This is a genomic window from Pseudomonas sp. HMSC076A11, assembly GCF_001810205.1.
In the GTDB taxonomy this organism is placed as follows: domain Bacteria; phylum Pseudomonadota; class Gammaproteobacteria; order Pseudomonadales; family Pseudomonadaceae; genus Pseudomonas; species Pseudomonas aeruginosa.
The window spans coordinates 1-49,646 of sequence record NZ_KV800271.1; the positions used below are offsets into that span (position 1 = coordinate 1).

At 66.8% G+C, this 49,646-nt stretch carries 50 protein-coding genes; 28 read left to right on the forward strand and 22 right to left on the reverse strand.

What is annotated here, in order from left to right:
* Positions 1 to 365 precede the first annotated feature (365 nt).
* The 7 genes from pstS (at position 366) to HMPREF2716_RS03990 (ending at position 9,198) form a co-directional block, all read left to right on the forward strand.
* Positions 366 to 1,337 (forward strand): phosphate ABC transporter substrate-binding protein PstS, encoded by a 972-nt coding sequence (gene pstS / locus HMPREF2716_RS03960; RefSeq protein WP_003096673.1) that lies wholly within the window; start codon positions 366 to 368, stop codon positions 1,335 to 1,337.
* Between the two features lie 422 nt (positions 1,338 to 1,759).
* Entirely contained in the window at positions 1,760 to 3,793 is a 2,034-nt protein-coding gene (locus HMPREF2716_RS03965) for an ABC transporter permease subunit (RefSeq protein WP_083318185.1), read from the forward strand.
* Between the two features lie 19 nt (positions 3,794 to 3,812).
* Positions 3,813 to 5,489 carry a phosphate ABC transporter permease PstA gene (pstA, locus tag HMPREF2716_RS03970; protein ID WP_003096667.1) on the forward strand — a complete coding sequence of 559 codons (1,677 nt, stop codon included), beginning with the start codon at positions 3,813 to 3,815 and terminating at the stop codon, positions 5,487 to 5,489.
* A gap of 15 nt (positions 5,490 to 5,504) precedes the next feature.
* Entirely contained in the window at positions 5,505 to 6,338 is an 834-nt protein-coding gene (gene pstB, locus HMPREF2716_RS03975) for a phosphate ABC transporter ATP-binding protein PstB (protein ID WP_003096663.1), read from the forward strand.
* A 95-nt stretch (positions 6,339 to 6,433) separates the two neighbouring features.
* Positions 6,434 to 7,162, forward strand: coding sequence for a phosphate signaling complex protein PhoU (gene phoU / locus HMPREF2716_RS03980; RefSeq protein ID WP_003096661.1), 729 nt, complete (start codon positions 6,434 to 6,436; stop codon positions 7,160 to 7,162).
* Positions 7,163 to 7,280: 118 nt separating this feature from the next.
* A complete protein-coding gene (locus HMPREF2716_RS03985; RefSeq protein WP_003096657.1) occupies positions 7,281 to 8,183 on the forward strand; it encodes a response regulator in 903 nt (300 codons plus the stop codon).
* Positions 8,184 to 8,298: 115 nt separating this feature from the next.
* A complete protein-coding gene (locus HMPREF2716_RS03990) occupies positions 8,299 to 9,198 on the forward strand; it encodes a peptidoglycan DD-metalloendopeptidase family protein (protein ID WP_003096656.1) in 900 nt (299 codons plus the stop codon).
* Positions 9,199 to 9,232: 34 nt separating this feature from the next.
* On the opposite strand, the gene HMPREF2716_RS03995 is transcribed toward HMPREF2716_RS03990, so the two are convergent.
* The 3 genes from HMPREF2716_RS03995 to phoB form a co-directional block, all read right to left on the reverse strand.
* On the reverse strand, positions 9,233 to 10,573 hold the full coding sequence (locus HMPREF2716_RS03995; protein ID WP_003096655.1) for a hemolysin family protein: 1,341 nt from the start codon (positions 10,571 to 10,573) through the stop codon (positions 9,233 to 9,235).
* A 102-nt stretch (positions 10,574 to 10,675) separates the two neighbouring features.
* The gene (gene phoR / locus HMPREF2716_RS04000; RefSeq protein WP_003121316.1) at positions 10,676 to 12,007 is read right to left on the reverse strand and encodes a phosphate regulon sensor histidine kinase PhoR; all 1,332 of its coding nucleotides are present in this window, start codon (positions 12,005 to 12,007) and stop codon (positions 10,676 to 10,678) included.
* A gap of 73 nt (positions 12,008 to 12,080) precedes the next feature.
* Positions 12,081 to 12,770, reverse strand: a complete 690-nt coding sequence (phoB, locus tag HMPREF2716_RS04005; protein WP_003096653.1) for a phosphate regulon transcriptional regulator PhoB — start codon at positions 12,768 to 12,770, stop codon at positions 12,081 to 12,083.
* Positions 12,771 to 12,946: 176 nt separating this feature from the next.
* On the opposite strand from phoB, the gene HMPREF2716_RS04010 reads away from it, so the two are divergent.
* On the forward strand, positions 12,947 to 13,330 hold the full coding sequence (locus HMPREF2716_RS04010; protein WP_003096652.1) for a COG4315 family predicted lipoprotein: 384 nt from the start codon (positions 12,947 to 12,949) through the stop codon (positions 13,328 to 13,330).
* A gap of 23 nt (positions 13,331 to 13,353) precedes the next feature.
* Here the strand turns inward: HMPREF2716_RS04010 and ubiA are convergent, their stop codons facing one another.
* From ubiA to glcC, 3 genes are all read right to left on the reverse strand, one after another.
* Positions 13,354 to 14,244: a 4-hydroxybenzoate octaprenyltransferase gene (gene ubiA / locus HMPREF2716_RS04015; protein ID WP_003104612.1), complete on the reverse strand. Its 891-nt coding sequence runs from the start codon at positions 14,242 to 14,244 to the stop codon at positions 13,354 to 13,356.
* Between the two features lie 26 nt (positions 14,245 to 14,270).
* Positions 14,271 to 14,807, reverse strand: a complete 537-nt coding sequence (locus tag HMPREF2716_RS04020; RefSeq protein ID WP_003123730.1) for a chorismate lyase — start codon at positions 14,805 to 14,807, stop codon at positions 14,271 to 14,273.
* 79 nt (positions 14,808 to 14,886) lie between these two features.
* The gene (glcC, locus tag HMPREF2716_RS04025; RefSeq protein ID WP_003115387.1) at positions 14,887 to 15,642 is read right to left on the reverse strand and encodes a transcriptional regulator GlcC; all 756 of its coding nucleotides are present in this window, start codon (positions 15,640 to 15,642) and stop codon (positions 14,887 to 14,889) included.
* A gap of 204 nt (positions 15,643 to 15,846) precedes the next feature.
* Here glcC and glcD point away from each other — a divergent pair, with 204 nt between their 5' ends.
* The 9 genes from glcD to HMPREF2716_RS04070 all read left to right on the forward strand — a co-directional run bounded on the left by glcD (position 15,847) and on the right by HMPREF2716_RS04070 (position 22,927).
* Complete coding sequence (gene glcD, locus HMPREF2716_RS04030; protein WP_003104603.1) at positions 15,847 to 17,346, forward strand: glycolate oxidase subunit GlcD; 1,500 nt, start codon at positions 15,847 to 15,849, stop codon at positions 17,344 to 17,346.
* Complete coding sequence (glcE, locus tag HMPREF2716_RS04035) at positions 17,346 to 18,425, forward strand: glycolate oxidase subunit GlcE (RefSeq protein WP_003136272.1); 1,080 nt, start codon at positions 17,346 to 17,348, stop codon at positions 18,423 to 18,425. The genes glcD and glcE overlap by 1 nt, the downstream gene beginning before the upstream one ends.
* A gap of 9 nt (positions 18,426 to 18,434) precedes the next feature.
* Positions 18,435 to 19,661, forward strand: a complete 1,227-nt coding sequence (glcF, locus tag HMPREF2716_RS04040) for a glycolate oxidase subunit GlcF (RefSeq protein ID WP_003136271.1) — start codon at positions 18,435 to 18,437, stop codon at positions 19,659 to 19,661.
* A 4-nt stretch (positions 19,662 to 19,665) separates the two neighbouring features.
* Positions 19,666 to 20,067 carry a heme-binding protein gene (locus HMPREF2716_RS04045; RefSeq protein ID WP_003098332.1) on the forward strand — a complete coding sequence of 134 codons (402 nt, stop codon included), beginning with the start codon at positions 19,666 to 19,668 and terminating at the stop codon, positions 20,065 to 20,067.
* A gap of 133 nt (positions 20,068 to 20,200) precedes the next feature.
* Entirely contained in the window at positions 20,201 to 20,368 is a 168-nt protein-coding gene (locus tag HMPREF2716_RS04050) for a rubredoxin (protein WP_003098330.1), read from the forward strand.
* Between the two features lie 183 nt (positions 20,369 to 20,551).
* Positions 20,552 to 20,719: a rubredoxin gene (locus HMPREF2716_RS04055; RefSeq protein WP_003098329.1), complete on the forward strand. Its 168-nt coding sequence runs from the start codon at positions 20,552 to 20,554 to the stop codon at positions 20,717 to 20,719.
* Positions 20,720 to 20,770: 51 nt separating this feature from the next.
* On the forward strand, positions 20,771 to 21,925 hold the full coding sequence (alkT, locus tag HMPREF2716_RS04060) for a rubredoxin-NAD(+) reductase AlkT (protein ID WP_003114369.1): 1,155 nt from the start codon (positions 20,771 to 20,773) through the stop codon (positions 21,923 to 21,925).
* A gap of 201 nt (positions 21,926 to 22,126) precedes the next feature.
* The gene (locus tag HMPREF2716_RS04065; protein ID WP_003096630.1) at positions 22,127 to 22,399 is read left to right on the forward strand and encodes an HU family DNA-binding protein; all 273 of its coding nucleotides are present in this window, start codon (positions 22,127 to 22,129) and stop codon (positions 22,397 to 22,399) included.
* Between the two features lie 135 nt (positions 22,400 to 22,534).
* Positions 22,535 to 22,927: a hypothetical protein gene (locus tag HMPREF2716_RS04070; RefSeq protein ID WP_003096629.1), complete on the forward strand. Its 393-nt coding sequence runs from the start codon at positions 22,535 to 22,537 to the stop codon at positions 22,925 to 22,927.
* Between the two features lie 71 nt (positions 22,928 to 22,998).
* Here the strand turns inward: HMPREF2716_RS04070 and HMPREF2716_RS04075 are convergent, their stop codons facing one another.
* The 3 genes from HMPREF2716_RS04075 to oxyR all read right to left on the reverse strand — a co-directional run bounded on the left by HMPREF2716_RS04075 (position 22,999) and on the right by oxyR (position 27,502).
* Positions 22,999 to 24,408, reverse strand: coding sequence for an HDOD domain-containing protein (locus tag HMPREF2716_RS04075; RefSeq protein ID WP_023518204.1), 1,410 nt, complete (start codon positions 24,406 to 24,408; stop codon positions 22,999 to 23,001).
* An 89-nt stretch (positions 24,409 to 24,497) separates the two neighbouring features.
* Positions 24,498 to 26,573 (reverse strand): ATP-dependent DNA helicase RecG, encoded by a 2,076-nt coding sequence (recG, locus tag HMPREF2716_RS04080; RefSeq protein WP_003096624.1) that lies wholly within the window; start codon positions 26,571 to 26,573, stop codon positions 24,498 to 24,500.
* Positions 26,570 to 27,502, reverse strand: a complete 933-nt coding sequence (gene oxyR, locus HMPREF2716_RS04085) for an oxidative stress transcriptional regulator OxyR (RefSeq protein ID WP_003096622.1) — start codon at positions 27,500 to 27,502, stop codon at positions 26,570 to 26,572. The genes recG and oxyR overlap by 4 nt, the downstream gene beginning before the upstream one ends.
* A 137-nt stretch (positions 27,503 to 27,639) precedes the next feature.
* Here oxyR and HMPREF2716_RS04090 point away from each other — a divergent pair, with 137 nt between their 5' ends.
* From HMPREF2716_RS04090 to HMPREF2716_RS04100, 3 genes are all read left to right on the forward strand, one after another.
* A complete protein-coding gene (locus HMPREF2716_RS04090) occupies positions 27,640 to 28,491 on the forward strand; it encodes an SDR family oxidoreductase (RefSeq protein ID WP_023518203.1) in 852 nt (283 codons plus the stop codon).
* Positions 28,491 to 29,291, forward strand: coding sequence for an AraC family transcriptional regulator (locus HMPREF2716_RS04095; protein ID WP_003114367.1), 801 nt, complete (start codon positions 28,491 to 28,493; stop codon positions 29,289 to 29,291). Before HMPREF2716_RS04090 ends, HMPREF2716_RS04095 begins: the two co-directional genes overlap by 1 nt.
* Positions 29,292 to 29,357: 66 nt before the next feature.
* Complete coding sequence (locus tag HMPREF2716_RS04100; RefSeq protein WP_003096613.1) at positions 29,358 to 29,978, forward strand: LysE family translocator; 621 nt, start codon at positions 29,358 to 29,360, stop codon at positions 29,976 to 29,978.
* A gap of 6 nt (positions 29,979 to 29,984) precedes the next feature.
* On the opposite strand, the gene HMPREF2716_RS04105 is transcribed toward HMPREF2716_RS04100, so the two are convergent.
* The 6 genes from HMPREF2716_RS04105 to HMPREF2716_RS04130 all read right to left on the reverse strand — a co-directional run bounded on the left by HMPREF2716_RS04105 (position 29,985) and on the right by HMPREF2716_RS04130 (position 35,272).
* Positions 29,985 to 30,716 carry a hypothetical protein gene (locus HMPREF2716_RS04105; RefSeq protein WP_003096611.1) on the reverse strand — a complete coding sequence of 244 codons (732 nt, stop codon included), beginning with the start codon at positions 30,714 to 30,716 and terminating at the stop codon, positions 29,985 to 29,987.
* Between the two features lie 54 nt (positions 30,717 to 30,770).
* Positions 30,771 to 31,151 (reverse strand): RidA family protein, encoded by a 381-nt coding sequence (locus tag HMPREF2716_RS04110; protein ID WP_003096609.1) that lies wholly within the window; start codon positions 31,149 to 31,151, stop codon positions 30,771 to 30,773.
* A gap of 61 nt (positions 31,152 to 31,212) precedes the next feature.
* Positions 31,213 to 33,318, reverse strand: a complete 2,106-nt coding sequence (gene spoT / locus HMPREF2716_RS04115) for a bifunctional GTP diphosphokinase/guanosine-3',5'-bis pyrophosphate 3'-pyrophosphohydrolase (RefSeq protein WP_003096603.1) — start codon at positions 33,316 to 33,318, stop codon at positions 31,213 to 31,215.
* A 65-nt stretch (positions 33,319 to 33,383) separates the two neighbouring features.
* Entirely contained in the window at positions 33,384 to 33,650 is a 267-nt protein-coding gene (gene rpoZ / locus HMPREF2716_RS04120; RefSeq protein WP_003096602.1) for a DNA-directed RNA polymerase subunit omega, read from the reverse strand.
* An 88-nt stretch (positions 33,651 to 33,738) separates the two neighbouring features.
* Positions 33,739 to 34,350: a guanylate kinase gene (gmk, locus tag HMPREF2716_RS04125; protein WP_003098317.1), complete on the reverse strand. Its 612-nt coding sequence runs from the start codon at positions 34,348 to 34,350 to the stop codon at positions 33,739 to 33,741.
* A 58-nt stretch (positions 34,351 to 34,408) separates the two neighbouring features.
* Positions 34,409 to 35,272: a YicC/YloC family endoribonuclease gene (locus tag HMPREF2716_RS04130; protein ID WP_003096599.1), complete on the reverse strand. Its 864-nt coding sequence runs from the start codon at positions 35,270 to 35,272 to the stop codon at positions 34,409 to 34,411.
* 180 nt (positions 35,273 to 35,452) lie between these two features.
* On the opposite strand from HMPREF2716_RS04130, the gene rph reads away from it, so the two are divergent.
* Both rph and HMPREF2716_RS04140 read left to right on the forward strand, forming a co-directional pair.
* Positions 35,453 to 36,172 carry a ribonuclease PH gene (gene rph, locus HMPREF2716_RS04135; protein WP_003096595.1) on the forward strand — a complete coding sequence of 240 codons (720 nt, stop codon included), beginning with the start codon at positions 35,453 to 35,455 and terminating at the stop codon, positions 36,170 to 36,172.
* A gap of 46 nt (positions 36,173 to 36,218) precedes the next feature.
* Complete coding sequence (locus HMPREF2716_RS04140) at positions 36,219 to 36,590, forward strand: DUF4870 domain-containing protein (protein WP_003096590.1); 372 nt, start codon at positions 36,219 to 36,221, stop codon at positions 36,588 to 36,590.
* Between the two features lie 58 nt (positions 36,591 to 36,648).
* Here HMPREF2716_RS04140 and HMPREF2716_RS04145 read toward each other — a convergent pair whose 3' ends face one another.
* Complete coding sequence (locus HMPREF2716_RS04145) at positions 36,649 to 37,428, reverse strand: exodeoxyribonuclease III (protein ID WP_003098313.1); 780 nt, start codon at positions 37,426 to 37,428, stop codon at positions 36,649 to 36,651.
* An 80-nt stretch (positions 37,429 to 37,508) separates the two neighbouring features.
* Here HMPREF2716_RS04145 and pyrE point away from each other — a divergent pair, with 80 nt between their 5' ends.
* Together pyrE and HMPREF2716_RS04155 are read left to right on the forward strand one after the other, a co-directional pair.
* On the forward strand, positions 37,509 to 38,150 hold the full coding sequence (gene pyrE / locus HMPREF2716_RS04150) for an orotate phosphoribosyltransferase (protein ID WP_003096586.1): 642 nt from the start codon (positions 37,509 to 37,511) through the stop codon (positions 38,148 to 38,150).
* 20 nt (positions 38,151 to 38,170) lie between these two features.
* Positions 38,171 to 38,788 (forward strand): hypothetical protein, encoded by a 618-nt coding sequence (locus tag HMPREF2716_RS04155; protein ID WP_003161150.1) that lies wholly within the window; start codon positions 38,171 to 38,173, stop codon positions 38,786 to 38,788.
* Here HMPREF2716_RS04155 and HMPREF2716_RS04160 read toward each other — a convergent pair.
* Positions 38,768 to 39,232, reverse strand: a complete 465-nt coding sequence (locus tag HMPREF2716_RS04160; protein WP_016254048.1) for an acyl-CoA thioesterase — start codon at positions 39,230 to 39,232, stop codon at positions 38,768 to 38,770. The two genes, HMPREF2716_RS04155 and HMPREF2716_RS04160, sit on opposite strands and share 21 nt — an antisense overlap.
* 173 nt (positions 39,233 to 39,405) lie before the next feature.
* Between HMPREF2716_RS04160 and HMPREF2716_RS04165 the strand changes: the two genes are divergently transcribed.
* From HMPREF2716_RS04165 to HMPREF2716_RS04175, 3 genes are all read left to right on the forward strand, one after another.
* A complete protein-coding gene (locus HMPREF2716_RS04165; protein ID WP_003098306.1) occupies positions 39,406 to 39,795 on the forward strand; it encodes a c-type cytochrome in 390 nt (129 codons plus the stop codon).
* A 77-nt stretch (positions 39,796 to 39,872) separates the two neighbouring features.
* On the forward strand, positions 39,873 to 41,201 hold the full coding sequence (locus tag HMPREF2716_RS04170) for a D-arabinono-1,4-lactone oxidase (RefSeq protein WP_073650762.1): 1,329 nt from the start codon (positions 39,873 to 39,875) through the stop codon (positions 41,199 to 41,201).
* 82 nt (positions 41,202 to 41,283) lie between these two features.
* Entirely contained in the window at positions 41,284 to 42,492 is a 1,209-nt protein-coding gene (locus tag HMPREF2716_RS04175; RefSeq protein ID WP_083318186.1) for a DSD1 family PLP-dependent enzyme, read from the forward strand.
* Positions 42,493 to 42,561: 69 nt separating this feature from the next.
* On the opposite strand, the gene HMPREF2716_RS04180 is transcribed toward HMPREF2716_RS04175, so the two are convergent.
* The gene (locus HMPREF2716_RS04180; RefSeq protein WP_023518202.1) at positions 42,562 to 43,512 is read right to left on the reverse strand and encodes a SphA family protein; all 951 of its coding nucleotides are present in this window, start codon (positions 43,510 to 43,512) and stop codon (positions 42,562 to 42,564) included.
* 224 nt (positions 43,513 to 43,736) lie between these two features.
* Here HMPREF2716_RS04180 and sphR point away from each other — a divergent pair, with 224 nt between their 5' ends.
* Positions 43,737 to 44,807, forward strand: coding sequence for an AraC family transcriptional regulator SphR (gene sphR / locus HMPREF2716_RS04185; RefSeq protein WP_003114360.1), 1,071 nt, complete (start codon positions 43,737 to 43,739; stop codon positions 44,805 to 44,807).
* Positions 44,808 to 44,852: 45 nt separating this feature from the next.
* On the opposite strand, the gene argB is transcribed toward sphR, so the two are convergent.
* The 4 genes from argB to coaBC all read right to left on the reverse strand — a co-directional run.
* Positions 44,853 to 45,758 carry an acetylglutamate kinase gene (gene argB / locus HMPREF2716_RS04190; RefSeq protein WP_003096572.1) on the reverse strand — a complete coding sequence of 302 codons (906 nt, stop codon included), beginning with the start codon at positions 45,756 to 45,758 and terminating at the stop codon, positions 44,853 to 44,855.
* A gap of 16 nt (positions 45,759 to 45,774) precedes the next feature.
* On the reverse strand, positions 45,775 to 48,381 hold the full coding sequence (locus tag HMPREF2716_RS04195; RefSeq protein ID WP_023518201.1) for a phosphomannomutase/phosphoglucomutase: 2,607 nt from the start codon (positions 48,379 to 48,381) through the stop codon (positions 45,775 to 45,777).
* A gap of 36 nt (positions 48,382 to 48,417) precedes the next feature.
* Complete coding sequence (dut, locus tag HMPREF2716_RS04200) at positions 48,418 to 48,873, reverse strand: dUTP diphosphatase (protein WP_003098293.1); 456 nt, start codon at positions 48,871 to 48,873, stop codon at positions 48,418 to 48,420.
* A gap of 7 nt (positions 48,874 to 48,880) precedes the next feature.
* A partial coding sequence (gene coaBC / locus HMPREF2716_RS04205; RefSeq protein ID WP_141762303.1) for a bifunctional phosphopantothenoylcysteine decarboxylase/phosphopantothenate--cysteine ligase CoaBC occupies positions 48,881 to 49,646 on the reverse strand: 766 nt, incomplete at its 5' end.

A 49,646-nucleotide genomic window follows, 5' to 3' on the forward strand; every position in this document is an offset into this window, starting at 1 on the left:
TTTGCTTTTGCGCGCGGAAAAAGGCGTGCTTCCTCGCTTCTTTTCTCGACTGCGAATGCCGGCGGCAACTGTCACAATTGCCCTGGAAACTACCCATCCTGCATGAAACGGATGGACGGCTACCTCCCCCAGGCGGATCGAAAACGCGCTCCAGAGGGCCTCCCGGGCCCCTCCGTGAAAGGCTGGAGCCCTTGTGTTTCCAGGCTTTCAGGGGTGTGGCAGGGCTTCTCCCAAGGCTTGCGGAAAAATGTCGGAAGGCTGATGGCATTTCATCCAACTGTCACATTCCTTTCATAGAGTCTTCATGCGGCCTGACGATACTGGCCCCCGTTCCATCCAACCCCATCCTGTCCAAGGAGCAAGGCATGAAACTCAAGCGTTTGATGGCGGCCCTGACGTTCGTCGCCGCAGGCGTAGGCGCCGCTTCCGCGGTAGCCGCGATCGACCCGGCGCTGCCGGAATATCAGAAAGCCAGCGGTGTGTCGGGCAACCTGTCGAGCGTCGGCTCCGACACTCTGGCCAACCTGATGACCATGTGGGCCGAGGAGTACAAGCGCCTCTATCCGAACGTGAACATCCAGATCCAGGCTGCCGGTTCTTCCACCGCGCCGCCGGCCCTGACCGAAGGCACCGCCAACCTGGGCCCGATGAGCCGCAAGATGAAGGACGTCGAGCTGCAGGCTTTCGAGCAGAAGTACGGCTATAAGCCGACCGCCGTCCCGGTCGCTGTCGACGCCCTGGCGATCTTCGTGCACAAGGACAACCCGATCAAAGGCCTGACCATGCAGCAGGTCGATGCGATCTTCTCCGCTACCCGCCTGTGCGGCAGCAAGCAGGACGTGAAGACCTGGGGCGACCTGGGCCTGACCGGTGACTGGGCGAAGAAGCCGGTGCAACTGTTCGGCCGCAACTCGGTTTCCGGCACCTACGGCTACTTCAAGGAAGAAGCCCTGTGCAAAGGCGACTTCCGTCCGAACGTCAACGAGCAGCCGGGTTCGGCTTCCGTGGTGCAGTCGGTCAGCCAGTCGCTGAACGGCATCGGCTACTCCGGTATCGGCTACAAGACCGCCAGCGTGAAGACCGTGGCCCTGGCCAAGAAGGAAGGCGCTGCCTTCGTCGAGGACAACGAGCAGAACGCCCTGAACGGCACCTACCCGCTGTCGCGCTTCCTCTACGTCTACGTGAACAAGGCGCCGAACAAGCCGCTGGATCCGCTGGAGGCTCAGTTCCTCAAGCTGGTTCTGTCCAAGACCGGCCAGCAGGTCGTGGTCAAGGACGGCTACATCCCGCTGCCGGCCAAGGTGGCCGAGAAGGCGATCAAGGAACTGGGCCTGTAATCCAGTGACTTGAGCGGATGGCCCAGCGATGGGCCGTCCAGGCATGAAGGCTCTGCCGGCGGGCGCTAGGACCCGCCGGCCTTTCCCGCCAGCGAGGCTCTGCTGGCGGGCTTTGTTGCGTCATGTTGCTGTCATCTGTCTGTCATACAGAGCCTTTAGGGTGTCACCCCATGAACGACATGGCCAACTCCCCGATGAACTCCTCCCTTGCTCCCGAGCGGATTGACTTCAATACGCCAGCCCTGCAACGCAAGCGCCGCATCCGTGCCCTCAAGGACCGCCTGACCCGCTGGTACGTGCTGGTCGGCGGCCTGGCCGTGCTGGCGGCGATCACCCTGATCTTCTTCTACCTGGCCTACGTCGTGCTCCCGCTGTTCCGCGGCGCCGACCTGGAGACCCGCGAAGCGCTGACTCCGGCCTGGATGCAGCAGGCGCAGGTGCCCCTGCTGCTCAGCATCGAGGAGCAGAACCAGGTGGCCATGCGCGTCGGCGGCCAGGGCGAGATCCTCTTCTTCAACGCCAAGACCGGCGTCGAACTGAAGCGTGTCGCTCTGCCGCTTCCGGCGGGCAGCGAGATCCGCTCGATCGCCCAGGACCAGCCGGGCAGCCCGACGGTCGCCCTGGGCCTGTCCAACGGACAGGTGCTGGTGTTCCAGCACACCTACAAGGTCACCTACCCGGACAACAAGAAGACCATCACCCCGGAGATCGCCTTCCCCTACGGCGAGACCCCGATCGGTCTCGATCCGCAGGGCCGCCCGCTGGAGCATGTGAGCATCAATGCCGGCGACGACAGCCTGCTGCTGGCTGGCTCCGTCGACAAGCAACTGCTGCTGTTGAGCATGACTCGCGAAGAGAACATGCTGACCGGCGAAAGCACGCTGGACGAGGAGCGCATCGAACTCCCGCAGATCGCCGAACCGGTGAAAGCCATCTACCTCGACCCGCGCAAGCAGTGGCTGTACGTGATCAACGGACGTGCCACCGCCGATGTGTTCGACCTGCACAGCCGCCAGTTGAACGGTCGCTACAAGCTGCTGGAAGACCCCAACGCCGAGGTCACCGCGAGCACCCAGCTGCTGGGCGGCATCTCGTTGCTGGTGGGCGATTCCAAGGGTGGCATCGCCCAGTGGTTCATGGCTCGCGATACCGACGGCGAACCGCGCCTGTCGCACGTTCGCGACTTCAACCTGGATGGCGCGCCGATCAGCGCCATCGCTCCGGAACAACGGCGCAAGGGCTTCATCGCCCTGGACGAGAAGGGCAACCTCGGCGTCTTCCACAGCACGGCGCACCGTCCCCTGCTGGTCCAGCCGGTCGCCGACTCTTCCGGGGTCATCACCCTGTCGCCGCGGGCCAACCGACTGCTGCTGGAGCAGGGTGGCAAGATCCACCGCTTCGCCCTGAGCAACCCGCACCCGGAAATCTCCTGGAGCGCGCTCTGGGGCAAGGTCTGGTACGAGAGCTACGACAAGCCGGCCTACGTCTGGCAGTCCACCGCCGCGACCACCGACTTCGAACCGAAGCTGAGCCTCTCGCCGCTGACCTTCGGCACGCTCAAGGCCGCCTTCTACGCGATGATCCTGGCAGCTCCGCTGGCCATCGCGGCCGCCGTCTACACCGCCTATTTCATGGCTCCGGCGATGCGCCGCAAGGTCAAGCCGGTGATCGAGCTGATGGAGGCGCTGCCGACGGTGATCCTCGGCTTCTTCGCCGGCCTGTTCCTGGCGCCCTACGTCGAAGGCCACCTGCCAGGGGTGTTCAGCCTGCTGTTGCTGACGCCGCTGGGCATCCTTCTCGCCGGCCTGCTCTGGAGCCGCCTGCCCGAGCGTATCCGCCTGAGCCTGCCGGCCGGCTGGGAAGCCGCGCTGCTGATCCCGGTGGTGCTCGCCGTCGGCGCCTTCGCCCTGTGGCTGAGCCCGCACCTGGAGACCACCTTCTTCGGCGGCGACATGCGCCTCTGGTTGAGCCACGACCTGGGCATCACCTACGACCAGCGCAATGCCCTGATCGTCGGGCTGGCAATGGGCTTCGCGGTGATCCCGAATATCTTCTCGATCGCCGAAGACGCCATCTTCAGCGTGCCGCGCAGCCTTACCTACGGCTCCCTGGCCCTGGGCGCCACGCCCTGGCAGACGCTGACCCGCGTGGTGATCCTGACCGCCAGCCCAGGCATCTTCTCGGCGCTGATGATCGGCATGGGCCGCGCCGTCGGCGAGACCATGATCGTGCTGATGGCGACCGGCAATACCCCGGTGATGGAACTGAACATCTTCGAAGGCATGCGCACCCTGGCAGCCAACGTTGCGGTGGAGATGCCCGAGTCGGAGGTCGGCGGCAGCCACTACCGCGTGCTGTTCCTCTCGGCGCTGGTACTGCTGACGTTCACCTTCGTGATGAACACCCTGGCAGAGCTGATCCGTCAGCGTCTGCGCAAGAAATACGCGTCGTTGTAAGCGGCGGAGGTATAGCTCTGTGAAACAGAAACAGGAAACCGTCAAAGCCTGGTTCGGCAGCGGCTCGCCCTGGGTGTGGATGAACGCCGGCGCGGTGTCGATCGCGGTGATCATGACCATCGGCCTGCTGGCGGTGATCGCGGTACGCGGCCTCGGCCACTTCTGGCCGGCGAACGTCATCGAGGCGACTTACCAGATCCCTGGCGAAGCCGCCAAGACCGTGATCGGCGAGGTGGTCCAGGCCGAGGAAGTGCCGCGCGCGCGCCTGCGCAGCGCCGGCATGCCGGTCCCGGAGGCCGGCCCCGAATTCATGACCCGCGAGCTGCTCAAGCTGGGCAACCGCGAGCTTTACGGCAGCGATTTCTCCTGGGTCGTCGGCGAGTGGCTGCAGGACATCAAGCGTCCCGAAGCGCTGATGGTTCTCGAACGCCGCGAGTGGGGCAACTTCTACGGCTACCTGCTGAGCGTCAAGGAGAACGGCCAGGTGGTCGCCGAAGGCGACGCCGCGGTAGGCGAACTGCAGAAGCGCATGCAGCGGGTGGATGACCTCTACGCCAAGCTCTACAAGCTGGAGAAGGGCGACATCGGCGGGATCAACCACGGTCTCGAGCGCCTGCGCCTGAAAGAGCGCAAGTTGCAGTTGGACGGCAAGCTGGACGCCGCCGCCCAGGCCGACCTGGCCGCCGAGCGCAGCGAGTTGCAGGCGCGCTACAAGGTCCTGGAAGAGCAGCTCAACGGCCTGCACCAGGAGTTCAACCGCGACAGCGTGGTAATGCGCGACGCCAGCGGCCGCGAGAGCGAAATCACCCTTGGCAAGCTGGTGCATGCCTACCAGCCCAACGCCATGGGCCTGGGCACCAAGATGACGGTGTACTTCAAGAAGCTCTGGGAGTTCCTCAGCGACGATCCGCGCGAGGCCAATACCGAGGGCGGTATCTTCCCGGCGATCTTCGGCACCGTGATGATGACCCTGGTGATGGCGCTGATCGTCACCCCGTTCGGCGTGATCGCTGCGGTCTACCTGCGCGAGTACGCCAAGCAGGGGCCGCTGACCCGGGTGATCCGCATCGCCGTGAACAACCTCGCCGGCGTACCGGCGATCGTCTACGGCGTGTTCGGCCTGGGCTTCTTCGTCTACGTGCTGGGCGGTTCCATCGACCGGCTGTTCTTCCCCGAGGCCCTGCCGGCGCCGACCTTCGGTACCCCCGGACTGTTCTGGGCCTCGCTGACCCTGGCGATCCTCGCCGTGCCGGTGGTGATCGTCGCCACCGAGGAAGGCCTGGCGCGGATTCCGCGCGCGGTCCGCGAAGGCTCCCTGGCGCTCGGCGCGACCAAGGCGGAAACGCTGTGGAAGATCGTCCTGCCGATGGCCAGCCCGGCGATGATGACCGGCCTGATCCTCGCCGTGGCCCGTGCCGCCGGCGAAGTGGCGCCGCTGATGCTGGTCGGCGTGGTGAAACTGGCACCGTCGCTGCCGGTCGACGGTAACTATCCGTACGTGCATCTCGACCAGAAGATCATGCACCTCGGTTTCCATATCTACGACGTCGGTTTCCAGAGCCCCAACGTCGAGGCCGCACGGCCGCTGGTATACGCTACGGCGTTGCTGCTGGTCGTGGTGATCGCCCTGCTGAACTTCTCCGCCATCGCGATCCGCAATCGCCTGCGCGAGAAGTACAAGGCCCTGGAAAACTGATTGAGGGAGCTTCCCATGCAAAACGAGACCGCCAGCCACGGCATCAACTTCGATGCGCTCGGCCGCGACCGCCAGAGCCTCGACCTGGCTTCCGAAAGTGTCGAACTGGAAGTGCCCGGGCTGAACCTGTTCTACGGCGCCAAGCAGGCCCTTTTCGACGTCCGGATGAACATTCCGAAGCAGCGCGTGACCGCCTTCATCGGCCCGTCCGGCTGCGGCAAGTCGACCCTGCTGCGCTGCTTCAACCGGATGAACGACCTGGTGGATGGCTGCCGCGTCGAAGGCGAGATTCGCCTCGATGGCCACAACATCTTCGCCAAGGGCGTCGACGTCGCCGAGCTGCGCCGTCGCGTCGGCATGGTGTTCCAGAAGCCCAACCCGTTCCCCAAGAGCATCTACGAGAACGTGGTCTACGGCCTGCGTATCCAGGGCATCAACAAGAAGCGCGTACTTGACGAGGCCGTCGAGTGGGCGCTGAAGGGGGCTGCGCTGTGGGAGGAGGTGAAGGATCGCCTGCACGAGTCCGCCCTCGGCCTGTCCGGCGGCCAGCAGCAGCGCCTGGTGATCGCCCGGACCATCGCGGTGGAACCGGAAGTGCTGCTGCTCGACGAGCCGTGCTCGGCGCTGGACCCGATCTCCACGCTGAAGATCGAAGAGCTGATCTACGAGTTGAAGTCGAAGTTCACCATCGTCATCGTTACCCACAACATGCAGCAGGCCGCGCGGGTTTCCGACTATACGGCGTTCATGTACATGGGCAAGCTGATCGAGTTCGGCGACACCGATACGCTGTTCACCAACCCGGCGAAGAAGCAGACCGAAGACTACATCACCGGCCGCTACGGCTAGCGGCGCGTCCGGAGGCGCGGCGATACCGCTGCCTCCGGCGCTCTCCGTAGCTCGTTGATGTCACCGGTCGCAGCGGCTCCAGAAGGATTCCCCACATGATCAACAAAGACAGTCTCACCCATCACATCTCCCAGCAGTTCAACGCCGAGCTGGAGGATGTGCGCAGCCACCTCCTGGCCATGGGCGGGCTGGTGGAAAAGCAGGTCAACGACGCGGTCAACGCGCTGATCGACGCCGACTCCGGCCTCGCCCAGCAGGTCCGCGAGATCGACGACCAGATCAACCAGATGGAGCGCAACATCGACGAGGAGTGCGTGCGTATCCTCGCCCGGCGTCAGCCGGCGGCCTCCGACCTGCGCCTGATCATCAGCATCTCGAAGTCGGTGATCGACCTCGAGCGGATCGGCGACGAGGCCTCCAAGGTCGCCCGCCGCGCCATCCAGCTGTGCGAGGAAGGCGAGTCGCCGCGCGGCTACGTCGAGGTTCGGCACATCGGCAGCCAGGTACAGAAGATGGTGCAGGAGGCACTGGACGCCTTCGCCCGCTTCGATGCCGACCTGGCGCTGTCCGTGGCGCAGTACGACAAGACCGTCGATCGCGAGTACAAGACCGCCCTGCGCGAGCTGGTCACTTACATGATGGAAGACCCGCGGGCGATATCCCGCGTGCTCAACATCATCTGGGCCCTGCGCTCGCTGGAGCGCATCGGCGACCATGCGCGCAACATCGCCGAGCTGGTGATCTACCTGGTTCGCGGCACCGACGTTCGCCACATCGGCCTGACCCGCATGAAGGAAGAGGTCGAGAACAACCGCGGCGAGTGATCTTCCGCAGGCAAGGCTCCCTTGACCTGGAGCCTTGTTTCTTCGCGCGACTGCAGCAAGGCTTGGCATCCTGCCAGCAGGGGAGGCTATCCTAGGCGGACCTGTCCAGGAGAAGTCGATGAGCAAAGTCAGCGCGCTAGTGGTGGATGACGCCCCCTTCATCCGAGATCTGATGAAGAAAGGGTTGCGCGACAACTTCCCCGGCCTTCATATCGAGGAGGCCGTGAACGGCCGCAAGGCCCAGCAACTGCTTAGTCGGCAGAACGTCGACCTGATCCTCTGCGATTGGGAGATGCCGGAGATGTCCGGCCTCGAACTGCTGACCTGGTGCCGTGCCCAGGAAAACCTCAAGACTACCCCGTTCATCATGGTCACCAGTCGCGGCGACAAGGAGAACGTGGTCCAGGCGATCCAGGCCGGGGTGTCGGACTACATCGGCAAGCCATTCTCCAATGACCAACTGGTGGCCAAGATCAAGAAGGCCCTGAGCCGCAGCGGCAAGCTGGAAGCCCTGGCGGCCCACGCGCCGCGCCGGGAGATCGCCAGCGGCATGGCCAACGATTCGCTGGCCGCCCTGACCGGTGGTCGCGCCGAGGTGATCAAGCCTGCCGCCAGTCCGGCAAAACCGGCCCCCGCGCCGAAGCCGGCTTCGGCTCCCCAGGCCAGCGCGCGTCCCGCCGGCAGCGGCAACCCGCTGGGGCAGGCGCAATTGCGCCTGCCGCAGAGCAGCATGCCCTGCGTGATCAAGGCGGTCAGTCTGAAGGAAGCGCAACTGGTGGTGAAGCGCGCCGACCCGTTGCCGCAGGTGCTGGAAAGCGCGGTGCTGGACCTCGAGGAAAACAGCGACGTGGCGCGCCTGAACGGCTACCTGCACGCCATCGCCGCGCTGGAGCCGAAGCCGGATAGCGATTGGCTGCTGTTGACCCTGCGTTTCGTCGACCGCGACCCGCAGAAGCTCGACTACCTGTCGCGCCTGATCGCCCGCGGAAGTACCCAGAAGCACTACGTTCCCGGCGCCTGAGCGGTTTTTTCCCGACGATCCGTTCACAGCCCGCTCGCTGTCGTCTCGCCCTGGCAATAAAGCGCTGCTAGTCTTGCCGATTCGGGATAACCAGAACGACACGATCCGTGCAGTCATGCTAGGGCGCCTTCTCCTTCTCTGTGGCCTGTTCGCCGCGGCAGCTCCGGCTGCGGCCCTGACCATCTACAAGTACACCGACGCCAATGGCGTGGTGACCTACTCCGACCGCGCCGTGGCCGGGGCGCAGGTGTTCGTCTTCCGCGACCGGATGGTCGAGCACCTGGAACGGGAAGTGAAGCTGGAGACGAAGAAGCACGCGGGTGGCGAGACCCTGCAGGTGCGCAACGACCTCTACGCGCCGGTCGAGGTCGAGTTGCGGATCCGCAACCCGCGCAATGCCGTTGGGGTGCCCGACGGGCCGATTCGCTGGGTGGTCCCGGCGCGCAGCCAGGTGCGCCTGGCGACCCTGGCGCCGCGCAAGGCCGGCAAGCCGATGAGCTACACCCCGAAGCTGCGTTACGCGCTCGGCGACCCGCGCCAGCAGCCGCTGCTCTATCGCTATCCGCTGCCCTGGCGCGGCGGGCCGTTCCGCCTGTCCCAGGGCGCCAATGGCAAGTACAGCCACTTCACCCCCAAGGGCCGCTACGCGATGGACATCGCCATGCCCGAGGGCACGCCGATCATCGCTGCCCGCGGCGGCACCGTGGTGAAGATCGAGAACAACCAGAGCGGGCGCGGCAACAATCCCTCGGGCAACTTCGTCCGCATCCTGCACGACGACGGCACCATGGGCGTCTACCTGCACCTGATGCGCCATTCGGTACTGGTCGCCGAGGGCCAGCGGGTCCAGGTCGGCACGCCGCTGGCGCGCTCCGGCAACACCGGCAACAGCAGCGGGCCGCACCTGCACTTCGTGATCCAGCGCAACGTCGGCCTGGCGCTGGAGTCGATTCCCTACGACTTCGCCCAGCCGGTCGACAGCCTGCCGAACTTCGCCATCGTCCGCGAGCCTTGAAAAGTCGCCGGCGCCGTGGCGGCGCCGGCTCGTCTCAGTCGAGCTTGACCACCTTGGCCAGGACGATCTTCGGACCGCGCATCTTCTTCACGATGATCCGCAGGCCCTCGGTGTCGAGGACTTCCTCTTCCTCCGGCACCCGCTTCAGGGTGTCGTAGACCAGCCCGGCGAGAGTGTCCGCCTCGACATGATCGAGGTCGATGCCGAGCAGGCGCTCGAGCTTGAACAGCGGTGTGTCGCCGCGCACCAGCAGCTTGCCCGGCTGGTAGGCGAGGATGCCGCGCTCGGTCTTGCGGTGTTCGTCCTGGATGTCGCCGACCAGCACTTCCAGCACGTCCTCCATGGTCAGGAAGCCGACCACCTTGTGATCGGCCTCTTCCACCACGGCGAAGTGCGCGCCGCCCTTGCGGAACTGCTCCAGCAGGCGCGACAGCGGGGTGTGCTTGGTGACGATCTCCAGCGGGCGCACCAGTTCGTCGAGGTCGAAGGTCTCCGGCAGGCTGTCCAGGGCGGACAGCGCCAGCAGCAGGTCCTTGATGTGCAGCAGGCCGATGAACTCGCCCTTGTGGCTGTCCCAGACCGGGTAGCGGCTGTACTTATGGCGGCGGATCACCGCGAGGATGTCCGCCAGCGGCGCGTCGTGCTCGAGGTAGACCAGGTCTTCGCGGGAGTTGGCCCAGTCGACCACCTCCAGTTCGCCCAGCTCCACCGCCGAGGCCAGCACGCGCATGCCCTGGTCGCTGGGGTCCTGGGCGCGGCTGGAGTGGAGGATCAGCTTCAGTTCGTCGCGGCTGTAGTGATGCTCGTGGTGCGGGCCGGGCTCGCCCTGGCCGGCGATCTTGAGGATGGCGTTGGCGCTGGCGTTGAGCAGCCAGATCGCCGGGTACATCAGCCAGTAGAAGAGGTACAGCGGCACCGCCGTCCACAGCGACAGCAGTTCCGGCTTGCGGATCGCCCAGGACTTGGGCGCCAGCTCGCCGACCACGATGTGCAGGTAGGAAATGATGAAGAACGCGGTGAAGAAGGAGATACCGCGGATCAGTTCGTCGGAATGCACGCCGATCATCGCCAGCAGCGGTTCCAGGAGTTCGGCGAAGGCCGGCTCGCCGACCCAGCCCAGGCCCAGGGAGGCCAGGGTTATGCCCAGCTGGCAGGCGGACAGGTAGGCGTCCAGCTGGTTGTGAACCTTGCGCAGGATGGCGCCGCGCCAGCCGTGCTGCTTGGCGATGGTTTCCACGCGGGTGGCGCGGAGCTTGACCATGGCGAACTCGGCGGCGACGAAGAAGCCATTGAGCAGGACGAGGAAAAGCGCGAAGAGGATCAGGCCGGCATCGGCGAAATAGGTGGCGATGCTGGTACTAGGAGAAGGGTCCATGGGGGTGTGCGGTAGCCAAAAGGCCCTTAAGAATGAGGGGCTGTGTCGTCGCTTGCAAGCCTTGGCCGTGCCGACGCCGGCGGCGCGGCACCGCGACGAGGCTCACTTCGGCGCCTTGCGCTCGGCCTCGGCGACCTGCGCCGGGGCGAAATGGCAGGTGAAGGTGCTGCCCTTGCCGGGCACGCTGCTGATTTCCAGGCGCGCGCGGTGGCGGATCAGCACGTGCTTGACGATGGCCAGGCCGAGGCCGGTGCCGCCGGTGTTGGAGGCGCGGCTGGAGTCCACCCGGTAGAAGCGCTCGGTCAGGCGCGGCAGGTGCTTGGGATCGACGCCGATACCGGTGTCCTGCACCGACAGGTGCGCGCCCTGTTCGTCGGCCCACCAGCGGATGCGGATCTCGCCTTCGTCGGGGGTGTACTTCACCGCGTTGAATACCAGGTTGGAGAAGGCGCTGCGCAGTTCCGCCTCGCTGCCCTTGAGCTGCACAGCGGGTGCGGCGTCCAGGCTGATGCGGTGGTTGCGCCCGGCGGACAGGGCCTGGGCGTCGTTACGGATGCTGGCGAGGAGAGCGTCCACCGCCACCGGCTTGTTGTCGCCGGGGTAGTCGGTGGCCTCCAGCTTGGCCAGCAGGAGCAGGTCGTTGAGCAGGTTCTGCATGCGTCCGGCCTGCTGCTGCATCTGCTGCAGGGCGCGCAGCCAGCGCGGGTTCACATCCTCGACGTTGTCGAGGAGGGTCTCCAGGTAGCCGGCGATCACCGTCAGCGGCGTACGCAGCTCGTGGGAGACGTTGGCCACGAAGTCCTTGCGCATCTGCTCCAGCTGGTGGACGCGGGTGACGTCGCGGACCAGCATCAGGTGCTCGCGGTTGCCGTAGAGGGTGATGTGGAATTGCAGGCGCAGGCGCTCGTTGATCGGCGAGGGGATTTCCAGCGGCTCCCGGTAATCCTCCTGGTCGAAGTATTCCTTGAAGCGCGGATGGCGGATCAGGTTGCTCACCGGCTGGCCACCGTCCTGCGGGGTCTTCAGGCCGAGCAGGTTTTCCGCGGCGAGGTTCCACCATTCCAGGTTGCCGTCGCTGTCGAGCATGATCACCGCGTCACGCAGGGCCGCGGTGGACTCCTGGATCCGGTCGATCACCGCCTGCAGGCGGCCACGGGCGCGCTGGTTGCGGCGTTGCAGGTGGTAGATATTGTCGAAGACTTCGCCCCAGAGGCCGTAGCTGTCCGGCGGTGGCTCGTCTGGCTGGTGGTTGCGCAGCCACTGGTGCAGGCGCAGTAGCTGCCAGAGGGTCCAGCCGAGGTAGAGAGCCAGGCCGAGGGCCAGGGCCCAGCCGTAATGGCCGCTGACCACGCCGAGCACGAGGCTGGCGGCCAGCACGAGAAGCAGGTGGCGGATCAGCGCTCCACGCCAGTCTTGGTTCACGACGGATTGCATCCTGTCCAGTGGCGGTCCGTCACGGGACCGTCCAGGGGAAACGACTCCGGCCGCTGGGCGGCCGGGAGCGGGGTCAGCTCTTGGTGGAGAAACGATAGCCGGTCCCGCGGACAGTCTGAACCAGATTTTCGTAGACCTCGCCGAGCGCCTTGCGCAGGCGGCGGATATGCACGTCGACGGTGCGCTCCTCGACATAGACGTTGCCGCCCCAGACCTGGTCCAGCAGTTGGCCGCGGGTATAGGCGCGTTCCTGGTGAGTCATGAAGAACTGCAGCAGGCGGTACTCGGTGGGGCCCATCTCGGCCGGCTTGCCGTCGATGGTCACGCGGTGGCTGATCGGGTCCAGCAGCAGGCCGCCGACCTCGATCGGCGCCTCGCTGTCGCCAGGCCCGGTGCGGCGCAGCACGGCCTTCAGGCGGGCGACCAGCTCGCGGGGCGAGAACGGCTTGGTGATGTAGTCGTCGGCGCCGACCTCCAGGCCCTGGATCTTGTTGTCCTCCTCGCCCTTGGCGGTGAGCATGATGATCGGGATGTCGACGGTCAGTTCGTCACGCTTCAGGCGTCGCGCCAGTTCGATGCCGGAAGTGCCGGGGAGCATCCAGTCGAGCAGGATCAGGTCCGGCTTGCGGTCGACGATCACCGCGTGCGCCTGCTGGGTATTTTCCGCCTCCAGGCACTCGTAGCCGGCCATCTCCAGGGCCACGGCGATCATCTCGCGAATCGGTGCTTCGTCATCAACGATGAGGATTGTCTTGCCAACCATGGTCTTGCCTCGGGTCGATCTGTCTTGCGCCGCATTAGATAACGAAATTGTGTCAGGTATGTGACACAACGGCGTAGTTTCCGCCGACTGCCCGCGGCGGGGCTATGCTCAACAGGTTCCGGTGCCGTCCCTGCGGGCGGCGAACGCTCCACCTGAAGACACAGGAGAGAGACGCGATGAACAGAATCCACCTGGCGCTGGGTCTGGCGCTGGCCCTGCCGGCGTTCGCCGCGCTGGCCCAGGAAACGGTGGCGCCGGCCACCGAAAAGGACGGCGTGCTGGTCGATGGCAAGGGCATGACGCTCTATACCTACGACAAGGACAGCGAAGGGCAATCCGCCTGTTCCGGGCAGTGCGCGAAGAACTGGCCGCCGCTGGCCGCGGCCCAGGGAGCGCAGGCCAGCGGCGACTGGAGCCTGGTCGCTCGCGAGGACGGCACCCAGCAGTGGGCCTACTACGGCAAGCCCCTTTATACCTTCATCCAGGACAAGAAGCCTGGCGACAAGAACGGTGACGGCAAGATGGGCGCCTGGCACGTCGCCCAGCCGGACATGGACTAGACGGCCGCCGGCCTGCGCGCCGCTCAACGCAGCGCGTAGTCGGCGACCGTGCCGAGGAAGATCGCCAGGCCAGCCCAGTGGTTGTGCAGGAAGGCGCGGAAGCAGGCCTGCGGGTCGCGGTCGCGGGTCGACCAGGCTTCCCAGACGAAGCAGGCCGCCGCCACCGCCAGGCCGAGGTAGAAGCACAGGCCCAGTTCGAAGCGGTTGCCGGCCAGCACTAGCAGGAGCAGGGTCAGGCCCTGCAGGCTGCCGATGATCAGGCGGTCGGCATCGCCGAAGAGGATTGCGGTGGACTTGATGCCGATCTTCAGGTCGTCCTCGCGGTCGGTCATCGCGTAGTAGGAGTCATAGGCGACCGTCCACAGCACGTTGGCCAGGAACAGCAGCCAGGCGCTGGCCGGCAATTCGCCGCGCTCGGCGGTGAAGGCCATCAGGATGCCCCAGGAATAGGCGGCGCCCAGCACCACCTGCGGATAGTAGGTGTAGCGCTTCATGAAGGGGTAGAGCGAGGCCACGGCTACCGCGCCGAACGACAGCCAGACGGTCGTTGCATTGGTCAGCAGGACCAGGCCGAAGCTCAGCGCGACCAGAACGGCGAAGGTGATCCAGGCCTCGCGCACGCTGATCTTGCCGGTGGCCAGCGGGCGCGCCTTGGTGCGTGCGACATGGCCGTCGAAATTGCGGTCGGCGAAATCGTTGATCACGCAGCCGGCTGCGCGCATCAGGATGACGCCGAGGACGAAGATCAGCAGGTTCTTCAGTTCCGGCACGCCGTCCGCGGCGATCCACAGCGACCAGAGGGTCGGCCAGAGCAGCAGGTAGATGCCGATCGGCCGGTCCAGCCGCACCAGTTGGACGAAGTCCCAGGCGCGGGGGTGCAGGCGGGCCAGCGGCTTGATCAGGGTGACGAACATGGGGACCTCCGGAGTCGACCGGGGGATTATACGTCGGCGATTCCCGCCTGGTCCCACAGGCGCGGTAGGTACACCTCCGCCACCAGCACCCCGAGCGCGCCGCGGGAAAACCGTGAGCGACGGCCCCAGAGACCCTCGGCGCGGACCTCGGCGGGCAGACCGGCCGCCGGATAGCGGCAGACTTCGATGGGCCCGCGCTCGAAGGCGCTGTCGCTGAACAGCAACTCGCCCAGCGAGCGGGTGCCGAGCAGCGCCAGGTCGAAGCCCGAGCCTTCCAGGGCGCTGCGCGCCGCCACGCTGCGGGCGAACACCCAGGGACGGTCGTGGCCATGCAGGTAGACCTCGCGGACCCAGCCGCTACTGCCGGGAGGGACGTCGAGCCCCTGGCATTCGTCGTCGCGCAGGGTCTGCCAGCCTTCCAGCAGGGGTTCGACGCGGAACGCGCCGTCGGCCAGGGCGGTCAGGCGCCGGGTCAGCGACCCCTCGTCGAACAGCCAGTCGAGGACGGCGGGGGAGACGCTTGACAGTTGGTCGGCGCGAAGCCAGAGCGCATTGCTGGGCATGACGGGACTACGAGACGGCGGCAGAAGGCGGCGAGGGTAGCACGTTCGGCCGGCGGCCGGTCTGCGACGCGGTGGCGCGTCACCCCCAGCCGTTCAGGCGCAGGGTGGCGCGGACCAGGCGCTGTTCTTCCTGCTCGATCTCCCGCAGGTTGTCGCGGATGCTGTGGATATGTTCGCGCGCCGCCCGTTGCGCCTGGTCCGGCTGGCGCTCGCGGAGGGCCGCGTAGAGGCGCGCGTGCTGGCGGTCGATCTGGCGTTTCTGCGGCGGCCGGTGATAGAGGTTGTTCACTGAGGCGAACACCGTGCTCAGCAGCAGTTCGTTGAGCGATTGCAGGGTATGCACCAGCACCGGATTGTGCGATGCCTCGCTGATCGCCCGGTGGAACGCGTGGTCGCGGCGGGCGTGCTCGCGGGGATCGATCGGCTGGGTTTCCTCGTGGCTGGCGAGCATCTCTTCGTAGCGCCGGGCGAGCAGGACGAAGTCTGCCTCGGTGCCGCGTAGCGCTGCCAGGCGGGCCGCCTCGCCCTCCAGCAGGGCGCGGACTTCGAGCAGGTCGTAGAGGGTGCGCGGCTGGGAGCCGAACAGGTGCATCAGCGGGCTGACGTCGGCGTTGCGGTCGAGGTCGGCGACGAACGACCCACGGCCATGCTCGGTGTCGATGATGCCGCGCCCGCGCAGCGCCCGCAGGCCCTCGCGCAGGGCCGAGCGCGAGCAGCCGAGCTTGGCCACCAGGCGCCGCTCGGACGGCAGAGCCTGGCCGACCTTGAGCACGCCGTCGACGATCAGCCGCTCGATACGCTCTGCGACCTGGTCGGCCACCCGCTGTTTCTGCATGGAAGCTCCCGTTGCACTGGTAGGACCAGTTGGCTGTCGTTACTCACTATAGAAGCTCAGGGACTTTCTAGCATGCGCCTCATGCCCATGGCTCCTGGTGATACTGGTAGGACCAGTTAGACGCCTGCTGGACCCCGGCGTCCGCGCGGTACAGGCTGTGGACGCTTGCTGATCCCGCCGACAACCACAACAAGGACAGCCGCCATGAACATCCTCTACGACGAGCGTCTGGACGGTCCGCTGCCGCAGGTGGACAAGGATGGCCTGCTGGCCGAGTTGCGCCTCCGCCTGCCCGACCTCGAACTGCTGCACGCCGCGGAAGACCTGCGTCCCTACGAGTGCGACGGACTCTCGGCGTATCGCTGCACGCCGTTGCTGGTTGCATTGCCGGAACGCATCGAACAGGTTCAGGGCCTGCTCGCCCTCTGCCATCGGCTGAAGGTGCCGGTCGTGGCGCGTGGTGCCGGCACCGGCCTGTCCGGCGGCGCGCTGCCGCTGGAGAACGGCGTGCTGCTGGTGATGGCGCGTTTCCGGCGGATCCTCGAGATCGATCCGCTGGGTCGTTTCGCCCGGGTCCAGCCTGGCGTGCGCAACCTGGCGATCTCCCAGGCCGCTGCCCCTCATGGTCTGTACTACGCACCGGACCCGTCCTCGCAGATCGCCTGCTCCATCGGCGGCAACGTCGCGGAGAACGCCGGCGGCGTGCATTGCCTGAAGTACGGCCTGACCGTGCACAACCTGTTGCAGGTGGACATCGTGACCCTGGAAGGCGAGCGCCTGAGCCTGGGGTCCAGCGCCCTGGACAGCGCCGGCTTCGACCTGCTGGCGCTGTTCACCGGCTCCGAAGGGCTGCTCGGCGTGGTGGTGGAGGTCACCGTCAGGCTGTTGCCGCGCCCGCCGGTGGCGAAGGTCCTGCTGGCCAGCTTCGACGATGTGGAAAGCGCCGGGCGGGCGGTGGCCGACCTGATCGGTGCCGGCATCGTCCCGGCCGGGCTGGAAATGATGGACAACCTGTCGATCCGCGCCGCTGAGGATTTCATCCACGCCGGTTACCCGGTCGACGCGGCGGCGATCCTGCTCTGCGAACTGGATGGCGTGGAAGCCGACGTGCACGAGGATTGCGAGCGGGTCCGCGAGCTGTTCGAGGCGGCTGGCGCCACCTCGGTGCGACAGGCCCAAGACGAGGCCGAGCGCCAGCGCTTCTGGGCCGGGCGCAAGAATGCGTTTCCGGCGGTCGGGCGGATTTCCCCCGATTACTACTGCATGGACGGCAGCATCCCGCGCCGCGAGCTGCCGCGGGTGCTGCATGGCATCGCCGAGCTTTCGCGCGAATACGGCCTGCGGGTGGCCAACGTATTCCACGCCGGCGACGGCAACATGCACCCGCTGATCCTCTTCGACGCCAACCTGGCGGGCGAGCTGGAGCGCGCTGAAGCGCTGGGCGGCAGGATCCTCGAGTTGTGCGTGGCGGTAGGCGGCAGCATCACCGGCGAACATGGCGTCGGCCGCGAGAAGATCAACCAGATGTGCGCTCAGTTCAATGCCGACGAGCTGACCCTGTTCCACGCCGTGAAGGCGGCGTTCGACCCGGCCGGGCTGCTCAATCCCGGCAAGAACGTGCCCACCCTGCATCGCTGCGCCGAGTTCGGCGCCATGCACGTCCGCCACGGTCGACTGCCGTTCCCCGAACTGGAGCGTTTCTGATGAGCCAGCCGTATTTCGATCCGGACGCTGGCGCCGACCATGCCGGCGCGCTGCTCGAGCGGGTCCGCGACGCCCTGGCGCGGCGCGCGCCGCTGCGCATCGTCGGTGGCGATAGCAAGGCGTTCCTCGGCAGGCCGGTTGCGGGCGAACCGCTGGCGCTCGCCGAACACCGTGGGATCGTCGCCTACGATCCCTGCGAACTGGTGATCACCGCCCGTGCCGGTACGCCGCTGGACGAGCTACAGGCCGTGCTGGCGCGCGGCGGGCAGATGCTTGCCTGCGAGGCGCCGGGTTTCGGCGGCCGGGCGACGGTCGGCGGGGTGCTCGCCAGCGGCCTGTCCGGACCGCGCCGGCCCTGGGCGGGAGCGGTACGCGATTTCGTCCTCGGGACGCGGCTGATCAGTGGCCTGGGCACCCACCTGCGCTTCGGCGGCGAGGTGATGAAGAACGTCGCCGGCTACGACCTGTCGCGGTTGCTGGCGGGCAGCTTCGGTTGCCTCGGGGTGGTCACCGAAGTGTCCTTCAAGGTGCTGCCCATGCCGCGCTGCCAGGCCGGCCTGAGCCTGGACCTGCCGGTGGCGACGGCGTTGCGCAAGCTGGCCGAGTGGGGAGGCCAGCCATTGCCGATCAGTGCGGCCTGCCACGACGGCGAAGCCCTGCGCCTGCGCCTGGAGGGCGGCGAGGGCTCGGTACGCTCGGCGCGCGACCGCCTCGGTGGCGAAGCGCTCGAGGACGGCTTCTGGGCCGACCTGCGCGAGCAGCGCCTGCCGTTCTTCGACGACCCGCGACCGCTCTGGCGCCTGTCGCTGCCGGCGCTGGCGCCGGAGACGCCGTTGCCCGGTCGTCAGTTGCTGGACTGGGGCGGGGCGCTGCGCTGGCTGAAAAGCGACGCGCCGGCCGCGGACATCCGTGCGTGGGCCGCCGCCCATGGCGGTCACGCCACCTGCTACCGCGCCGGCCATCTCGATGCGCCGTTCCAGCCGCTACCGCCTGGACTGCTCGGCCTGCACCGGGCACTCAAACGCCAGCTCGACCCGCAGGGCATCTTCAATCCCGGGCGGATGTACGCCGAACTCTGAGGAGGCGCGATGCAAACCAACCTCTGCGATTCCGCCCGGCAACGCGCCGAGGCCGCCGAAGCCGAGCGCATCCTGCGCAGCTGCGTGCACTGCGGTTTCTGCAACGCCACCTGCCCGACCTACCAGGAGCTGGGCGACGAACTCGACGGCCCGCGCGGACGGATCTACCTGATCAAGCAGTTCCTCGAGCGCGACGAGGCCAGCGAGCGCACCCGCCTGCACCTCGATCGCTGCCTGAGCTGCCGCAACTGCGAAACCACCTGCCCGTCCGGAGTCGAGTACCACAAGCTGCTGGATATCGGCCGCGACCTACTCGCCGAACGCCTGCCGCGCGGCTTCCGGCAACGCCTGCTGCGCGACGGGCTGCGCCTGCTGGCCCCGCGCCCGGGGTTGTTCGGCGCGCTGGCCGGCGCTGCCGGGCGGCTGAGGCCTCTGCTGCCTGAGGCGATGCAGGGCAAGCTGCCACGTCGGGTCGCGGCGCCGGGCAGGCGGCCGCAGCCCCGGCATGCGCGGCGCGTGCTGCTGCTCGAAGGTTGCGTGCAGCCGGCGCTGTCGCCGAACACCAACGCCGCCGCCGCGCGGGTTCTGGACCGCCTGGGAATCAGCGTGACGCCGGCGGCCGCGGCCGGCTGCTGCGGCGCGCTGGATTTCCACCTGGATGCGCAGGAGCGCGGCCGCCAGCGCGCGCGGCGCAATATCGACGCCTGGTGGCCGTTGCTGCGCGAGGGTGCCGAGGCCATCGTGCAGACCGCCAGCGGCTGCGGCGCCTTCGTCAAGGACTACGCCTACCTGCTGCGCGACGACCCACGGTACGCGGACAAGGCGCGCGAGGTCGCCGCCGCTGCCCGCGACCTGGTGGAAGTGCTTCGCGACGAGCCGCTGGAGTCCCTCGGCCTGCGCTGCGACCAGCGCCTGGCGTTCCACTGCCCATGCACACTGCAGCACGCGCAACGACTGGGCGGGGCCGTGGAGGCGGTGCTGCGGCGACTGGGCTTCCATCTCACCGAGGTGGCCGACGGTCATCTCTGCTGCGGGTCCGCCGGCACCTACTCGCTGACCCAGCCGGCGCTGTCCCGGCGTCTGCGCGACAACCGCCTGGACGCCCTGGAAAGCGGCGCGCCGGATGTCATCGCCACGGCCAACGTCGGTTGCCAGGCCCATCTCGACGGGGCCGGACGGACCCCGGTACGCCACTGGATCGAGCTGCTCGACCAGGCCTTGCCCGGAGGAGAGTGAAACCATGCACAGCAAGCCGGTACTCGGCCGCGAGGAGGTCGCCCGCGTCCTTGGCGCGGCCCGCGAGGAGGCACAGCGCCAAGGCTGGGCGGTGAGCATCGCGGTGGTCGACGACGGCGGCCACCCGCTGGCGCTGGAGCGCCTCGACGGCTGCGCGCCGATCGGTGCCTACATCGCGACGGAAAAGGCCCGCAGCGCCGCCCTCGGGCGCCGGGAAACGAAGCGCTACGAGGACATGATCAACGGCGGACGCAGTGCCTTCCTCTCGGTGCCGCTGCTGCAGGCCACCCTGGAGGGCGGCGTGCCGATCCTGGTGGACGGACAGGTGGTCGGCGCGGTCGGGGTTTCCGGCGTACGCGCCGAAGAGGACGCCCGGGTGGCGCGGATCGGAGCCGAGGGGTTGTGAGGCGACCGGTGGGCACCACCCATCTTTGGTTGGCCCGTTCGGCACCACCTTGCCTTTCGGGCAGGTTGGCGGACAGGGTGGATTTGTTATAGGTTGCCGGCGCTGAACCGTGGTAACCCGCCCGAGGTAAACAATGAAGAAGTGGCAATGCGTGGTGTGTGGACTGATCTATGACGAGGCCAAAGGCTGGCCGGAAGAAGGCATCGAGGCGGGAACGCGCTGGGAAGACGTGCCTGAAGACTGGCTGTGCCCCGACTGCGGCGTCGGCAAGCTGGACTTCGAGATGATCGAAATCGGCTGAGCCCCGCTCGCCGGCGAAGAAGGCGGCCCTGGCCGCCTTTTTTCATGCCTGGCCAGCGGCCGTCCAGGAGTTATCCTTGGGACTTGGGTCCGGTCATTGACTGTCCTGCCGGGAACGCCCGGCAGCCTTGCCGTTGGCCGGCCACCGACGCTGAGCTAGGTTCGACGAACGAGGAGGGTGGCTATGCGCAAGTGGCAATGCGTGGTCTGCGGCTTCATCTACGACGAAGCCCTGGGCCTGCCCGAAGAAGGCATTCCGGCGGGAACCCGTTGGGAGGACATCCCGGCGGACTGGGTCTGCCCGGACTGCGGTGTCGGCAAGATCGATTTCGAGATGATCGAGATCGCCTGAGCGAAATCCACAGAAGCGGCGCCCGGCGCCGGCAATCACAGAGGAACGGAAATGAGCGAGCGTGCGCCCCTGGTAATCATCGGAACCGGCCTGGCGGGCTACAACCTGGCCCGCGAGTGGCGCAAGCTGGACGGCGAGACGCCGCTGCTGATGATCACCGCCGACGACGGCCGTTCCTATTCCAAGCCGATGCTCTCTACCGGCTTCTCGAAGAACAAGGACGCCGACGGCCTGGCCATGGCCGAACCGGGCGCCATGGCCGAGCAACTGAACGCGCGCATCCTGACCCATACCCGGGTCACCGGTATCGATCCCGGCCATCAGCGGATCTGGATCGGCGAGGAAGAGGTGCGTTATCGCGACCTGGTCCTGGCCTGGGGCGCGGAGCCGATCCGGGTGCCGGTCGAGGGCGATGCCCAGGACGCGCTCTACCCGATCAACGACCTGGAAGACTACGCGCGCTTCCGCCAGGCGGCTGCCGGCAAGCGCCGGGTACTGCTGCTCGGTGCGGGGCTGATCGGTTGCGAATTCGCCAACGACCTCTCCAGCGGCGGCTACCAGCTCGACGTGGTGGCGCCTTGCGAGCAGGTCATGCCGGGCCTGCTCCACCCGGCCGCGGCGAAGGCCGTGCAGGCAGGCCTGGAAGGCCTCGGCGTGCGCTTCCACCTGGGGCCGGTGCTGGCCAGCCTGAAGAAGGCCGGCGAGGGGCTGGAAGCGCATCTTTCGGATGGCGAGGTGATTCCCTGCGACCTGGTGGTCTCCGCCGTCGGCCTGCGTCCGCGCACCGAACTGGCCTTCGCCGCCGGGCTGGCGGTCAACCGCGGGATCGTCGTCGACCGCTCGCTGCGCACCTCCCACGCCAACATCTACGCGCTGGGCGACTGCGCCGAAGTGGACGGCCTCAACCTGCTCTATGTGATGCCGCTGATGGCCTGCGCACGCGCGCTGGCGCAGACCCTCGCCGGCAACCCCAGCCAGGTGGCCTACGGTCCCATGCCGGTGACGGTGAAGACCCCGGCCTGCCCGCTGGTGGTGTCGCCGCCGCCCCGCGGAATGGATGGCCAATGGCTAGTGGAAGGCTCTGGAACGGACCTCAAGGTCCTGTGCCGGGATACCGCTGGTCGAGTGATCGGTTATGCCCTGACCGGAGCGGCGGTGAACGAAAAATTGGCCCTGAACAAAGAGTTACCCGGCCTCATGGCTTGAATGCCATTGGTTCCGGCCGTTATGCCGTCGAGACTTGCGGCAAAATTGTCGGACGATACTGGCGCAGTCCTCGGGAGCATGCCATCCTCCATCGCGTCTACCGCAGTCTAGAGCCTATGGTTCCGGTGGACTGCGGTGCCTTTGAGCGCTGCTGGGAAGACAGCACGGACACAAAAACAACAAACCGTCAAAGAGGCAACTATGCGTAAACCAGAACTAGCCGCCGCTATCGCCGAAAAGGCCGATCTCACCAAGGAACAGGCCAATCGCGTTCTCAACGCCCTGTTGGATGAAATCACCGGCGCGCTGAACCGCAAGGACAGCGTGACCCTGGTCGGTTTCGGCACCTTCCTGCAACGCCATCGCGGAGCCCGCACGGGGAAGAACCCGCAGACCGGCCAGCCGGTGAAGATCAAGGCCAGCAACACCGTCGCCTTCAAGCCGGGCAAGGCCCTGCGCGACGCGGTCAACTGACCGCCGAGAGCCCGGAGTCAGAGCGGCTCCGGGCTTCGTCGAAGATGCTTCCGCGCTCATCGAAAGGACAGCTGTAGTCCTCCTCGCGAACAGCTACAATGCGCCGCTCATCTCCCCGGATATCGAGGCGCGTGCATGAAATTTCGTCTTCTCCTGTGGATGCTTGGTCGCCTGATGGCCAAGGCCAGCCGCGACAATCCCGCTTTCCAGAAGCAGCTCGAGGGCAAGGACCTGGTGTTCCAGTTGCATACCCTCGACGGCAAGGTGGCGCGCCACTACCTGGTCAGGGACCTGCGCGTCAGCAGCAAGCGCGGTACCCATCCGCAACCGGCATTTTCCCTGGGGTTCAAGGACGGAGCCTACGGTTTCGCCGCGATGACTTCGAAGAACCCGCAGTTGGCCTTCATGCAGGGCATCCAGAACAAGGACATCCAGATACAGGGCAATCCGGCGCTGGTGATCTGGTTCCAGGGTCTGGTGAAGTACCTCAAGCCGAAGAAGAAGGCTCCGGAGAAGAAAGCCGCCTGAGGGCGGCTTTCGATCTCATCCGGGCTGCGGCCGCAGCCTTTCGGTAGTGCGTTTCGCAGCGGACTACCCGGTCACCCCGGCAAGCGATTGAACTGGGCCGCCAGTTCGCGCAGGGCCGCTTCCGCTTCCAGCACCTTTTTCACGGCGTCCCCGGCCTTCTCCGGGGTGATCCCCAGGCGCTCGTACAATGCCGCCGGAATCGCTTGCTGCGGGCCATCGCCGATGCCGCTGTTGCGCAGCAACCGGTTGGTCAGGCAGATCAGGTTGGCGTAGACCGCGTTCGACCCGGTGTAGCTGGGATCCTGCTGGAAGCGCAGGGCGCAATAGAGGTCGTCAGGCATGTCCCAGACGCGCATCAGCCAGGCGCCGATCTGCTCGCGGGTGATCCCCAGCAGGTGCTGTTCGATATAGGCATGGCCGAGGTGCGGGTTGACCTCCAGGTGCCGGCAGATCAGCGAGAAATGCGGCGGGAAGACATGCGCCAGGACCAGGTAGCCGAAATTGTGCAGCAGGCCGCCCAGGTAGCTCAGGCCGGACTCCGGGCGCAGCTCGCGCGGCATGGCGCGGGTCAGGCCCTCGATCACCGCGGCGGTGTAGATCGCTTGCTGCCAGTAGGGCGTGGCCTGCTGTGGCTGGTCCTTGGGCAGGCTCAGGCTCTTGCCCAGGGCGAGGCCGAGGGCCAGGTTGATCACCAGGTCGAAACCGAGGACGCGGACGATCGCGTCTTCCACCGAGCGGATCTTGCCCGGAGCGGCGTAGTAGGGCGAGGCCGCCCAACTGACCACCTGGGCGGCGAGCGCCGGATCGGTTTCCACCAGACCGGTGATGTCGTCGACGCTGGCGTTGGGGTCGACCCGCAGCTTGATGATCTTCTGCGCCGTCTGCGGCAGCGGTGGAATCTCGATGGTCTGCTCCAGGCGCTGCTGGATGCGCCGGGCGGTGAAGGCCTGCACGGCCTGGCTGATTTCCGCGCGGTCGTCGTCCGGGCGGTCAAGGTTCAGGTTGATGTTTTCCAGCGGTTCGCCGAAGCGCGCGGCGCTGGCCTTGCCCAGCAGGCCGCGGAAGTCGTTGCTGGCGATCTCCAGGAGGATGCCGGGCTGGCCGGACTCGATCAGCAGGCGCGGTTCCTGCAACAGGCGCTCGTCGTACAGGCAGGGCGAACTGGTCAGGGGCGGCAACGCCGGCAGGCGGTGCAACTCGTGCTTGCCGAGCATTCGTTCCAGGCGCTCGGGCTTGATCGCCAGCAGCTTGCGGCCGGTCAGTTCGGTGAGCCGGGCGAGGTCCAGCAACTGGCTCTGCGGGAACAGCACCAGCAGGGTGCCGACGGCGTCGTCCAGCAGCACCGCCTGGACCCGGCGGGCGGCAGGCAGCTCCGCGCTGTCGCTGACCTCGCGGCAGGCGATGCCTAGCTTGGCGAGCAGCTGGAGGATGACCTGGGGGGCGTGCGGAGCATCGGCGGAGGCCAGGGCGGCTTCTGTCATGACGAGACCATGCGAGCTGGATTTTCCCTCAGTATAACCAGAGCTGCTTCAAGACTGAGACCTACGCCGGTCAGCGAGAGCGAAATAGATCACACTTGACCGTATTGCTGGCCGTGGCGCAACCACCGTTCGAGCAGCGGGCTGACATGCTGCGGCCAGTGCGCCAGGAGGGATTGGGCGGCATCGCGGACCGCCGGCAGCAGGTCTGCGTCGCGCATCAGGTCGGCGACCTTGAATTGCAGCAGGCCGGTTTGGCGGGTGCCGAGCATTTCGCCGGGGCCGCGCAATTCCAGGTCCTTCTCGGCGATGACGAAGCCGTCGCTGGTTTCGCGCATGATGCCCAGCCGCTCGCGGCCGATCTGCGACAGCGGTGGGTGGTAGAGCAGCACGCAGTGGCTGGCGGCGCTGCCCCGGCCAACCCGGCCGCGCAACTGGTGCAGTTGGGCCAGGCCAAGGCGCTCGGGGTTCTCGATGATCATCAGGCTGGCGTTGGGCACGTCGACGCCGACCTCGATCACCGTGGTCGCCACCAGCAGTTGCAACATGCCTTCCTTGAAGGCTTCCATCACCACGGCCTTGTCCGCCGGCTTCATGCGCCCGTGGATCAGGCCGACGCGCAGTTCGCCCAGCGCCGAGGAAAGCTCTTCGTAGGTGGTCTCGGCGGCCTGGCAGGTAAGCTCCTCGGACTCTTCGATCAGGGTGCACACCCAGTAGGCCTGGCGCCCTTCGCGGCAAGCCGCGCGGACTCGCTCGATCACCTCGATACGGCGGCTGTCGGCCACCAGCACGGTATTCACCGGGGTACGCCCGGGCGGCAGCTCGTCTAGGATCGAGGTGTCGAGGTCGGCATAGGCGCTCATCGCCAGGGTCCGCGGGATCGGCGTGGCGGTCATGATCAACTGGTGTGGGCAGAGCCTGCCGTCCACGCCCTTCTGGCGCAGGGCCAGGCGCTGCTGCACGCCGAAGCGGTGCTGTTCGTCGATGATCGCCAGTGCAAGGCGCTTGAATTTCACTTCATCCTGGAACAGCGCGTGGGTGCCGACCACCATCGGCGCGCCGTCGCCGATGCGTTCCAGTGCCGCCGCGCGGGCCTTGCCCTTGAGCTTGCCGGCCAGCCAGGCGACTTCGATGTCCAGCGGCTGGAGCCACTTGCTGAAGTTGAGGAAATGCTGCTCGGCGAGGATCTCGGTCGGCGCCATCAGCGCCACCTGGTAGCCGGCCTCTATGGCTTGCAGGGCGGCGAGGGCGGCGACCACGGTCTTGCCGGCACCGACGTCGCCTTGCACCAGGCGCAGCATCGGCTCGTCCTGGGCCAGGTCGTAGGCGATCTCCGCGCCGACCCGGCGTTGCGCGCCGGTCGGCTGGAAGCCGAGGTTGGCAAGGAAGCGTTTCGGCAAGCGGCTGGCCGCCGGCAAGCGCGGCGCTGCCTGCGAGCGCACGGCTTCGCGCAGGCGCTGCAGGGATAACTGGTGGGTCAGCAGTTCTTCGAAGGCCAGGCGCAACTGCGCCCAGTGCCGGCCTTCGGCCAGTTCCTCGATGTCGGCATCCGGCGGCGGCCGGTGCAGGTAGCGGATCGCCTGGTCGAGCGGGCCAAGTTGGTAGTCGCGTGCCAGTTCCGCCGGCAGCCAGTCGGGCAGGCTGCTGGGGCCGAGCATGGCCAGGGCCTGTTGGCTCAACTGGCGCAGGCGCTGCTGGGTGAGGCCCTCGGTAGTCGGGTAGATCGGCGTCAGGGTCTGCTCCACCGGAATCGGCTCGTCGCCGTTCAGCGCGCGGTATTCCGGATGGTAGATCTCCAGGCCCGAGGCACCCGGCCGGACTTCGCCGTAGCAGCGCAGGTGGGTGCCGCGCTTGAGACCGTCCTTCTGCGCCTGGCTGAAATGGTAGAAGCGCAGGCTCAGGGTGCCGCTGCCGTCCTGCAGGCGCACCAGCAGGCTGCGGCGGCGCCCCATCACCACGTCGGCGCCGGCCACCACGCCCTCGACCACCGCGTCGGCCCCTGGCCGCAGGGCGCCGATGGCGGTGACGCGGGTACGGTCCTGGTAGCGCAGGGGCAGGTGGAACAGGATATCCTGCAGGGTTTCCAGGCCTACCCGAGCGAGCTTCTCCGCCAGCGCGGCGCCTACGCCCTTTAGCGCGGTGACCGGGACCCTGGACAGCTCGGTCATGCGATTTGCGGTTGTTCCTGGGTTTGCGGACGGGCCACCGAGCACAGGCGGATCGAGTCGGCCAGCACTTCGATGGCGCGTGGACGCGGGAAGCTGGCGCGCCAGGCGATGGCAACGGTACGGAACGGCACCGGCGCGCTGAACGGGCGCACTTCGATGACGCCCGGCGCGTAGTGGTGGCTGTCCACCGCGGAGAACGGCAGCACCGAGACGCCCAGTCCGGAGGCGACCATGTGGCGGATGGTCTCCAGCGACGAGGACTCCACCGTGGTGTGCTTGTTCTCGTCGCCCTTGCGCACGGTCGGGCAGGCTTCCAGCACCTGGTCGCGGAAGCAGTGGCCTTCGCCGAGCAGGAGCAGGCTCTTGTCGTTGAGCAGCTCGGAATCGATGCTGGCCTTGGCGGTCCAGGGATGGTCGGCCGGCATCAGCACATAGAAGGGCTCGTCGAACAGCGGCTTGGTCAGGACGTCGGCTTCCTGGAACGGCAGGGCGATGATGATCGCGTCGAGTTCGCCGGTACGCAGCTTGTCGCGGAGGATATGGGTGAAGTTCTCCTCGATGTACAGCGGCATCTGCGGCGCGACCCGGTGCAGCTGGGGAATCAGATGCGGGAACAGGTAGGGACCGATGGTGTAGATGGCGCCGACCTTCAGCGGCGCGGCCAACTGGTTCTTGCCGGCCTGGGCCAGCTCGCGGATGCCCTGGGCCTGTTCGAGGACCTTCTGCGCCTGGGCGACGATGCCTTCGCCCACTGGCGTCAGGCGCACGGCGCTCTTGCTGCGCTCGAAGATCAGCACCCCCAGCTCGTCCTCGAGCTTCTTCACGCCGACCGAGAGGGTCGGTTGGCTGACGTGGCAACGCTCGGCGGCGCGGCCGAAGTGTTGTTCCTGGGCGAGGGTGACGATGTAGCGCAGTTCGGTGAGGGTCATGGCTGCTCATCCGTTAAGATCGGCCAAGCATAGCGGCTGCACCGCCGCGAACCAACCTCCGGGGGCATGATCGGGCGTGCATTGCAGACGATTCGACGCCTACACTGCCCGCCTTGTTGTAGGAAGGAGACGGCTTCATGTCGCAAACAGTGATGATCGCCGGCTGCGGCGATGTCGGCGGGCGCCTCGGCGAGGCGCTGCTGGCCGATGGCTGGCGGGTCCATGGCCTGCGTCGCTCGGTGGACGCCTTGCCGCAGGGGATCCTGCCGGTGGCTGGCAATCTGCAGGCTCCGGAGTGTCCCGCGCAGTGGCCGAGCGAGCCGCTCGACTACCTGGTGTACAGCGCCGCCGCCAGTCAGCACGACGAGGCTGGCTACCGTGCCGCCTACGTCGACGGCCTGCGCCATGTGCTGGGCTGGTTGCAGGCCCGCGGCCAGCGGCCCAGGCGCCTGCTGTTTGTCTCCAGCACCGGGGTCTACGCGCAGACCGATGGCGGCTGGATCGACGAGGAGTCGCCGGCGCTTTCCCAGGCCTATTCCGGACGGATCATGCTCGACGCCGAGCAGGTCGCGCTGGACAGCGGGATACCGGCTACCCGCGTGCGCCTGGCCGGCATCTACGGTCCGGGGCGGGAGTGGCTGCTCAACCAGGTACGCCAGGGTTACCGGGTGGTCAGCGAGCCGCCCCTGTATGCCAACCGGATCCACGCCGACGATGCGGCCGGGCTGCTGGCCTTCCTGTTGCGCGCCGATGCCGGTGGCCAGGCGTTGGAGGACTGCTACATCGGTGTCGACGACGCGCCCGTGGCGATGCACGAGGTGGTCGACTACCTGCGCCAGCGCCTGGGCGTCAGCCAATGGGCCGACGAACATTCGGTACGCCGCGCCGGCAGCAAGCGTTGCAGCAATCGCCGCGCCCGGGCGCTCGGCTGGGTGCCGCGCTATCCCAGCTACCGCGAGGGCTACGCGGCGGTACTCGGGGACGCCTGATGGCTGCCAACCGGTTGTTGGCGCGTCCCTGGCTGCCTGGCGTGGAGCTGTTCCATGCGGACTTCTCCGGCCAGGCGTTCGGCCGCCACAGCCATTCGGCCTTCGCCATCGGCTCGATCCTCCACGGCGTCGGCGGCTACCAGTGCCGCGGGCGGCGCCATGCGCTGCCGGCCGGCACCCTGTCGCTGATGAACCCGGAAGAGCCACATACCGGGCACGCCGAATCCGAGCGGCTGGTCTACCGGATGCTCTATGTCGAGGAAACGCGCCTGCTCGGCCTGCTCGGCCGCAAACAGTTGCCGCGCGGCTTCGGCGAACTGAACCCGGCCGACGACGGCAGCGTGGCGGCTGGCCTGGCGTGGCTGGCCGAGGATTTCCAGCGCAGCGACGCATTGGGGTTGGAAAGCCGCCTGCTGGCCTTGCTCGAACAGGTCTTCGTGCGCCACGGCGGCTTGCGCCCGGCGGCTGCGGCGCCCCGCGACGGCGGAACCACCGCACGCCTGCGCGATTACCTGGAAGCGCATGCCACCGAGGCGCTCGGTCTGGACCAACTGGCGCAGTTGCTGCAGCGCCACCCGCGCCACCTGATCGAGGCTTTCCGGCGTGCCTACGGCGTACCGCCGCATACCTACCAACTGCAATGCCGGGTGCGCCAGGCCAAGCGCCTGTTGCTGGAAGAACGGCCGCTGGCGGAACTCGCCCAGCACCTCGGCTTCTACGACCAGGCGCACTTCTCCACGACCTTCCGGCGTTTCACCGGGGTCACTCCGGGGCAATTCCGGCGCAGCGCCAAGACCTGAGTTTTTTCCAATACGGCGCCCGCCGCGCTGCACAGACTGGAGGCCTTCGCGTTTCGAGGGGCCTCCATGTTCGCCGCGTTCGTCCTTGTCGCCAGTACCCATTTCGCTGCCCTGCTGTCGCCGGGGCCGGACTTCTTCCTGTTGGTGCGCGCCGCCCTGCTGCGCGGCCGGCGCCAGGCCGACGGGGTGGCCGCCGGCATCGCCCTGGCCAACCTCCTGAGCATGCTGCTGGTGCTCGGCCTGCTGGCCAGCGTGCCGGACTCGGCGCACAGCGCCTTGCGCTGGCTGCAGGCGCTCGGCGGACTGTACTTCCTCTGGCTGGCGGGCCAGGCGCTGCTTGCGCAGCGGCGACTGGAAATGCCGGCGCAGCGCGACGTCCCGTCCCGCGGCGGCTATCTGCGCGGGCTGCGCGACGGCCTGCTGGCGAGCAGCCTGAATCCCAAGCTGCCGATCTTCTATGCGGGGCTGTTCGGCGTGCTGGCGCGCTTCAGCCTGCCGGGCTGGGCGCTGGCCCTGTGCCTGGCGTGGATGAGCCTGGCGGTGCTGTGCTGGGACATGGCGCTGGTGCGCCTGCTGGACAGGCCGCGCTGGCGCGGCTGGTTGCAACGGCGGGTAGGTGCGCTGGACCGGCTGTGCGGCGTCCTGCTGCTGGCGCTGGGCGGCTGGCTGGTGCTGGCCGCCCTCTGAGAGGTGTCAGCGCTCCAGCAGCCAGACGCGCTTGCCGGGCACGTAGCTGGGCATCTCGTTGGCGCCGGCGGTATTGACCGCTTCGAACAGTTGCAGCTCGTCGTCGTCGAGGCTGAACAGCAATTCGCGGCCGCGGTTGCCTTGTTGCAGCCAGATGCTGTCGTTGTCGCCGCTCATCGCTGCGCAATCGCCGGCCAGGCACAGCGCGTAGCGTTCGGCGCCGGGCAGACCGCTGACCAGGCCATTGGCCTGGAACTCGACCTTGCCGCCCTGGCCCTGGCCTTCGCGGATCTTCCAGCTGCCCTTCAGATAGCTGCCATACAAGGCCCGCTCGAAACCGCTGCCGGCAGGGCTGTTGGCCGCGGGTTGCGGGTCGAGACGGCGGAAACGCTGTTCCGGGCCGTTGGCGCTGGCCTGCTGGATCAGCTCCTTGCCGTCCAGTTCGAGACTCTCCTGGTTGTCGTCGCCATAGAAGGCAACCTTCCAGTGCTCGTCATCGCTCTTGCTCAGGGTCCCTTCGCCCAGTTCGAAGCCGTTGCTGAAGGTGGCTTCGCCTGCCTTGCTGTCGAGCTTCCATTCCAGGTTCGGGCCATAGGCGAGCAGGGCCTCGCGCAGCTTGCCGTCCTTGCTCGCGGCGTCGATCGCGGCCTGGTTGATCCAGGTGCCGGACGGATCGGCCGTGCCGGCGCAGCCGGCCAGCAGGGTGGCGGCTGCGGCGAGGAAAATCACGCGGCGCATCGTGCTACTCCATGCAGAGCGACGGGGCCTTGGGCCCCGTCGCGAACATCCGGCTTATTCGAGGACGACGATGGCGTCCATTTCCACCTGTGCGCCCTTCGGCAGGGCGGCTACGCCGATAGCGGCGCGCGCCGGGTAGGGCTGGGTGAAGTAGCGGCCCATGATCTCGTTGACCTTGGCGAAGTGCGACAGGTCGGTGAGGAAGATGTTCAGCTTGGCGACGTCGTGCAGGTAGCCGCCGGAAGCCTCGATCACCGCCTTGAGGTTCTCGAACACCTGGACGGTCTGCTCCTCGAAGCCTTCCACCAGTTCCATGGTCTTCGGGTCCAGCGGGATCTGCCCGGACACGTAGACGGTATTGCCGGCCTTGATGGCCTGGGAGTAGGTGCCGATGGCGGCCGGGGCGTTGTCGGTGTGGATAACGGTCTTGGTCATGGGAACTCCTTGCTGAAATCGAGTGGGCGCGGGGGCGCCGGATGACACAGGAAAAAGCGGGTCAGCTACGCAGGCGGGTGATCCGGATCACTCCCTTGAGGGCGCGCAGCTTCTTGATGACGCGGGCCAGGTGGACGCGATCGTGCACGCTGACGACCAGCTGGACCACGCTGATGCGACCGTCGCGCTCGTCCATGCTGATCTTCTCGATGTTGCCGTCGGCCGCGTTGACGCTGGTGGCGAGCAGGGCGATCAGGCCACGCTGGTGCTCCAGTTCGACGCGCAGTTCGACATTGAATTCGCCGGTGACATCCTTGGCCCAGCTGAGCTGGATGCATTTTTCCGGGTTGTGGCGTACTTCGCTGATGTTCTTGCAGCTTTCCAGGTGCACCACCATGCCCTTGCCGGCGGACAGGTGGCCGACGATCGGGTCGCCGGGAATCGGCGTGCAGCACTTGGCGTAGCTCAGGACCAGGCCTTCGGTGCCGCGGATCGCCAGCGGACCCTCGGCGCTTGGCGCTTCCTCGCCCTCGCTGGACAGCAGGCGGCGGGCGACCACGTAGGCCATGCGGTTGCCCAGGCCGATCTCTTCCAGCAGGTCCTCGAAGACTTCCATGCGGTACTCGGCGAGCACGGCCTGGATGCGTTCCTGGGGAATCTTCTCGAGGTGGCTGTCGAAGCCGGTAAGGGTCTTGTTCAGCAGGCGCTCGCCGAGGTTGATCGACTCGGAGCGGCGTTGCAGCTTGAGCGCATGGCGGATATGGGTGCGCGCCTTGCCGGTGACCACGAAGCTCAGCCAGGCCGGGTTCGGCCGGGCGCCCGGGGCGGTGACGATTTCCACCGTCTGGCCGCTCTGCAACGGCTCGGAGAGCGGCGCCAGGCGACGGTTGATGCGGCAGGCGATGCAACTGTTGCCGACGTCGGTGTGCACCGCGTAGGCGAAGTCGACCGCGGTGGAACCCTTGGGCAGTTCCATGATGCGGCCCTTGGGCGTGAACACGTAGACCTCGTCCGGGAACAGGTCGATCTTCACGTTCTCGATGAATTCCAGCGAGTTGCCGGCGCGCTGCTGCAGTTCCAGCACGCCCTTCACCCATTGCCGGGCGCGGGCATGGGTGCCCTTGGGCGTCTCGTCGTTGGACTTGTACAGCCAGTGAGCGGCGATCCCGTGGTTGGCCATCTCTTCCATCTCGCGGGTACGGATCTGGATCTCGATGGGCACCCCGTGCATGCCGAACAGGGTGGTATGCAGCGACTGGTAGCCGTTGGCCTTGGGAATCGCGATGTAGTCCTTGAAGCGTCCGGGGAACGGCTTGTACAGGCTGTGCACGGCGCCCAGCACGCGATAGCAGGTATCGACCTTGTCGACGATGATGCGGAAGGCGTAGACGTCCATGATCTCGTTGAACGCCTTACGCTTGCCGCGCATCTTCTGGTAGATGCTGTAGAGGTGCTTCTCGCGGCCGATCACCTGGCCTTCCATGCCTTCGCGGGCGAGGCAGTTGACCAGCGACTCCTGGATCTTGCCGACGATCTCGCGGCGGTTGCCGCGGGCCTTCTTCACCGCCTGGCGGATGCGCTCGGCGCGCATCGGGTGCATGGCCTTGAAACCTAGGTCCTCGAACTCCACGCGCATGGTGTGCATGCCCAGGCGGTTAGCGATGGGCGCGTAGATTTCCAGGGTTTCCTTGGCGATGCGCCGGCGCTTTTCGCCGGACAGCACCTCGAGGGTGCGCATGTTGTGCAGGCGGTCGGCCAGCTTGACCAGGATCACGCGGATGTCGCGGGCCATGGCCATGGCCATCTTCTGGAAGTTCTCGGCCTGGGCCTCGGCCTTGGTCTCGAAGTTCATCTGGGTCAGCTTGCTGACCCCGTCGACCAGTTCCGAAACCGTCTCGCCGAACTGCGCGGTGAGCGCTTCCTTGGCGATGCCGGTGTCCTCGATCACGTCGTGCAGCATCGCGGCCATCAGGCTCTGATGGTCCATGTGCATGTCGGCGAGGATGTTGGAGACCGCCAGCGGGTGGGTCACGTACGGTTCGCCGCTGCGGCGGCGTTGCCCGTCGTGGGCCTGCTCGGCGTAGTAGTAGGCGCGGCGGACCAGGTTGACCTGGTCCGGCCCGAGGTAGCTCGACAGTCTGTCGGCGAAGGCGTCTATGCCCGGCAAGGGTTCACCCCCTGCCCGTAGGCGGGTTGCGGCGCTCGCAGGCGACGTCGAGCCGAGGCCATGGCTTACAGGGCCTCGGTGTTGGCCTCGTCGTCGAACGCTGCGAACAGCGGTTCGTCCTCGACGATGTCTTCCTGCTGGACGACGTTCTCATCGACCAGGCCGGAAGCGATCTCGCGCAGGGCGACGACGGTCGGCTTGTCGTTTTCCCAGGCCACTTTCGGCTCCTTGCCGCCGGTAGCCAGCTGACGGGCGCGCTTGGTGGCGAGCATGACCAGCTCGAAACGGTTATCGACGTTGTCCAGGCAGTCTTCAACGGTGACGCGGGCCATGGTGTTCCTCGTAACGAAAAGTGAGCCCGACGTTTGCCGGGCGGACTGAATAGTCTAAAAAATCGCCAATCTTTATGGAAGAGCCGATTTAGGCGAGCAGACGACCGAGCAGTTCGGCGTGGCGTTGCTGCTGGGCGTCCTGGCGCAACTGGCGGGCGCGGAAGATCGCCTTGAGGTCGTCCAGGGCGTGGGCGAAATCGTCGTTGATCACCAGGTGATCGTACTCCACGTAGTGGCTCATTTCGCTGACGGCTTCGCGCATGCGCCGCTCGATCACCTCGTCGCTGTCCTGGCCGCGGTTGGTCAGGCGCTGGCGCAGGGCTTCCTGGCTCGGCGGGAGGATGAAGATCGATTGGGCCTCGGGCATCAGCCGGCGCACCTGCTGGGCGCCCTGCCAGTCGATCTCGAGGATCAGGTCGAGGCCTTCGGCGAGGGTTTTCTCGACCCAGCGCTGCGAGGTGCCGTAGAGGTTGCCGAAGACTTCGGCATGCTCGAGGAACTCGTTGCGCTCGAGCATGGCGAGGAATTCCTCGCGGCTGGTGAAGTGGTAGTTGACCCCGTCCACCTCGCCCGGACGCATGCCGCGGGTGGTATGGGAGACGGACACGCGGACCTCGGGGGCGGCGTCGAGCAGGGCCTTCACCAGGCTGGTCTTGCCGGCGCCGGAGGGAGCGGAAACGATGTACAGGGTGCCGGACATGAGGTGTTCCTGGTGCTTCGTACGGGTTGGAAAGAGATCGGGCGGAGGCGCCCGCGGGTCATTCGATGTTCTGGACCTGCTCGCGCATCTGCTCGATCAGGACCTTGAGGTTGACCGCCGCCTGGGTCGAGCGCGGGTCGAACGCCTTGGAGCCCAGAGTGTTGGCTTCCCGGTTGAGTTCCTGCATCAGGAAGTCCAGGCGCCGACCGGCGGCGCCGCCGGCCTTGAGGACCCGGCGGACCTCGCCGACGTGGGTGGCGAGGCGGTCCAGCTCCTCGGCGACATCGCTCTTCTGCGCCAGCAGGACCAGTTCCTGCTCCAGGCGCTGCGGATCGAGTTCGGCCTTGAGTTCGGCGAAGCGGTCGAGGATCTTCTGCCGCTGGTTGGCCAGCATGGTTGGCACCAGTTCGCGCAGGTTGCCGACTTCCACCAGCATCGCGTCGAGCCGATCGTTGAGCAGCTTCGCCAGCTCCTGGCCTTCGCGCGAGCGGCCGGCCTTGAGTTGCTCCAAGGCCTGGCCGAAGGCTTCCAGGGCGGCGGCGTTGAGCGCCTGCGGATCGGCCGAGTCGGCCACCAGTACGCCGGGCCAGGCCAGCACGGCGAGCGGATCGAGAGGCGCCGGCTGGCGGATCAGGGCGGCTACGCCTTCGGCGGCGGCGACCAGTTGGCGGGCGCGCTCCTGGTCGACCTGCAGGCTCTTGCCGGCGGTTTCCTCGGCGAAGCGCAGGGTGCATTCCACCTTGCCACGCGACAGGCCCTGGCGCAGCGCCTCGCGCACCGCGCCTTCGAGGTCGCGGAAGGCGTCGGGCAGGCGCAGGTGAGGCTCCAGGTAACGGTGGTTGACCGAGCGCAGCTCCCAGCTCAGGGTGCCGTGGGTACCGGCCTGCTCGACGCGGGCGAAGGCGGTCATGCTGTGCACCATGGGTCTACCTCGATAGTCGTGTGGGGAGTGCGTTCGGCGCCGGACGCGCGCGGCTGCCGTGATTCGAGCCGGGCATTGTAACCCACGTCCGGCGGGGCCCGCACGCCGACGGTGGTTGAGAGCCCGGGCTGGCCTCTATAATGGCGGCCAATTCCGCTTTCTCAGTACAGGATATCCACGATGAATCGTCCCAGTGGCCGTGCCGCCGACCAGCTGCGCCCGATCCGCATCACCCGCCATTACACCAAGCACGCAGAAGGTTCGGTGCTGGTCGAGTTCGGCGATACCAAGGTGATCTGCACCGTCAGCGCAGAGTCCGGGGTGCCGCGCTTCCTCAAGGGCCAGGGCCAGGGTTGGCTGACCGCCGAGTACGGCATGCTGCCGCGCTCCACCGGCGAGCGTAACCAGCGCGAGGCCAGCCGCGGCAAGCAGGGCGGTCGTACCCTGGAGATCCAGCGCCTGATCGGCCGTTCCCTGCGAGCGGCGCTGGACCTCAGCAAGCTCGGCGAGAACACCCTGTACATCGACTGCGACGTGATCCAGGCCGACGGCGGCACCCGCACCGCCTCGATCACCGGCGCCACCGTGGCGTTGATCGACGCCCTGGCGGTGCTGAAGAAGCGTGGCGCGCTCAAGGGCAACCCGCTGAAGCAGATGGTCGCCGCCGTTTCCGTGGGCATCTACCAGGGCGTGCCGGTCCTCGACCTGGACTACCTGGAGGATTCCGCCGCGGAAACCGACCTGAACGTAGTGATGACCGATGCCGGCGGCTTCATCGAGGTGCAGGGAACCGCCGAAGGCGCGCCGTTCCGTCCCGCCGAGCTGAACGCCATGCTCGAACTGGCCCAGCAGGGCATGCAGGAGCTGTTCGAACTTCAGCGCGCCGCGCTGGCCGAATGAGCAGACGCCCGGCACTGCCTGCCGGGCCCCGGAGAAGGAGCGCTACATGAACGATGTATCCGAAGAGGTCGCCGCGACCCCCGGCCAGGAAGCCCGGCAATGGGCGATGTTCTGCCATTTCGCGGCGTTCATCGGCCTGGTGTTTCCCTTCGGCAGCCTGCTCGGGCCGCTGATCGTCTGGCAACTCAAGCGCGAGAGCGATCCGTTCGTCGACGCCCAGGGCAAGGAAGCGCTGAACTTCCAGATCACCGTGGCGCTGGCGATGTTCGTCAGCTTCCTGCTGATGCTGGTGGTGATCGGCTTCTTCCTGCTCGGCCTGGTCTGCCTGGCGGCGCTGGTGTTGACCATCATCGCCGGCATCAAGGCCAACGAAGGCAAGGCCTATCGCTATCCGTTCTGCCTGCGGCTGATCAAGTAGGCCGCACGTGGAATAGAAAAGCCGGCGCATGCGCCGGCTTTTTCGTGTCTAACAGGGCTCAGATGCTCAATTGCCAGTCGTAGTCGACGATCAGCGGCGCATGCTGGGAGAAGCGCGGCTGGCGCGGCAGCTTGGCGTTGCGCACGAAGCGGCGCAGGCCGGGGGTCAGCACCTGGTAGTCGAAGCGCCAGCCGAGGTTGAGCATCTCGGCCTGTTCGCTGTCCGGCCACCAGCTGAACTGATCGCCTTCGCGGCTGACTTCGCGCAGGGCGTCGGCATAGCCGAGGTTGCCGAACACTTCGTCCAGCCAGGCCCGTTCGGGCGCGAGGAAGCCCGGCATCTGCTGGCATTCGCGCCAGTTCTTCACATCCATCTTCTGATGGGCGACGTACAGCGAGCCGCAGTAGATGTATTCGCGGCGCTTGCGACGCTGCTTGCTCAAGTAATGGGTGAAGTCGTCCATGAACTTGAATTTCTGGTTCAAGCTCTCGTCTCCGCTCTGCCCGGAAGGCAGCAGCAGGGTGGCGATACTCACCTTGTCGAAGTCGGCTTGCAGGTAGCGCCCGTAACGATCGGCCGTTTCGAAACCTAAGCCGCTGATCACAGCTTTGGGCTGCAAACGGCTGTAGAGTGCGACACCGCCCTGTTCGGGTAGCTCGGCATCGCAGGCATAAAGGAAGTAGCCGTCCAGTTGGAAGGACGGGTCATCCAGATCGAAGGCGGAGGCTCGGGTGTCCTGCAAGCAGATCACGTCGGCATTCTGTGCTTGCAGCCAACTGAGCAAACCGCGCTCGGCCGCAGCCTGAATACCATTCACGTTCACACTGATGATCCGCATAAATGGCCCCCAAAATCACGTGCGTGTATGATACCCGAGCTCAAACGGTTTAGCTAAATTCATGCGGCTTGGTGTCATTCATGCAGGCGTATCAGCGCGATTTCATTCGTTTCGCCATCGAGCGCGGGGTTCTGCGCTTCGGTGAGTTCACCCTCAAGTCCGGGCGCACCAGCCCCTATTTCTTCAATGCCGGCCTGTTCGACAGCGGCCTGGCGCTGGCCCGCCTGGGACGCTTCTACGCCGAGGCGGTGATCGACAGCGGAATCGACTTCGACGTCCTGTTCGGCCCGGCCTACAAGGGCATTCCCCTGGCCGCCACCACCGCGGTGGCCCTCGCCGAGCAGCACCAGCGCGACCTGCCCTGGTGCTTCAACCGCAAGGAAGCCAAGGACCACGGCGAAGGCGGCACGCTGGTCGGCGCGCCGCTGAGCGGCCGGGTGCTGATCATCGACGACGTGATCACCGCCGGCACCGCGATCCGCGAAGTGATGCAGATCATCGACGCCCAGGGCGCCAGGGCGGCGGGCGTGCTGATCGCGCTGAACCGCCAGGAGCGTGGCAAGGGCGAGCTGTCGGCGATCCAGGAGGTCGAGCGCGACTTCGGCATGCCGGTGGTGAGCATCGTTTCCCTGGAGCAGGTGCTGGAATATCTTGCCGAAGATGCTGAACTGAAGAAGCATCTGCCGGCGGTAGAGGCCTATCGCGCCCAATACGGTATCTGAACCTTTCACAAGGGACTGGCATGGTCGGACAGGATGTAATGCGTTGCCTGATGGCCCTGGGGCTGGTGCTCCAGGGGCTTTCCTTCGGCGCCCAGGCGGCGCCGGGCGGAGCGGTGGAGCTGTACCGCTACGTCAACGACAAGGGCGTGGTGGTGCTCGACCGCCAGGGTGTGCCGCCGCAGTACATCGGCAAGGGCTACCAGGTCCTCAACGACCAGGGCCGGGTTATCCGCACCGTACCGCCGGCGCCGACCGCCGAGGAACTGCGGCAGCGCAAGGCGGCCCAAGCCCAGGCCAGCTCCGATGCGCAGCTGCTGCGCCTGTATTCCAGCCTCGAGGACGTCGACCGCGCTCGCGAACGGCGCCTGGCGGAACTGGACGGGCTGAGCAGCGTGGCGCGCGGCAACCTGCAGTCGCTCAAGCTGCAACAGGCCAACCTGCAAGGCCAGGCGGCCAACCAGGAGCGTGCCGGACGTCCGGTGGCGCAGGCGCTGGTGGACCAGTTGGACGATCTCAAGCAGGAGGAAAAGCGCCTGCAGGGCGAGATCGGGCGTTTCCAGAAGGCCCGCGAAGACGCGGAAAGAACCTATGCCGCCGACCGCGCGCGGCTCTCCCAGCTACTCGGCGTGAGTCCCTGATTCCACTGGCGACCGTCGCTCGAACGCCCTGATCTTCTCGCGCAGCCAGTCCGGCAGGGGCTGGCTCTGTCGCTCGTTCGCATCCGCATAGACGTAGACCAGCTCGCCGACGGTGAGCAACTGCTCGTCGCGCCAGATGCCCAGCTCGAAAACCAGGCTGCTGCGCCCCAGCCGCGCCACGCGGGTGCCGATGTCCAGCCAGTCGTCGAAATGCGCCGGGGCGCGGTATTCCAGGGTGCTCTTCACCGCGAACAGGTCGCCTCCGCCGCGCAGCAGGTCGGCCGGGTAGGACATGCCGAGCTGGCGGTAGTACTCGGTGGTGGCGACGTCGAGATAGGTCAGGTAGTTGCCGTTGAAGACGATGCCCTGCGGATCGACCTCCGCCCAGCGAACCCGCAGGGAATGGAAGAAGGTGTAGTTCTGGCGCTGTGCTGCGCTGCTCATGCCGGCTCCTCGACGCTGCTGCAGACATCGACTCTAGACCGCCATCGCGCGGTGCGAAAGGGCTGGCCGCAGAACCCCCCGTCGCTGGCCCGCATTGCCCTCATCCTCGGGGCGTCGCGGCCTTAGTGTTGTTCGACGAGAACGCACGCCGTGCGCAACGAGAGAGGAACACCATGTCGTCCACGCTCCGCCCCGGACCGGGCAACTCGCGCCTTTGCCGCCCGGGGTTGCTGCTTGCCCTGGGCCTGATGCTGGTGGCCTGCGGAGAATCCACGGAGCCGCCGGCGCGGGCCGCCGATTCCCAGCGTGTCCCTGCGGACCCTGCGTTGGCGCAGGTGTATTCCGCCAGTTGCAAGCTCTGTCACGCCAATCCCGCCTCCGGCGCGCCGCTGACCGGCGATGCCGCTGCCTGGGCGCCACGCCTGGCGCAGGGCATCGACACCCTGCTGGACCACAGCATCAACGGCTACAAGGGCATGCCACCCATGGGCATGTGCATGCAGTGCTCGGAAGAACAGTTCCGGGCTTTGATCGATTTCATGTCCGCAGCGCAGGACCGATAGGGGATACCGGCATGCCAAGTCATCTGTCGCGACGCCAGCTCCTGCAACGGGCGGGAGCGCTCGGTGCGTTCGCCGCCATGGTGGGAAACCCCGCGCTGGCGGAGTTGCTCCGCGCACCGCGCCTGATTCCCTGGCGCAACTGGTCCGGCGCGCAAAGCTGCCTGCCCCTGGCGCGGGAGGCACCGAAAGACCTCGACGAACTGGTCCGGATCATCCGCCAGGCGTCCGGCAGGATCCGCCCGGTGGGCTCCGGGCATTCGTTCAGCGCGTTGGTCCCGACCGACGGCACCCTGCTCTCACTCGCCTACTTCAGCGGCTTGCTCAGCCACGACAGCGCGACCCTCCAGGCCGAGTTCGGCGGCGGTACGCCGATGTCGCAGATGGGCGCTCCGCTCAAGGATATCGGCCAGGCGCTGGTGAACATGGCCGATATCGATTACCAGACCCTGGCCGGCGCCATCGCTACTTCCACCCATGGCACCGGGGTCGGCTTCGGTTCCTATTCCGCCCAGGTTCGCGGTCTGCAACTGGTCACCGCGAGCGGCGAGGTGCTCGAGTGCGACGCCAAGCGCAACGTGGAGGTGTTCGATGCCGCGCGGGTCTCGCTGGGGGCGCTGGGCGTCGTGACCCGGGTGCGCCTGCAGAACCGCGCGGCCTACCGCCTGCGTGAACGGCAGTGGATCGCCCGGACCGAGGAATTGCTGGAAGACGTGGAGAAGAATACGCGCGAGAACCAGCACTGGGAGATGCTGGTGGTGACCCATTCCGACTACGCCCTGTCGATCGCCCTCAACGAGACCGACGAGCCGAAGACCCCGCCCCTGGACCCGGCGAAGGAAGGCGGCAACGAGTTCGTCGGCCTGATCGAAGGTCTCGACAAGTACCTCAGCGACTTCCCGGAGACCCGCCGCACCCTGCTCAACAGCCTGCGCCATTTCGCCCGCTTCGACGAGCGGGTCGACGATTCCTATGCGGTCTACGCCAACGTGCGCAACGTGCGCTTCAACGAGATGGAGTACTCGGTCCCCGCCGAGCATGGCCCCGCCTGCCTGCGGGAGATCCTCGCGCTGATCCGCGACAAGGACCTGCGCACCTGGTTTCCCATCGAGTACCGCTACGTGAAGGCCGACGACATTCCCCTGAGCATGTTCGAGGGCCGCGACAGTTGTTCCATTTCCGTGCATCAGCACTACAGCATGGACCACCACAACTTCTTCGCCGCGGTGGAACCGATCTTCTGGAAATACGCCGGGCGGCCGCACTGGGGCAAGCTGCATGGCCTCAACGCGCACCAGTTGCAGGTGCTCTATCCGCGCTGGAAGGCATTCGCCGAGGTGCGCCAGGCGCTGGATCCCCGCGGGCGGTTCCTCAATGCGCACCTCTCTTCCATCCTGGGCGTGACCTGAAAGGAGCGACGCCGTGAATCGACGCAAGTTCATGTTCGCCGGCCTCGGGGCCGGCGCGCTGCTGGCGGGAACTGCCGCCTGGATGCGTCCCGCCGACCGTGGCGGGCCGTACGACGACTATTTCCGCGCGCTGAACCGCGAACTCAAGGCCAATGGCCCGATGTGCCCGGTGCTGCTCATCGACCTCGATCGCCTGGACCACAACATCGATGTGGTGATGCGTTCGGTCCGCCGCGGCGGCAAGCATCTGCGGCTGGTGGAGAAATCGCTGCCTTCGCCCGGCCTGCTGGCGTACATCGCCAGGCGCGCCGGCACCCGGCGGCTGATGTCCTTCCACCAACCGTTCCTCAACCACGACGCGGTCGCTTTTGCGGATGCCGACATCCTCCTCGGCAAGCCGTTGCCGGTGCGTTCGGCGGAACTGTTCTACCGCGAGCACAAGGGTGCGTTCGACCCGGCGCGGCAGCTGCAATGGCTGATCGATACGCCGCAGCGCTTGCGTCAGTACCTGGCGCTGGCCCAGGGGCTGGGTACCCGGATGCGCGTCAACATCGAACTGGACGTCGGCCTGCATCGCGGCGGGGTGGCCGACCAGGCCGCGCTGGGCGAATTGCTGGCGCTGATCGCGGCGCATCCGCAGTACCTGGAGTTCGCTGGCTTCATGGGCTACGACCCCTTCGTCGGAATGGGGGTGCCGGGCATCCTCGGTTCGCCCGAGGAGCTGTTCGCCAAGGTCATGGCGCTCTACCAGGGACATGTCGACTTCGCCCGCCAGCGCTTCGCCGCGCTGTGGACACCACAGCTGACCCTGAATACCGCCGGCAGCCCCAGCTATCGCATGCACGAGAAGGAAACGCTGAGCAGCGAGGTCTCGGTGGGCACCGCCATGCTCAAGCCGAGCCACTACGACCTGGCGTCCCTGGCCGAGCATGTGCCGGCCGTCTACATCGCCACGCCGGTACTCAAGAGCACCGGCGCGGTGCAGATCCCGGCGCTGGACGGCAAGTCCCGGCTGTTTTCCTGGTGGGACCCCAACCAGCGCGGCACCTTCTTCATCTACGGCGGCAACTGGATGGCCGACTTCGCCTCGCCCGAGGGACTGCGCAGCAACGGCATCTACGGGCGCAGCTCGAACCAGGAAATGGTCAACGGCTCGCCTTCGGGGGGCCTGGAGGTGGACGACCAGGTCTTCCTGCGGCCGACCCAGAGCGAGTCGGTGCTGCTGCAATTCGGCGACCTGCTGGCGCTGCGCGGCGGGCGGATCGTCGAGCGCTGGCCGGTTTACGCCTAGGACGCCTGGCGCTTTCCTCGTCGATGGCGGCAGCCCGCGGATACCGGGCTGCCGCTTCGTTCCGATGCCTCAGAGTTCGAACGGAATGGTCAGCTTGGCCCAGAGCATGTCGCCCTCGGGGCGGTTCTCCACGTCGAATTCCTTGGCCCAGCGGATCTCCGCGCTGGCGTACTTGAGGAAGGTCAGGTGCACGGCCGGGCCGATGGCGAAGACCTGGCCGCGTACGCCGTCGTCGACTTCCTCGCCGAAACCGAACACCCGTACGGTCTCGCCGTTCTGTTTGTCGTCGGTGGTCTGCTTGAGGTAGTAGCCGTTCAGGCCGAGGCGCAGGTTGTCGGTCACCCGGTAGCTGGCGGAATAGTCGAAATGGAAGATCTGCCCCGAGCGATAGTCGGTGTCGTGGTTTTCCATGTTGAAGCTGTAGGTGGCCTTCAGCGACAGCTCGGTGCGTTCGGTGGGCAGCCAGGTGAAGGAGAACAGCGGCTTGTAGGTGTAGAAGTTGTTGCTGGTGTTGGCCAGCCGCTCGGCATCGTACTTGCCGGTGGGCACGGTGACCTCCACGGCGGCGGCCAGGGTCAGGTCCTTGCCCATGTCCCAGAGGATGATCGGCGCGAAGGTGGTGTCGCCCATGCTTTCCCGTTCGTCGCTCAGGCCGAACGCGGCCACCCGTTGGCGGAGATAGGGCTGGGCGATGTAGCCGCCCAGGCGCCCGCCGAAGATCCGCAGCGGGCTCAGGTAGTCCAGGCGAGGGATGATCGCATCCGAGCTGATCTTCACGTCGGACACCTTGCCGCCGAAGGAGCTGATGTTCAGCTTCCTGGCTTCGTAGTGGTTGTAGTAGACGTTGAAGGCGAACATGTGGTCGGGGAGGTTGTCGACGTCCAGTGGCAGGGTGAAGAAACCGTCGGTTCCTGGACCAATGTTGTCCACGCCGCCTTCGCTGGCGTGGGTGCAGCAGCTGACGGCGAGGGTGACGCAGGCGGCCAGGCGCAGGGGCCTGTGGGGGCGGATCGGTTTCATGGGCGGGCTCTTATTATTGTTGGCGTGGCTCGGGGCACGGCATAGGAATAAGCCCTAACGGCAGGCCGAGGCAGGGCATTGACGGTCAGCGAGGGGGGGATTTGCGGACACTGCGCAATGCTTTGTTACATCTGTGCGGAACGCTATATGATGGGACGCTCATCCCATGTCGCGATCCACCGCCAGAACAAGAACGAAGCCGAGACCGGCTCAGGATTTCGCCCATGCACAACAATGCCGCCGATGCGCGCTACGAACTCGCCCAGGTATCCACCTTCCTGCTGCAGACGCTGGCCGAGGTGGTCGAAGGCCATGGTGTCGATCCCGCGCGGCTGTGCCGGGGCCTGGGCTTCACCGTCGAAGACCTGCAGGACCCTACCCAGCGCATCTCCTACCGCCAGGCCGTGAGCATGATCCAGCGTGCCCTCCAGGCCCTGCCGGAGCGGGGACTGGGGCTGTGGGTCGGACACCAGAACGTGCTCGGTACCCTTGGCCTGCTGGGCCATGTGCTGTCGCTGTGCCGGACCCTGCGCGACGCGTTCGACATCGGCGTGCGCTACCAGCACAGCTCGGGCGGTATCGTCACCTCCAGCGTCTACCAGCAGGGCGACACCTTCTTCGTCGAGGTTGAATGCCACCTGCCCAGCAGCGAGGTGCAGGTGTTCGCCATTGAGGAGTTCTTCGCCAGCCTGCTGGTGTATGGGCGTGCCCTGGTCAGCCCGGCGTTCGAACCGCTGGGCATCGAACTCATCCATGCCGCTCCGCCCTACGCGGGCGAATACCTGCGCCTGCTGGGGCCCCAGGTACGCTTCGGCTGCCTGCACAACCGCATGGCGATCGCCAGCCACTGGCTGGACATGCGCCTGCCCAACCACAACCTGCCGGCGTTGCGCCAGGCGCTGGCCCTGCTGGAGCAGGAAAGCACCCAGGTGCACCGGAAACTCGACTTGGTCCAGGCGGTGGAACGGGCCATCGCCCGCGACCTAAGCCTGGGCAGCCAGATCGAAAGGATTTCCGCCGAACTGAACATGAGCAGCCGCACCCTGCGGCGCCGGCTGGCCGAACACGGGCTGACCTTCGAGGCGTTGCTGGAGCAGGTGCGGCGAGGGCGGGCGATGAGCCTGCTGGGCAACCCCGGGATGTCCATCGAACGTATCACCGAGGAAGTGGGATATCGTGATATCCGCAGTTTCAGGCGCGCGTTCAAGCGCTGGACGGGAGTGAGCCCGGCGACCTTCCGTAGCGAGGGCACGAGCCCGTTGGACCAGGTCTTCACGCTGGCCGCGCGACGCTAATGGAGGAACCGCCATGGCGCGCCGGAGCGCGCCGTGGCGGGCGGATCAGTGACGCTTGCGGTTGCTGATCAGGGTGCCGACGCCGCTGTCGGTGAAGATTTCCAGCAGCACGGCATTCGGTACCCGGCCATCGATGATGTGCGCGCTGGTCACGCCGCCCTGCACCGCTTCCAGGGCGCAGCGGATCTTCGGCAGCATGCCGCCGTAGATGGTGCCGTCGGCGATCAGCTCGTTGACCTGTTCGGTGGACAGCCCGGTCAGCACCTGGCCCTGCTTGTCCATCAGGCCGGCGATGTTGGTCAGCAGCATCAGTTTCTCGGCCTTCAGCGCTTCCGCCACCTTGCCGGCCACCAGGTCGGCATTGATGTTGTAGGACTCGCCGTTGCTGCCCACGCCGATCGGCGCGATCACCGGAATGAAGTCGCCCTTGACCAGCATGTTCAGCAGCCCGACGTTGACCCCGGTGACTTCGCCCACGTGGCCGATGTCGATGATCTCCGGCTTGGTCATCTCCGGGGTCTGGCGGGTCACGGTGAGCTTCTTCGCGCGGATCAGCTCGGCGTCCTTGCCGGTCAGGCCGATGGCGCTGCCGCCGTGGCGGTTGATCAGGTTGACGATGTCCTTGTTCACCTGGCCGCCGAGGACCATCTCCACCACGTCCATGGTCGCCGCGTCGGTGACGCGCATGCCGTCGATGAAGTGGCTCTCGATCGACAGGCGCTTGAGCAGGTCGCCGATCTGCGGGCCGCCGCCATGCACCACCACCGGGTTGATGCCGACCGCTTTCATCAGCACCACGTCGCGGGCGAAGCCGGCCTTCAGCTCCTCGCTCTCCATGGCGTTGCCGCCGTACTTGATCACCAGCGTCTTGCCGACGAAGCGGCGGATGTAGGGCAGGGCCTCGGAAAGGACCTTGGCAACCTGGGCGGCGTCATCGCGACTCAGGGTCATGGGGAGCTCCGACATGTCAGAAGGGCACGGGCAGCGAGGAATCCACTGCCTTCAGTTGGTTACGGAAGACGGTCTTGATGCGCTCCAGCTCTTCCTCGGTGTCCGCTTCGAAGCGCAGGACCAGCACGGGAGTGGTGTTGGAGGCGCGTACCAGGCCCCAGCCTTTGGGGTAGTCGACCCGCACGCCGTCGAGGGTGGTGATGTTGCCTTCGCCCCATTGGGCGTCGCGTTGCAGCGCCTCGATGATGGCGAACTTGCTGTCCTCGGTGACGGTGATGTTGATTTCCGGGGTGGAAATGTCGCTCGGGAAGGCCGAGAACACGTGCTCGCTGTCACGCTGATCCTGGCTGAGGATTTCCAGCAGGCGGGCGGCGCTGTAGATGCCATCGTCGAAGCCGAACCAGCGCTCCTTGAAGAACACATGGCCGCTCATCTCGCCAGCCAGCAGGGCGCCGGTTTCCTTCATCTTCTTCTTGATCAGCGAGTGGCCGGTCTTCCACATCACCGGACGGCCGCCGTAGCCGCTGATCAGGGCGATCAGACGGCGGGTGCACTTGACGTCGAAGATGATGTCGGCCCCCGGGTTGCGCGAGACCACGTCCTTGGCGAACAGCATCAGCAGACGGTCCGGATAGATGATGGTACCGGTATTGGTGACCACGCCGACGCGATCGCCGTCGCCGTCGAAGGCCAGGCCCAGGTCGGCGTTCTCGGCCTTGACCTTGGCGATCAGGTCCTTCAGGTTCTCCGGCTTGCCCGGGTCCGGATGGTGGTTCGGGAAGTTGCCGTCGACCTCGCAGTACAGCGGGATCACGCTGCAGCCCAGGGCCTCGATCAACTGCGGGGCGATCACCCCGGCCACGCCGTTGCCGCAGTCGACCACCACCTTCATCGGCTTGGCCATGGCGATGTCGTCGCGGATCTGCTTGAAGTAGCGCGGCAGGATGTCGACCTGCTCTACGCTGCCGACGCCGGATGCCAGGTCGTTTTTCTCGATGCGCTCGCGCAGGGCCTGGATCTGCTCGTTGGCCAGGGTCTCGCCGGCGACCACGATCTTGAAGCCGTTGTAGTCCGGCGGGTTGTGGCTGCCGGTCAGCATCACCCCGGACTTGCCCTCGAGCACGTTGGCCGCGTAGTACAGCACCGGGGTAGGCACCATGCCCACGTCGCTGACCTGGCAACCGCAGTCCACCAGGCCCTGGATCAGCTGCTTGACCAGCTCGGGACCGGACAGGCGGCCATCGCGGCCGACAGCGACGCACGGTTCGCCGCGGGCGAGGCTTTCCGAGCCGATGGCGCGACCGATCCAGTAGGCGGTCTCGGCGGTGAGGGTATCGCCTACCACGCCACGGATGTCGTAGGCGCGGAAGATGCTGGCGGGCAGCGTCGGTGCTTTTGCAGTGCTCATGATGGGGGTTTGCTCCAATCCCAGGAGGTCCTGGTCTTCATCGAGAATGTCGATATCCAGAATGTCGGTGTTCTGGAACAACGGATCTGCCAATGCCGGCTCCTCGCGAGGAGGCGCTTTCGCCACCGCCACCGGCGCCACCGGCGCTGCCTTGGCAGGGCTGGGCACGCTGGTCGGCTCCGGCTTGCGCCGCGGCTGGCGGGCCAATGCCTGGATCAGCGGGGCGAAGCCCGGCAGGCTAGGCACAGGGGGTTTGGCAGTGCGTTGCCCGCCGAGTTCCTGAAGATACTGACCGAGGGTCAGGACATCCTGATGCAGGCGGCGCAACAGCGACGAACGGGTGAGGTAGGTGCCGAGGATGCCGCCGAGCAGCGCCAGCAGCGCCGCGAGTGCCAGCAGCAGCGGCGAGGCCTGGGTCGAAGCGACGCTGCCGGGCGTGTAGTTCAGTTTCCAGTTCGGATTGCCGCTGTCCAGCGCTTGCGCACCCTTGCCCGGCGCCGGCGTACCGCGTTGCAGCAGCACCTGGGCCGGTGCGCCGGAGAACTGCTGGACCAGTTGTACCTGGCCGGCATCGCCCGGCAAGGGCGGCAGGGCGCGCAGCAGCCGTTGCAGGTCGACCGCCAGCAGCAGCGTGCCTTGCAGGCTCTGGTCGGCGCCGCGCACCGGCGCGGCGCTGTACAGCAACCAGCGCTGGCCGACCTTGTAGGCTTCGGCGGCGACGTTCTGGCCACTTTCCACCCGGTGCAGGATATCCAGGGCGGCGAAGCTGACCGGGCCGGGGCTGTCGTTGTCCTGGGCGGCCTGGCCGGGCGCGTTCAGGTGGGCATCGACCACGCCGTCCCAGGCCAGCAGGCTGCGCTGGGCGGCCTCGATGCGGGTGGCGTCGCCGCTTTGCAGGGCTTCGAAGGCGAGGGGGCTGGCCGCGGCGGCGCGGGTGTCGGCGGCGAGTTGCTGCAAGGCCTGGCGCAAGGCGCCGGCCTGGCCTTCGGCCCAGGCCGCGTCCAACTGGCGCTGCTGCGCCTCACCGGCGCCGCCGAAGACGCCGAACCAGAGCAGGGCGCCGGCGGCCGCCACGCCCAGTAGGCTGGCGCCTATGCCGGGCAGCAGGTCCTTGCCGTCAGCGCGTTCGGACGCTGCCTTGCGCGGCTTCTTTTCCGGTTCGAGCAGGTCGCCCAACTCGTTCCCATCCTTGGCGGTGCGCTGGAAAAGCTTCATGCCGCGTCTCCTCGGCGTCTCGTCCTGTGTTCGGGGTCAGTGGCTGCCGGAATGGCCGAAGCCGCCGGCGCCGCGCTGGCTTTCGTCGAACGCTTCGACCAGCTCGAAATGCGCCTGCACCACCGGCACCAGTACCAACTGCGCGATGCGCTCGCCGACGGCGATGGTGAACGGCGACTCGCCGCGGTTCCAGCACGACACCATCAGCTCGCCCTGGTAGTCCGAGTCGATCAGGCCGACCAGGTTGCCCAGCACGATGCCGTGCTTGTGCCCCAGGCCGGAGCGCGGCAGGACCAGGGCGGCGAGGCCGGGATCGGCGATGTAGATGGACAGGCCGGTGGGAATCAGCAGGGTCTGGCCCGGGCCGAGGACGCTGTCTTCCTTGAGCATGGCGCGCAGGTCCAGGCCGGCCGAGCCCGGCGTGGCGTACTGCGGGAGCGGGAAGTCGGAGCCCAGGCGGGGGTCGAGGATCTTGGCTTGGAGAGAGTGCATCAGTAACTCATTGCTGGTTGAGGCGGTCGGCGATGAAGGCGACCAGCTGGCGAGCGATCTTGCCCTTGCTGGTCTGGGCGAAGGTGCTCGGATGCAGGTCGCGGTCGATCACCGTGATCGCGTTCTCGTCGCTGTTGAAGCCGATCGAGGGGTTGGCCACGTCGTTGGCGACGATCAGGTCGAGGTTCTTGTCCTTCAGCTTGCGTGCAGCATAGTCCAGCAGGTTTTCGGTTTCTGCGGCGAAGCCCACGCTGAAGGGACGATCCTCGCGCTGTGCGAGGGTGGCGAGAATGTCGGGATTGCGCACCAGCTGCAAGAGCAAGCCCTCGCCGCTGGTAGGGTCTTTCTTCAGTTTGTGCGCGGCGACCACTTCCGGGCGGTAGTCGGCGACCGCCGCGGAGGCGATCAGCAGGTCGCAGGGCATCGCCGCCTCGCAGGCGGCCAGCATGTCGCGGGCGCTGACCACGTCGACGCGCTGCACCCGGTCGGGCGTGGGCAGGTGCACCGGGCCGGTGACCAGGGTCACCCGTGCGCCGGCTTCCACCGCCGCCTCGGCGAGGGCGAAGCCCATCTTTCCGGAACTGTGGTTGGTGATGTAGCGCACCGGGTCGATGTTTTCCTGGGTCGGGCCGGCGGTGATCAGCACATGCACGCCGGTCAGCGCCTGGCGCTGGAAGCAGTCGGCGGCGCGCTGCGCCAGTTCCTCGGCTTCGAGCATGCGTCCGAGGCCGACGTCGCCGCAGGCCTGGCTGCCCGCTGCCGGACCGAACAGG

What these genes read in the sequence shown, in the direction of transcription:
- HMPREF2716_RS04165 (WP_003098306.1), top strand. Translation starts at nt 39,406, where the DNA reads ATGTCGTCCACGCTCCGCCCCGGACCGGGCAACTCGCGCCTTTGCCGC.
- HMPREF2716_RS04140 (WP_003096590.1), top strand. Translation starts at nt 36,219, where the DNA reads ATGAACGATGTATCCGAAGAGGTCGCCGCGACCCCCGGCCAGGAAGCC.
- oxyR (WP_003096622.1), bottom strand. Translation starts at nt 27,502, where the DNA reads ATGACCCTCACCGAACTGCGCTACATCGTCACCCTCGCCCAGGAACAA.
- HMPREF2716_RS04130 (WP_003096599.1), bottom strand. Translation starts at nt 35,272, where the DNA reads ATGGTGCACAGCATGACCGCCTTCGCCCGCGTCGAGCAGGCCGGTACC.
- HMPREF2716_RS04170 (WP_073650762.1), top strand. Translation starts at nt 39,873, where the DNA reads ATGGTGGGAAACCCCGCGCTGGCGGAGTTGCTCCGCGCACCGCGCCTG.
- HMPREF2716_RS03995 (WP_003096655.1), bottom strand. Translation starts at nt 10,573, where the DNA reads ATGGACCCTTCTCCTAGTACCAGCATCGCCACCTATTTCGCCGATGCC.
- pyrE (WP_003096586.1), top strand. Translation starts at nt 37,509, where the DNA reads ATGCAGGCGTATCAGCGCGATTTCATTCGTTTCGCCATCGAGCGCGGG.
- HMPREF2716_RS04075 (WP_023518204.1), bottom strand. Translation starts at nt 24,408, where the DNA reads ATGACAGAAGCCGCCCTGGCCTCCGCCGATGCTCCGCACGCCCCCCAG.
- sphR (WP_003114360.1), top strand. Translation starts at nt 43,737, where the DNA reads ATGCACAACAATGCCGCCGATGCGCGCTACGAACTCGCCCAGGTATCC.
- HMPREF2716_RS04160 (WP_016254048.1), bottom strand. Translation starts at nt 39,232, where the DNA reads ATGAGCAGCGCAGCACAGCGCCAGAACTACACCTTCTTCCATTCCCTG.
- HMPREF2716_RS03965 (WP_083318185.1), top strand. Translation starts at nt 1,760, where the DNA reads ATGCAGCAGGCGCAGGTGCCCCTGCTGCTCAGCATCGAGGAGCAGAAC.
- HMPREF2716_RS04105 (WP_003096611.1), bottom strand. Translation starts at nt 30,716, where the DNA reads ATGCGCCGCGTGATTTTCCTCGCCGCAGCCGCCACCCTGCTGGCCGGC.
- phoR (WP_003121316.1), bottom strand. Translation starts at nt 12,007, where the DNA reads ATGCAATCCGTCGTGAACCAAGACTGGCGTGGAGCGCTGATCCGCCAC.
- HMPREF2716_RS04020 (WP_003123730.1), bottom strand. Translation starts at nt 14,807, where the DNA reads ATGCCCAGCAATGCGCTCTGGCTTCGCGCCGACCAACTGTCAAGCGTC.
- HMPREF2716_RS04110 (WP_003096609.1), bottom strand. Translation starts at nt 31,151, where the DNA reads ATGACCAAGACCGTTATCCACACCGACAACGCCCCGGCCGCCATCGGC.
- HMPREF2716_RS04180 (WP_023518202.1), bottom strand. Translation starts at nt 43,512, where the DNA reads ATGAAACCGATCCGCCCCCACAGGCCCCTGCGCCTGGCCGCCTGCGTC.
- gmk (WP_003098317.1), bottom strand. Translation starts at nt 34,350, where the DNA reads ATGTCCGGCACCCTGTACATCGTTTCCGCTCCCTCCGGCGCCGGCAAG.
- rpoZ (WP_003096602.1), bottom strand. Translation starts at nt 33,650, where the DNA reads ATGGCCCGCGTCACCGTTGAAGACTGCCTGGACAACGTCGATAACCGT.
- HMPREF2716_RS04050 (WP_003098330.1), top strand. Translation starts at nt 20,201, where the DNA reads ATGAAGAAGTGGCAATGCGTGGTGTGTGGACTGATCTATGACGAGGCC.
- HMPREF2716_RS04045 (WP_003098332.1), top strand. Translation starts at nt 19,666, where the DNA reads ATGCACAGCAAGCCGGTACTCGGCCGCGAGGAGGTCGCCCGCGTCCTT.
- glcF (WP_003136271.1), top strand. Translation starts at nt 18,435, where the DNA reads ATGCAAACCAACCTCTGCGATTCCGCCCGGCAACGCGCCGAGGCCGCC.
- HMPREF2716_RS04155 (WP_003161150.1), top strand. Translation starts at nt 38,171, where the DNA reads ATGGTCGGACAGGATGTAATGCGTTGCCTGATGGCCCTGGGGCTGGTG.
- HMPREF2716_RS04055 (WP_003098329.1), top strand. Translation starts at nt 20,552, where the DNA reads ATGCGCAAGTGGCAATGCGTGGTCTGCGGCTTCATCTACGACGAAGCC.
- HMPREF2716_RS04175 (WP_083318186.1), top strand. Translation starts at nt 41,284, where the DNA reads ATGCGTCCCGCCGACCGTGGCGGGCCGTACGACGACTATTTCCGCGCG.
- ubiA (WP_003104612.1), bottom strand. Translation starts at nt 14,244, where the DNA reads ATGTTCGTCACCCTGATCAAGCCGCTGGCCCGCCTGCACCCCCGCGCC.
- HMPREF2716_RS04010 (WP_003096652.1), top strand. Translation starts at nt 12,947, where the DNA reads ATGAACAGAATCCACCTGGCGCTGGGTCTGGCGCTGGCCCTGCCGGCG.
- HMPREF2716_RS03990 (WP_003096656.1), top strand. Translation starts at nt 8,299, where the DNA reads ATGCTAGGGCGCCTTCTCCTTCTCTGTGGCCTGTTCGCCGCGGCAGCT.
- HMPREF2716_RS04070 (WP_003096629.1), top strand. Translation starts at nt 22,535, where the DNA reads ATGAAATTTCGTCTTCTCCTGTGGATGCTTGGTCGCCTGATGGCCAAG.
- glcE (WP_003136272.1), top strand. Translation starts at nt 17,346, where the DNA reads ATGAGCCAGCCGTATTTCGATCCGGACGCTGGCGCCGACCATGCCGGC.
- pstS (WP_003096673.1), top strand. Translation starts at nt 366, where the DNA reads ATGAAACTCAAGCGTTTGATGGCGGCCCTGACGTTCGTCGCCGCAGGC.
- HMPREF2716_RS04065 (WP_003096630.1), top strand. Translation starts at nt 22,127, where the DNA reads ATGCGTAAACCAGAACTAGCCGCCGCTATCGCCGAAAAGGCCGATCTC.
- phoU (WP_003096661.1), top strand. Translation starts at nt 6,434, where the DNA reads ATGATCAACAAAGACAGTCTCACCCATCACATCTCCCAGCAGTTCAAC.
- HMPREF2716_RS03985 (WP_003096657.1), top strand. Translation starts at nt 7,281, where the DNA reads ATGAGCAAAGTCAGCGCGCTAGTGGTGGATGACGCCCCCTTCATCCGA.
- HMPREF2716_RS04095 (WP_003114367.1), top strand. Translation starts at nt 28,491, where the DNA reads ATGGCTGCCAACCGGTTGTTGGCGCGTCCCTGGCTGCCTGGCGTGGAG.
- dut (WP_003098293.1), bottom strand. Translation starts at nt 48,873, where the DNA reads ATGCACTCTCTCCAAGCCAAGATCCTCGACCCCCGCCTGGGCTCCGAC.
- glcC (WP_003115387.1), bottom strand. Translation starts at nt 15,642, where the DNA reads ATGCAGAAACAGCGGGTGGCCGACCAGGTCGCAGAGCGTATCGAGCGG.
- HMPREF2716_RS04100 (WP_003096613.1), top strand. Translation starts at nt 29,358, where the DNA reads ATGTTCGCCGCGTTCGTCCTTGTCGCCAGTACCCATTTCGCTGCCCTG.
- argB (WP_003096572.1), bottom strand. Translation starts at nt 45,758, where the DNA reads ATGACCCTGAGTCGCGATGACGCCGCCCAGGTTGCCAAGGTCCTTTCC.
- HMPREF2716_RS04195 (WP_023518201.1), bottom strand. Translation starts at nt 48,381, where the DNA reads ATGAAGCTTTTCCAGCGCACCGCCAAGGATGGGAACGAGTTGGGCGAC.
- HMPREF2716_RS04145 (WP_003098313.1), bottom strand. Translation starts at nt 37,428, where the DNA reads ATGCGGATCATCAGTGTGAACGTGAATGGTATTCAGGCTGCGGCCGAG.
- alkT (WP_003114369.1), top strand. Translation starts at nt 20,771, where the DNA reads ATGAGCGAGCGTGCGCCCCTGGTAATCATCGGAACCGGCCTGGCGGGC.
- phoB (WP_003096653.1), bottom strand. Translation starts at nt 12,770, where the DNA reads ATGGTTGGCAAGACAATCCTCATCGTTGATGACGAAGCACCGATTCGC.
- HMPREF2716_RS04090 (WP_023518203.1), top strand. Translation starts at nt 27,640, where the DNA reads ATGTCGCAAACAGTGATGATCGCCGGCTGCGGCGATGTCGGCGGGCGC.
- pstB (WP_003096663.1), top strand. Translation starts at nt 5,505, where the DNA reads ATGCAAAACGAGACCGCCAGCCACGGCATCAACTTCGATGCGCTCGGC.
- recG (WP_003096624.1), bottom strand. Translation starts at nt 26,573, where the DNA reads ATGACCGAGCTGTCCAGGGTCCCGGTCACCGCGCTAAAGGGCGTAGGC.
- rph (WP_003096595.1), top strand. Translation starts at nt 35,453, where the DNA reads ATGAATCGTCCCAGTGGCCGTGCCGCCGACCAGCTGCGCCCGATCCGC.
- glcD (WP_003104603.1), top strand. Translation starts at nt 15,847, where the DNA reads ATGAACATCCTCTACGACGAGCGTCTGGACGGTCCGCTGCCGCAGGTG.